Annotated in this window: 50 protein-coding genes (1 of these 50 cut by a window edge); 32 read left to right on the top strand and 18 right to left on the bottom strand. The window is 66.7% G+C overall.

Going from position 1 to position 56,860, the window contains the following annotated elements; all coding sequences use genetic code 11:
- The 4 genes from BM353_RS12810 to BM353_RS12795 all read right to left on the bottom strand — a co-directional run.
- Positions 1-841, bottom strand: the 5' portion of a protein-coding gene (locus BM353_RS12810; protein ID WP_092081626.1) for an aspartate carbamoyltransferase catalytic subunit. Its footprint begins 101 nt before the window's first position; the window shows 841 of its 942 coding nt (coding positions 1-841); it begins with the start codon at positions 839-841; its stop codon lies off the left edge, out of view.
- 164 nt (positions 842-1,005) lie between these two features.
- Positions 1,006-2,376 carry a glutamate--cysteine ligase gene (locus tag BM353_RS12805; RefSeq protein ID WP_092081624.1) on the bottom strand — a complete coding sequence of 457 codons (1,371 nt, stop codon included), beginning with the start codon at positions 2,374-2,376 and terminating at the stop codon, positions 1,006-1,008.
- A 123-nt stretch (positions 2,377-2,499) separates the two neighbouring features.
- Positions 2,500-3,006 carry a hypothetical protein gene (locus BM353_RS12800; RefSeq protein ID WP_092081622.1) on the bottom strand — a complete coding sequence of 169 codons (507 nt, stop codon included), beginning with the start codon at positions 3,004-3,006 and terminating at the stop codon, positions 2,500-2,502.
- Positions 3,006-3,731: a 16S rRNA (uracil(1498)-N(3))-methyltransferase gene (locus BM353_RS12795; RefSeq protein ID WP_092081494.1), complete on the bottom strand. Its 726-nt coding sequence runs from the start codon at positions 3,729-3,731 to the stop codon at positions 3,006-3,008. Before BM353_RS12795 ends, BM353_RS12800 begins: the two co-directional genes overlap by 1 nt.
- 12 nt (positions 3,732-3,743) lie before the next feature.
- Between BM353_RS12795 and ubiA the strand changes: the two genes are divergently transcribed.
- The 3 genes from ubiA to BM353_RS12780 are packed head-to-tail and all read left to right on the top strand — an operon-like array spanning position 3,744 to position 7,032.
- Positions 3,744-4,724 (top strand): 4-hydroxybenzoate octaprenyltransferase, encoded by a 981-nt coding sequence (gene ubiA, locus BM353_RS12790; protein ID WP_092081492.1) that lies wholly within the window; start codon positions 3,744-3,746, stop codon positions 4,722-4,724.
- Between the two features lie 60 nt (positions 4,725-4,784).
- A complete protein-coding gene (locus tag BM353_RS12785; protein ID WP_092081490.1) occupies positions 4,785-6,719 on the top strand; it encodes an OmpA family protein in 1,935 nt (644 codons plus the stop codon).
- Positions 6,706-7,032, top strand: coding sequence for a hypothetical protein (locus BM353_RS12780; RefSeq protein ID WP_092081488.1), 327 nt, complete (start codon positions 6,706-6,708; stop codon positions 7,030-7,032). Before BM353_RS12785 ends, BM353_RS12780 begins: the two co-directional genes overlap by 14 nt.
- Before the next feature lie 9 nt (positions 7,033-7,041).
- On the opposite strand, the gene parA is transcribed toward BM353_RS12780, so the two are convergent.
- Positions 7,042-7,683, bottom strand: a complete 642-nt coding sequence (gene parA / locus BM353_RS12775; protein ID WP_092081486.1) for a ParA family partition ATPase — start codon at positions 7,681-7,683, stop codon at positions 7,042-7,044.
- Positions 7,684-7,836: 153 nt separating this feature from the next.
- On the opposite strand from parA, the gene BM353_RS12770 reads away from it, so the two are divergent.
- The 5 genes from BM353_RS12770 to BM353_RS12750 all read left to right on the top strand — a co-directional run bounded on the left by BM353_RS12770 (position 7,837) and on the right by BM353_RS12750 (position 12,977).
- On the top strand, positions 7,837-8,904 hold the full coding sequence (locus BM353_RS12770) for an AI-2E family transporter (RefSeq protein ID WP_092081484.1): 1,068 nt from the start codon (positions 7,837-7,839) through the stop codon (positions 8,902-8,904).
- A 1-nt stretch (position 8,905) separates the two neighbouring features.
- A complete protein-coding gene (locus BM353_RS12765; RefSeq protein ID WP_092081482.1) occupies positions 8,906-9,601 on the top strand; it encodes a P-loop NTPase family protein in 696 nt (231 codons plus the stop codon).
- A gap of 60 nt (positions 9,602-9,661) precedes the next feature.
- A complete protein-coding gene (locus BM353_RS12760; protein ID WP_092081620.1) occupies positions 9,662-11,836 on the top strand; it encodes an RNA degradosome polyphosphate kinase in 2,175 nt (724 codons plus the stop codon).
- 170 nt (positions 11,837-12,006) lie between these two features.
- Entirely contained in the window at positions 12,007-12,195 is a 189-nt protein-coding gene (locus BM353_RS12755; protein WP_092081480.1) for a hypothetical protein, read from the top strand.
- 86 nt (positions 12,196-12,281) lie between these two features.
- Entirely contained in the window at positions 12,282-12,977 is a 696-nt protein-coding gene (locus BM353_RS12750; RefSeq protein ID WP_092081478.1) for a tyrosine-protein phosphatase, read from the top strand.
- A gap of 8 nt (positions 12,978-12,985) precedes the next feature.
- On the opposite strand, the gene BM353_RS12745 is transcribed toward BM353_RS12750, so the two are convergent.
- Complete coding sequence (locus tag BM353_RS12745) at positions 12,986-13,672, bottom strand: TIGR04283 family arsenosugar biosynthesis glycosyltransferase (RefSeq protein ID WP_092081476.1); 687 nt, start codon at positions 13,670-13,672, stop codon at positions 12,986-12,988.
- An 88-nt stretch (positions 13,673-13,760) separates the two neighbouring features.
- Between BM353_RS12745 and ygfZ the strand changes: the two genes are divergently transcribed.
- Positions 13,761-14,498: a CAF17-like 4Fe-4S cluster assembly/insertion protein YgfZ gene (gene ygfZ / locus BM353_RS12740; RefSeq protein WP_092081618.1), complete on the top strand. Its 738-nt coding sequence runs from the start codon at positions 13,761-13,763 to the stop codon at positions 14,496-14,498.
- Between the two features lie 10 nt (positions 14,499-14,508).
- Here the strand turns inward: ygfZ and efp are convergent, their stop codons facing one another.
- Positions 14,509-15,072 carry an elongation factor P gene (efp, locus tag BM353_RS12735; RefSeq protein WP_092081474.1) on the bottom strand — a complete coding sequence of 188 codons (564 nt, stop codon included), beginning with the start codon at positions 15,070-15,072 and terminating at the stop codon, positions 14,509-14,511.
- Positions 15,073-15,290: 218 nt separating this feature from the next.
- On the opposite strand from efp, the gene BM353_RS12730 reads away from it, so the two are divergent.
- Positions 15,291-15,608, top strand: coding sequence for a DUF6280 family protein (locus BM353_RS12730; protein WP_092081472.1), 318 nt, complete (start codon positions 15,291-15,293; stop codon positions 15,606-15,608).
- 176 nt (positions 15,609-15,784) lie between these two features.
- Here BM353_RS12730 and BM353_RS12725 read toward each other — a convergent pair whose 3' ends face one another.
- A complete protein-coding gene (locus tag BM353_RS12725) occupies positions 15,785-19,219 on the bottom strand; it encodes an ExeM/NucH family extracellular endonuclease (protein WP_143104158.1) in 3,435 nt (1,144 codons plus the stop codon).
- Between the two features lie 197 nt (positions 19,220-19,416).
- Positions 19,417-20,679 carry a UbiH/UbiF/VisC/COQ6 family ubiquinone biosynthesis hydroxylase gene (locus BM353_RS12720; RefSeq protein ID WP_092081468.1) on the bottom strand — a complete coding sequence of 421 codons (1,263 nt, stop codon included), beginning with the start codon at positions 20,677-20,679 and terminating at the stop codon, positions 19,417-19,419.
- 53 nt (positions 20,680-20,732) lie between these two features.
- On the opposite strand from BM353_RS12720, the gene BM353_RS12715 reads away from it, so the two are divergent.
- Positions 20,733-22,073: an amidase gene (locus BM353_RS12715; protein WP_092081466.1), complete on the top strand. Its 1,341-nt coding sequence runs from the start codon at positions 20,733-20,735 to the stop codon at positions 22,071-22,073.
- On the opposite strand, the gene BM353_RS12710 is transcribed toward BM353_RS12715, so the two are convergent.
- The gene (locus tag BM353_RS12710) at positions 22,064-22,816 is read right to left on the bottom strand and encodes a hypothetical protein (RefSeq protein WP_245759645.1); all 753 of its coding nucleotides are present in this window, start codon (positions 22,814-22,816) and stop codon (positions 22,064-22,066) included. The two genes, BM353_RS12715 and BM353_RS12710, sit on opposite strands and share 10 nt — an antisense overlap.
- Before the next feature lie 97 nt (positions 22,817-22,913).
- Between BM353_RS12710 and BM353_RS12705 the strand changes: the two genes are divergently transcribed.
- The 4 genes from BM353_RS12705 to BM353_RS12690 all read left to right on the top strand — a co-directional run bounded on the left by BM353_RS12705 (position 22,914) and on the right by BM353_RS12690 (position 26,594).
- Positions 22,914-23,792 (top strand): glycosyltransferase family 2 protein, encoded by an 879-nt coding sequence (locus BM353_RS12705; protein ID WP_092081464.1) that lies wholly within the window; start codon positions 22,914-22,916, stop codon positions 23,790-23,792.
- A gap of 183 nt (positions 23,793-23,975) precedes the next feature.
- Positions 23,976-24,980 (top strand): ABC transporter substrate-binding protein, encoded by a 1,005-nt coding sequence (locus tag BM353_RS12700; protein WP_092081462.1) that lies wholly within the window; start codon positions 23,976-23,978, stop codon positions 24,978-24,980.
- A 46-nt stretch (positions 24,981-25,026) separates the two neighbouring features.
- Positions 25,027-25,830: an ABC transporter ATP-binding protein gene (locus BM353_RS12695; protein WP_092081460.1), complete on the top strand. Its 804-nt coding sequence runs from the start codon at positions 25,027-25,029 to the stop codon at positions 25,828-25,830.
- Entirely contained in the window at positions 25,827-26,594 is a 768-nt protein-coding gene (locus BM353_RS12690) for an ABC transporter permease (RefSeq protein WP_092081458.1), read from the top strand. Before BM353_RS12695 ends, BM353_RS12690 begins: the two co-directional genes overlap by 4 nt.
- 34 nt (positions 26,595-26,628) lie before the next feature.
- Here the strand turns inward: BM353_RS12690 and BM353_RS12685 are convergent, their stop codons facing one another.
- Together BM353_RS12685 and BM353_RS12680 are read right to left on the bottom strand one after the other, a co-directional pair.
- Entirely contained in the window at positions 26,629-28,002 is a 1,374-nt protein-coding gene (locus BM353_RS12685; RefSeq protein ID WP_092081456.1) for an MATE family efflux transporter, read from the bottom strand.
- A gap of 48 nt (positions 28,003-28,050) precedes the next feature.
- Positions 28,051-28,743 carry a GntR family transcriptional regulator gene (locus BM353_RS12680; RefSeq protein ID WP_092081454.1) on the bottom strand — a complete coding sequence of 231 codons (693 nt, stop codon included), beginning with the start codon at positions 28,741-28,743 and terminating at the stop codon, positions 28,051-28,053.
- 156 nt (positions 28,744-28,899) lie between these two features.
- Here BM353_RS12680 and BM353_RS12675 point away from each other — a divergent pair, with 156 nt between their 5' ends.
- The 9 genes from BM353_RS12675 (at position 28,900) to BM353_RS12635 (ending at position 38,875) form a co-directional block, all read left to right on the top strand.
- Positions 28,900-29,976 carry an ABC transporter ATP-binding protein gene (locus BM353_RS12675; protein WP_092081452.1) on the top strand — a complete coding sequence of 359 codons (1,077 nt, stop codon included), beginning with the start codon at positions 28,900-28,902 and terminating at the stop codon, positions 29,974-29,976.
- A gap of 4 nt (positions 29,977-29,980) precedes the next feature.
- The gene (locus BM353_RS12670; RefSeq protein WP_092081450.1) at positions 29,981-30,994 is read left to right on the top strand and encodes an ABC transporter permease; all 1,014 of its coding nucleotides are present in this window, start codon (positions 29,981-29,983) and stop codon (positions 30,992-30,994) included.
- 12 nt (positions 30,995-31,006) lie between these two features.
- Positions 31,007-31,888 carry a carbohydrate ABC transporter permease gene (locus BM353_RS12665; protein WP_092081448.1) on the top strand — a complete coding sequence of 294 codons (882 nt, stop codon included), beginning with the start codon at positions 31,007-31,009 and terminating at the stop codon, positions 31,886-31,888.
- A gap of 26 nt (positions 31,889-31,914) precedes the next feature.
- Positions 31,915-33,474, top strand: a complete 1,560-nt coding sequence (locus BM353_RS12660) for an extracellular solute-binding protein (protein WP_092081614.1) — start codon at positions 31,915-31,917, stop codon at positions 33,472-33,474.
- A 78-nt stretch (positions 33,475-33,552) separates the two neighbouring features.
- The gene (locus BM353_RS12655) at positions 33,553-35,874 is read left to right on the top strand and encodes a DUF4962 domain-containing protein (protein ID WP_092081446.1); all 2,322 of its coding nucleotides are present in this window, start codon (positions 33,553-33,555) and stop codon (positions 35,872-35,874) included.
- A gap of 15 nt (positions 35,875-35,889) precedes the next feature.
- Entirely contained in the window at positions 35,890-36,222 is a 333-nt protein-coding gene (locus BM353_RS12650) for a cupin domain-containing protein (protein ID WP_092081444.1), read from the top strand.
- Positions 36,223-36,264: 42 nt separating this feature from the next.
- The gene (locus tag BM353_RS12645) at positions 36,265-37,146 is read left to right on the top strand and encodes an NAD(P)-dependent oxidoreductase (RefSeq protein ID WP_092081442.1); all 882 of its coding nucleotides are present in this window, start codon (positions 36,265-36,267) and stop codon (positions 37,144-37,146) included.
- Between the two features lie 43 nt (positions 37,147-37,189).
- Complete coding sequence (locus tag BM353_RS12640) at positions 37,190-37,933, top strand: SDR family NAD(P)-dependent oxidoreductase (protein WP_092081613.1); 744 nt, start codon at positions 37,190-37,192, stop codon at positions 37,931-37,933.
- Positions 37,934-37,945: 12 nt separating this feature from the next.
- Entirely contained in the window at positions 37,946-38,875 is a 930-nt protein-coding gene (locus BM353_RS12635; RefSeq protein WP_092081440.1) for a sugar kinase, read from the top strand.
- A 33-nt stretch (positions 38,876-38,908) separates the two neighbouring features.
- On the opposite strand, the gene BM353_RS12630 is transcribed toward BM353_RS12635, so the two are convergent.
- Genes BM353_RS12630 through BM353_RS12620 form a run of 3 tightly spaced genes read right to left on the bottom strand, consistent with a single transcriptional unit; the run spans position 38,909 to position 41,315 of the window.
- Positions 38,909-40,165 carry a D-amino acid dehydrogenase gene (locus BM353_RS12630; RefSeq protein ID WP_092081438.1) on the bottom strand — a complete coding sequence of 419 codons (1,257 nt, stop codon included), beginning with the start codon at positions 40,163-40,165 and terminating at the stop codon, positions 38,909-38,911.
- Positions 40,166-40,191: 26 nt separating this feature from the next.
- Entirely contained in the window at positions 40,192-40,530 is a 339-nt protein-coding gene (locus BM353_RS12625) for a RidA family protein (protein WP_092081436.1), read from the bottom strand.
- Positions 40,531-40,574: 44 nt separating this feature from the next.
- A complete protein-coding gene (locus tag BM353_RS12620) occupies positions 40,575-41,315 on the bottom strand; it encodes a sulfite exporter TauE/SafE family protein (protein ID WP_092081434.1) in 741 nt (246 codons plus the stop codon).
- Between the two features lie 271 nt (positions 41,316-41,586).
- Between BM353_RS12620 and BM353_RS12615 the strand changes: the two genes are divergently transcribed.
- A complete protein-coding gene (locus BM353_RS12615) occupies positions 41,587-43,077 on the top strand; it encodes an aldehyde dehydrogenase family protein (protein ID WP_092081432.1) in 1,491 nt (496 codons plus the stop codon).
- 111 nt (positions 43,078-43,188) lie between these two features.
- Here the strand turns inward: BM353_RS12615 and BM353_RS12610 are convergent, their stop codons facing one another.
- From BM353_RS12610 to BM353_RS12600, 3 genes are all read right to left on the bottom strand, one after another.
- The gene (locus BM353_RS12610; RefSeq protein ID WP_218155483.1) at positions 43,189-44,442 is read right to left on the bottom strand and encodes an ABC transporter permease; all 1,254 of its coding nucleotides are present in this window, start codon (positions 44,440-44,442) and stop codon (positions 43,189-43,191) included.
- Between the two features lie 5 nt (positions 44,443-44,447).
- Entirely contained in the window at positions 44,448-45,248 is an 801-nt protein-coding gene (locus BM353_RS12605) for an ABC transporter ATP-binding protein (RefSeq protein ID WP_092081428.1), read from the bottom strand.
- 82 nt (positions 45,249-45,330) lie between these two features.
- A complete protein-coding gene (locus BM353_RS12600; protein WP_092081426.1) occupies positions 45,331-46,317 on the bottom strand; it encodes a taurine ABC transporter substrate-binding protein in 987 nt (328 codons plus the stop codon).
- 273 nt (positions 46,318-46,590) lie between these two features.
- Here BM353_RS12600 and BM353_RS12595 point away from each other — a divergent pair, with 273 nt between their 5' ends.
- The 7 genes from BM353_RS12595 to BM353_RS12565 form a co-directional block, all read left to right on the top strand.
- A complete protein-coding gene (locus BM353_RS12595) occupies positions 46,591-47,967 on the top strand; it encodes an aminotransferase family protein (RefSeq protein ID WP_092081424.1) in 1,377 nt (458 codons plus the stop codon).
- A 77-nt stretch (positions 47,968-48,044) separates the two neighbouring features.
- Complete coding sequence (gene pdxR / locus BM353_RS12590) at positions 48,045-49,532, top strand: MocR-like pyridoxine biosynthesis transcription factor PdxR (protein ID WP_092081422.1); 1,488 nt, start codon at positions 48,045-48,047, stop codon at positions 49,530-49,532.
- Between the two features lie 143 nt (positions 49,533-49,675).
- Positions 49,676-50,233 carry a helix-turn-helix domain-containing protein gene (locus BM353_RS12585; RefSeq protein WP_092081420.1) on the top strand — a complete coding sequence of 186 codons (558 nt, stop codon included), beginning with the start codon at positions 49,676-49,678 and terminating at the stop codon, positions 50,231-50,233.
- An 8-nt stretch (positions 50,234-50,241) separates the two neighbouring features.
- A complete protein-coding gene (locus BM353_RS12580; RefSeq protein ID WP_092081418.1) occupies positions 50,242-52,674 on the top strand; it encodes a GcvT family protein in 2,433 nt (810 codons plus the stop codon).
- 19 nt (positions 52,675-52,693) lie between these two features.
- Positions 52,694-55,141 (top strand): GcvT family protein, encoded by a 2,448-nt coding sequence (locus BM353_RS12575; protein ID WP_092081416.1) that lies wholly within the window; start codon positions 52,694-52,696, stop codon positions 55,139-55,141.
- A gap of 37 nt (positions 55,142-55,178) precedes the next feature.
- Positions 55,179-55,937, top strand: coding sequence for an electron transfer flavoprotein subunit beta/FixA family protein (locus BM353_RS12570; RefSeq protein ID WP_092081414.1), 759 nt, complete (start codon positions 55,179-55,181; stop codon positions 55,935-55,937).
- The coding region (locus tag BM353_RS12565) for an electron transfer flavoprotein subunit alpha/FixB family protein (protein WP_092081381.1) at positions 55,937-56,860 on the top strand (924 nt) is incomplete at its 3' end. The genes BM353_RS12570 and BM353_RS12565, both read left to right, overlap by 1 nt.

The following is a 56,860-nucleotide window of genomic DNA, read 5'->3' as shown; positions in this document are numbered from 1 at the left end:
TGATGTCATCGGCGATCTCACCGTCGATCTCCACACCCCGGTTCATCGGCCCCGGATGCATGACGATCGCATCCGCCTTGGCGGCTGCAAGCTTGGCGGAATTGAGGCCGAAGCGATGGTAATACTCGCGCTCGGACGGAATGAACCCGCCGTCCATCCGCTCCTTCTGGAGCCGCAGCATCATGACCACATCCACGTCCCTGAGCCCCGCCTCCATGTCCTCATAGACCTCGACCCCGAACTCCGAAATCCCCGCGGGCATCAGCGTCGGCGGGCCCACGAGCCGCACCCGGTTCTCCATCTTGCCAAGCAACAGGATATTCGACCGCGCCACCCGCGAATGCGCGATATCGCCGCAAATCGCGATGTTCAGCCGGTGCAGACGCCCCTTCGCGCGCCGGATCGTCAGCGCATCGAGCAGCGCCTGCGTCGGGTGCTCATGCCGCCCGTCGCCCGCATTCAAAACCGCGCAATTCACCTTCTGCGCCAGAAGATCCACCGCCCCTGACTGCGGATGGCGCACCACCAGAAGATCAGGGTGCATCGCGTTGAGCGTCAGCGCCGTGTCGATCAGCGTCTCGCCCTTCTTGAGCGACGACGCCTGCATCGCCATGTTCATCACATCCGCGCCGAGCCGCTTGCCCGCAAGCTCGAAACTCGCCTGCGTGCGCGTCGACGCCTCGAAGAACATGTTGATCTGGGTGAGCCCAGCCAAAGCCTCGCCATGTTTGGAGGCCGCCCGGTTGAGATCGACATAGCGTTCGGCAAGGTCCAGAATGCAGTCGATATCCGCAGGCCGGAGCGGCTCTATCCCGAGCAAATGCCTCTGGCTGAAGCCCATCCCACTCTCCTTGCCTGCCTTGCCCGCCTTATAGGAGCGCGCGCCACGGGCGGCAAGTCGGTGCATCGCCCCGCCCCAGCCACAAGCGCCAACCCGAGCGCATCGGCCAAAGGCCGCGGCGCGAGAGATGAGCTTGCGCCTGCAAGGCGCTCATTTTGACAAGATCAATAGGAATAGTCGTCGTAAATCCGGGTAAGATCGCCGCCCCAATCGCCGCCGTAGCGCGCCAGCAGCTCATCGGCCGGGGACATGCCCGTCTCGAGGCTCTCTTTCAGCGCGTTGAGGAAATGCGTCTCGTCCGGCACCAGCCCGCCCGAGCCGGGCCGCGCCCGCGCCCGCAGGCCCTGTTCCGAAATCGCCACCGCCTCGCGCGCCAGCTCCAGCATGTCGATCGTTCCGACCTTCGCCTGAAGCCCGTCCACCGACGCCGCCACCCGCAGCGCCTCACGCGTCTGCGCATCCCAACCCTTGACCAGATCCCACGCCGCATCGAGCGCCGCCTGGTCATAGGTCAGCCCGACCCAGAACGCCGGCAGCGCGCAGAGCCTGCGCCACGGGCCGCCATCGGCGCCGCGCATCTCGATGAATTTCTTCAGCCGCGCCTCGGGGAAGATCGTCGTGAGATGATCGGCCCAATCGCTCAGCGTCGGTTTCTCGCCGGGCAGCGCCGGCAGCTCGCCCTTGAGGAAATCGCGGAAGGATTGCCCCAGCGCGTCAACATAGACCCCATCGCGGTAGACGAAATACATCGGCACATCGAGCGCGTATTCGACCCAGGCCTCGAAGCCGAACCCCTCGTCGAAGACAAAGGGCAGCATCCCCGTCCGGGCGGGATCGAGATCGCGCCAGACCCGGCTGCGCCAGGATTTGTGCCCGTTCGGCTGGCCTTCGAAAAACGGAGAGTTGGCAAAGAGCGCCGCGGCCACCGGCTGCAGCGCCAGCGCCACGCGCATCTTCTGCACCATGTCCGCCTCGGTCGAGAAATCGAGATTGACCTGCACCGTGCAGGTCCGCCGCATCATCACGCGGCCCATCGTCCCGACCTTTTGCATGTAGCCGTCCATGAGCTTGTAACGCCCCTTGGGCATCAGCGGCATCTGCTCGTGGGTCCAGATCGGGGCCGCGCCAAGCCCGATGAAGCCGGCGCCGATCTCGTCGGTGATGTCCTTGACGTCGGCGAGGTGCGCGTTGACCTCGTCGCAGGTCTCGTGGATCGTCTCCAGCGGCGCGCCCGACAGCTCCAGCTGCCCGCCCGGCTCCAGCGATATGTTCGCCCCGCCCTTGGTCAGGCCGATGATCTTGCCGCCCTCGTCCACCGGCGCCCAGCCGTGGCGATCGCGCAGGCCCTCGAGGATCGTCCGGATCGAGCGCGTGCCCTCATAGGGGAGCGGCTCAAGCGTGTCCTTGCAGTAGCCGAACTTCTCGTGCTCCGTCCCGATCCGCCAGCCGGCCTTGGGCTTGCATCCCGCGGCGAGATATTCGGCGAGCTGTGAGGGGTGCTCGATCAGGCCGCCGCCAGACTGGGGAATGGACATCGGGTTCGTCTCCGCTTCCGTCACGCCCCGGCGGGCGCGGTTCACTTTGCGCCCTCAGGCGGGCATCGCTCCGGCACCGGGCCGGGCAACGGGGCCAACAGTTGGTGCGAAACCGCGCGGGTGTCAATGTAGCCGGTAGTGTGTAGCGGTCCAGATCGTGACGACCCGGCCCCGCCCGGCCTTGAGCTCGGCGAGCATGCGCTCCGTGCGCAGCCCCGGCAGGGTGGCGAAGGCGTCGAACAGTGCCTCGGCGCCGGTCGCGTTCACCGGAATGTGAAGCGCGGGCTGTCCCGGCTGGTAGAGCACCCACTGCGCCGGATGGCCCGAGGGGTCGAGGTCGAGCCGGCTGAGGCTGCGCAGCGCCACGGCCCCGCCGCTCACCGGGCCGAGGTAGGTCACCTGCCCCTCGTCGAGATCGACCACACCGGGCCCGCCGGTGGCCCGGAAGAACCGTGCTCGCTGTATGCCAGCAAAGCCGAGCGCGACACCGAGGAGCACGAGACCCCAGCCGACCCAGCTCAACAGGCCGACGCGGCCAATGGCCCAAAAGAGCCCCAGCACCACCAGCGCGGTGCCCGCCAGCACCTCGCGCCAGCGTTTGATCTGCGCCATCGCCTCGGGCCGGAACATCAGCGCCAATCCCCCAAGGCCATCTGCCAGAGCGTCATCGCCGCGACCGCCGCCGTATCGGCGCGGAGGATCCGGGGCCCGAGGCTGACCACATGGGCAAAGGGCGCTGCCTCCAGCCGGGCGCGCTCGGGCGGTGAAAAGCCCCCTTCCGGCCCGATGAGAATCGCCCAGGGCCCCGGCGCGGCATCCGCCAACCCGACCGCCTCGCCCACACGCGTCTCGTCGCAAAACATCAGCTTGCGCCCTTCGGGCCAGTCGTCGAGCAGCCGGACAAGCTTCTCGAGCCCGGTCACCTCCGGGACAAACGTCCCCCCGCATTGCTCGGCGGCCTCGACCGCATGGGCCTGCAGCCGGTCCTGCCGGATGCGCTCGGAATTGGTGTAGTCGGTCTGGACCGGGACGATCCGGCGCGCGCCCATCTCGGCGGCTTTCTCGACGATGAAATCGGTGCGCGCCTTCTTGATCGGCGCAAAGAGGAGCCACAGGTCCGGCGGCATCGCAAGCGGGGCCGTCTGCGCGACGCAGCGCGCCGCCGCGCCGCGTTTGCCCGCCTCTGTGAGCTCGGCCAACCACTCGCCATCGCGCCCGTTGAACAGCGCGATCCGCGCGCCCACCCCGAGCCGCATCACCGCCACGAGATAGCGCGCCTGATCCGCTCCCAGAGCAAGGGTTTGCCCCGCGGCCAGATCCTGCGATACGTAGAGCCTGACTTTTGCCTGTGTCATGAGGTCCCTTCTATGCCCGCCACGCCCGATGCGCCAGAGACGGAACGCACCGCCCCGGAGGGCCAGGTCTCGGACGCGGTCCGCGGCAACTGGGTCGACACCCGTGCGCCCGAAGCCTTGCGCCCCTACCTGCGCCTGTCGCGGGCGGACCGGCCGATCGGGACGTGGCTTCTGCTCCTGCCCTGCTGGTGGGGGCTGCTGCTGGCGATGCTCCATACCGGCCGCGCCGGCTGGGCCGATCTGTGGATCGCGCTGAGCTGCGGCATCGGGGCATTCCTGATGCGCGGCGCGGGCTGCACATGGAACGACATCACCGACCGCGAGATCGACGGGCGCGTCGCCCGCACCCGTTCGCGGCCGATCCCCTCCGGCGCGGTTTCGGTGCGCCAGGCCCTCGCCTGGATGGCGCTTCAGGCGCTCACCGCCTGCGCGATCCTGCTGACCTACCGCAGCGCCGCGATCCTGTTGGGCGTGCTCGCGCTCTTGCCCGTCGCGGTCTACCCGTTTGCCAAGCGCTTCACATGGTGGCCTCAGGTCTTCCTCGGCATCGCCTTCAACTGGGGCGCGCTGCTGGCCTGGACGGCCCATGCCTGGGCGCTCGACTGGCCCGCCATCGTGCTCTACCTCTCGGGCATCGCCTGGACGCTGTTTTACGACACGATCTACGCCCATCAGGACACCGAGGACGACGCGCTCATCGGGGTGAAATCCACCGCCCGGCTCTTTGGCAAGGAGTCGCCGCGCTGGCTGCGGCGCTTCGCGGCGCTCACGGTGATCGGCATGGCCATCGCCGTCTGGGGCGCCACGGCGGAGGCAAGCGCGGCCGCGCGGGCGGTGGCGCTTCTGGGCCCGCTCGCCATCGGCGCGCATATGGTCTGGCAACTGCGCCGCTTCGCGCCCGAGGATTCGGGCGTGCTGTTGCGGCTCTTCCGCGCCAACCGGGACGCCGGCCTTCTGCCTGTGCTGATTTTCGCCGTCGCGCTGCTGATGTGATTGATGCGCCGCGGGCAAGCTCGTACATAAAACGCCGATGTCGTCTATCCGGGGTTTTCCATGCGCCTTCCCGCAAGCCTGATACCCGCCGCCGCGTTCCTCTGCGCCGCGGCGATCTGCGTGGTGGGGGCGGTCTTCGCCGCCACGCTGATCGAAACCGTCTCCAGGGACGACGTGCGCGCCGCGCTGGATGATGCGGGGTTCGACTGGGCCGAGGTCGAGGCCGACGGGCTGAACATCATCCTGCGCGGCACCGCCGAAGACGAGATGGCCCGCGTCGCGGCGCAATCGGCGGCGGGCCACGTGGTCGATGCCTGGCGCGTGGACAACCAGATGACCGTCCGCCCCGCGACATCGCTCGCCCCGCCCGCCTTCTCGGTCGAGATGCTGCGCAATGATGCGGGCGTGTCGCTCAACGGGCTCGTACCCGTCGGGACAGACCGAGAGGCGTTGGCCGAGGCGCTGGAGGCCGCCGGGCCGGTGCGCGATTTCCTCGACGTGGCCGACTATCCCGTCCCCGAATCATGGGAGCCCGCCCTGCGCTTTGCGGTCGGGGCGCTCGCGATGCTGCCCCGCACCCAGATCTCCGCCAGCGCCGAGAGCGTCGAGATCAAGGCCATCGCCGACAGCGCCGAGCAAAAGCTCCGCTGGGAGCTCGATCTCGCCCGCCGCGTGCCCCCGGGCATCGCGCATACGCTCGACATCTCCGCCCCGCGCCCCGTCATCACCCCCTTCACCCTGCGGTTCCGCATCGACGAGACCGGCGCGAAATTCGACGCCTGCTCGGCCCATACCGAGGAGGGCCGCGCCCGGATCCTCGGGGCGGCGCGCGCGGCGGGGCTTGAGGCGGACGTTCCGTGTCGCCTCGGGCTCGGCACGCCCTCGCCCCGCTGGCCGGATGCGGTGGTCCGCGCCATCGGCGCGCTGGCCGAGCTCGGCCGGGGCAGCGTCACCTTCTCGGATGCCGATGTGGAGCTCGTCGCCGCCGAGGGCACGCCGCCGGCGCTGTTCGACCGCGTTGTGGGCGAGTTGGAAACCGGGCTGCCGGAGGTCTTCAGCCTCCGTTCCACGCTGGAAGCCACGCCCGAAACCACCGAGGAAGGCCCGCCCGAATTCACCGCCACCCGCAGCCCCGAAGGCGCGGTTCAACTGCGCGGCCGGCTCCCGGACGAGACCTCGCGCCAGCTTGCCGACAGCATCGCCAAGGCCCGGTTCGGGGTCGAGCGGGTCTACACCGCCGCGCGCATCGACACCGCGCTCCCGCAAGGTTGGGCGCTGCGGGTGCTGACCGGGATCGAGGCCTTCGCCGAGCTCGACAGCGGCATGCTGCGGATCACGCCCGACAGCCTGACCATCTCCGGCGAGACCGGCAACCCCGAGGCCTCGGACGAGATCGCGAGCCTGCTGGCGCAGAAGCTCGGCGACGCGGCGGGCTACGAGATCGACGTGACCTATCGTGAGGAGCTGGACCCGAACAGCGCCCTGCCGAGCCCGGAGCAATGCATCGCCGAAATCGCGGCGATCAGCGCGGTGAGCAAGATCACCTTCGAGCCTGGCTCTGCCACCATCGACAGCTCCGCGCGCGAGACGCTGGATGATATCGCCGAGGTGTTGCTGGCTTGCGGCGATCTGCGCATCGAGATCGGCGGTCATACCGACAGCCAGGGCCGCGAATCGATGAACCAGCAACTCTCGCAACAACGGGCGCAATCGGTGCTCAACGAGCTGCTCGCGCGGCGGGTCTCCATCTCCGGCTTCACCGCCGTGGGCTATGGCGAGGCGCAGCCCGTGGCCGACAACGGCACCGCCGAGGGGCGCGAGGAAAACCGCCGGATCGAATTCAAGCTGATCGAGCTTGAGGCGGAAAATAGTTCCGAACCGGCTCTTGAAAGCGACGGCCAATCGGGAGAAACAGAGGCCACGCCGCCCGAGGAGGACAACCCGGAGGCAGCCCCCGACACAGCGCAAGAGGCACAAGGCGATGAGCAGGACTGAACTGATCGTGACGACGGCCATCGTGCTTTTCGTGGCCTTCGCCCTCGGTTGGTTCGCCCACTGGCTCGTGCACCGGTTCACCCGCGTCTCGCGCAGCGATATCGATGAGCTGGAGCGCATGGCGCAGGAGCTGCACGAGGCCGAAGAGACCCGCGATCAGGCGATCACCTATCTGCAGCAGCGCGAGGCGGAGCTGACCAACCAGCTCAGCCAGACCGAGGCCGAACTCTCCGCCGCGATGGACGGGCTGCGCGATGCGCGCAGCGAGACCGAAGATCTGCGGATGCGCCTGAGCAGCGCGGGCCAAGGCTGAGGCAGGCGCTCAGTCCAGTTTTTTCAAGACCGCGAGGACATCCTTCAGGAGCGCGTCCATCTCTTCATGCGCGCGGCTCCGGGGCGCCTCCAGCGCGGCCTTCCCCTCCCCCAGCGTCTGGGCATAGACCACGCGGTTGCCGACCGAGGTGGGCAGGATCTCGGCGCCAAGCTCATCGGCCGCCGCCGCGACTTCCGTCGCCAGCTTCGTCCCCGCCCGCGCCCGCGTCATGACTACACGTGTGGGGACATCCTCGCGCGCCGCCAGATCGAGCACACCGGCCGTGGCCCAGAGATCCACATGCGACGAGGCCACCGGCACCAGCACCAGATCCGCCGCGCGCAGCGCCGGGCGCAGATCGCTGTCGGCCTTGGGCGGCGTGTCCACGATGACGATATCCGCGTCGCGCGCGAGCTTGCCCGTCTCATAGGCCACGCCCCAGGCCGAGGCGGTGGCGAATTCCATGTCCGGCGCGCCGTCCCGGGCCTCCAGCCGCGTCATGAACCAGCGCCCGAGCGAGCCCTGCGGATCAGTGTCGACCACCGCAACCGATTTGCCGGACCGCACGAAGGCGACCGCGAGGTTGACCGCCAGCGTCGTCTTGCCGGCCCCGCCCTTTTGCTGCGCGATGGTGATGATTTTACCGGCCATGAACCCACCCGTCTTTCGCTGTTATCGGTTTTTCTGCGTTGCAGCGTAGCTTATTATCCGAAATCGCGCCAGCCCCGCCGTGCGCCCGCCCGCGATGGCTTGCAACCGGGCGCGGCATGGGCGAAGGCTAGGCATCGTGCAACGAGAGGTCTGATGGCACTTCCAGCGCAACAACAGCTCAAGTACTGGGGCACGGCGACCGTGGCGGTCTGCGTGGCCCTGTGGTTTCTCGGCGATGTGCTGCTGCCCTTCGTGCTCGGCGCGGCGATCGCCTATGCGATTGATCCGCTGGCCGACCGGCTTGAGGCGCTTGGCCTGTCGCGCGCGGCCGCCACGGCGGTGATCTCGCTTGGCGCGCTGCTGCTTTTCATCGTGCTGGGGCTGCTCGTCGTGCCGCTTCTGGTGGAGCAGACCGTCCAGCTGGTGGAGATCGCGCCCCAGCTTTTCAACGACCTGCAGACCTTCCTCAAGGACCGCTTCCCGCAAGTGGCGCAGGAAGACAGCATCGTGCGCAACTCTCTGCAATCGCTGGGCGAGCTGATCCAGAGCCGCGGCGGTGAGCTGCTCCAGACGGTCCTGAGCTCGGCGATGTCGCTGCTCAACGTGGTGATGCTCTTCGTGATCGTGCCGGTGGTGACGTTTTACCTCCTGCTCGACTGGGACAAGATGGTCGCCCGGATCGATGCGCTCCTGCCGCGCGATCATGCCCCCACCATCCGCCGCATCGCCAAGGACGTGGACCAGAACCTCGCCGGTTTCGTGCGCGGGATGGGGCTCGTCTGCATCATCCTCGGCACCTATTACGCCATCGCCCTCATGCTCGTGGGGCTGCAATTCGGCCTCGTGGTCGGCGTCATCGCCGGGGCGCTGACCTTCATTCCCTACGTGGGCGCGCTGGTGGGCGGCGCGCTGGCGCTCGGGCTCGCGATCTTCCAATTCTGGGGCGACTGGCTCTGGATCGTCGCCGTCGCGGCGATCTTCCAGGCCGGCCAGTTCGTCGAGGGCAATATCCTGACGCCCAAGCTCGTGGGCGATTCCATCGGGCTGCACCCGGTGTGGCTGCTGCTCTCGCTCTCGGTCTTCGGGGCGATCTTCGGCTTCATCGGGCTGCTCGTGGCCGTGCCGGTCGCCGCCGCGCTCGGCGTCATCGTGCGGTTCTTCGTCGACCAATACAAGAAAAGCCGCCTCTACCGCGGCGTCTCCGAACCGGACGAGGGCTGACATGGCGCGGCAGTTGCGGTTCGACCTGGCGACCAAACCGGCGCTCGGGCGGGAGGACTTTTTCGTCTCCCCCGCCAACGAGGTCGCGGTGGCGAGCATCGAAGCCTGGGACATCTGGCCCGATCTCAAGCTCGTGCTGACCGGCCCCGCGGGCTCCGGCAAGACCCATCTCGCCCATGTCTGGGCCAACCTGACCGGCGCGCGGATCCTGCGGGCCTCGGCGCTGCGCTCCGACGGGCTCGCCGATCTCGCCAGGGGCCCCGTCGCGGTGGAGGACATCCCCGCCATCGCCGGCCAGCCCGAGGCCGAGACCGCGCTCTTTCACCTCCACAACCTCATGCGCGCCGAGCGCCAGCCGCTCTTGCTGACCGCCCGCGCCCCCGCGCCGCAGTGGCCGCTCACCCTGCCCGATCTGGCCAGCCGGATGCAGGCCACGCACCAGGTCGCGCTCGGGGCCCCCGATGACGCGCTGCTCGCGGCCGTGCTGATGAAGCTCTTCGCTGATCGCCAGATCAACCCCGCCCCGGGGACACTCGACTATCTCCTCGCCCAGATCGACCGCAGCTTCGCCGCCGCCCGTGGTGCCGTCCGCGCGCTCGACGAGGCCGCGATGGACAGAGGGCGCGCGGTCAACAAATCCCTCGCGATCGCGCTGAAATCCGAAGGCAAGCTGGACTTCCCCGCCCCTCCTGGCTGATACTGGCCGGCGATGAACCTCACCGCCACACCCCCGCACAGCTTTCCCGGCAAAGCGCCCATGACCCTCGCGAATTTCCTCACTGCGCCCTTCCCCGAGCCCGTGGAAATCCCCGGCCTCGACATCACCGGCCCGGCGCGGTTCCACAACCGCGAGCTGAGCTGGCTCGGCTTCAACTGGCGGGTGATGGAGGAGGCGGGCAATCCGCGCGTACCGCTGATGGAGCGGCTGCGGTTCATCTCGATCTCGGCCACCAACCTCGATGAATTCTACACCGTCCGCGTCGCCGGTCTGCGCGAGTTGGCTCGCGCCGGCAACACCACGCCCGGCATCGACGGGCTCACCCCGGCCGAGCAGCTGGAGCTGATCAACGCCGAGGCCCGCCGCCTGATGCAGAGCCAGCAGTCGATGCTCGACGGGCTGCTCGCGGAAATGACCTCCGAAGGCATCCACATCCTGTCGCGCCGCGATCTGACCGAGGCCGACCGCGCCGAGCTCGACACGATCTTCCTCGACAAGGTCTTCCCGATCCTCTCGCCGCTGGCCATCGACCCGGCGCACCCGTTCCCCTTCATCCCCAACACCGGCTTTTCGCTGGCGCTGCAACTGGAGCGCAAGGGCAACAAGACGGCGCAGCAGGCGCTCCTGCCGATCCCGGCCCAGATCCCCCGCTTCATCGCCCTGCCCTCCGGCGACGAAACACTGCGCTACCTGCCGCTGGAGGAGCTCCTGCTCGACAACATCAAGCGGCTCTTCCCCGGCTGCAAACTCAAGAGTCACTGCGCCTTCCGCGTGCTGCGCGACAGCGATCTGGAGGTGGAGGAAGAGGCCGAGGATCTGGTGCGCGAGTTCGAGACCGCGCTCAAGCGACGCCGCCGCGGCGAGGTCGTCCGGCTCAAGATCAGCTCCGGCGCGCCCCATGGCCTGCGCGAGGTGATCAGCCGCGAGTTGAAGGTCGGCGAGGAGGAGATCGTCGAGATCGACGGCATGATCGGCATCTCCGCCCTGTCGGAGCTGGTCGAGGCCTCCCCCGCCCGGCTCCTCTGGCCCGGCTTCACGCCGCGCGTGCCCGAACGCGTGCAGGATCACGAGGGCGACATGTTCGCCGCGATCCGCCAGAAGGACATGCTGCTGCACCACCCCTACGAGACCTTCGACATGGTGGTCCGCTTTCTGGAACAGGCCGCGCTCGATCCCGACGTGGTCGCGATCAAGCAGACGCTCTACCGGACCTCCAAGAACTCCCCCATCGTCGAGGCGCTCTGCGAGGCCGCCGAGGCGGGCAAATCCGTCACCGCGCTGGTCGAACTCAAGGCCCGCTTCGACGAGGCCGCCAACATCCGCCAGTCCCGCCGGCTGGAGCGATCGGGCGCGCATGTGGTCTACGGCTTCGTGGATCTCAAGACCCACGCCAAAATCAGCACCGTCGTGCGCCGCGAAGGCGACCGCCTCGTGACCTACACCCACTACGGCACCGGCAACTACCACCCGATCACCGCGCGGTTCTACACCGACCTGAGCCTCTTCACCTGCGACACCGCGCTCGGCCGCGACGCCACCAAGGTCTTCAACTACGTCTCCGGCTATGCCGAACCCGAGACGCTGGAGAACCTCGCCATCTCGCCGCTCACGCTCAAGCCCCGGCTGCTCGACATGATCGCCCGCGAAGCCGAGTTCGCCAAGGCCGGCAAACCCGCCGAGATCTGGGCCAAGATGAACGCCCTCATCGAAGAGGAGGTGATCGACGCACTCTATGCCGCGAGCCAGGCGGGGGTGAAGATCAACCTCGTGATCCGCGGCATCTGCGGGCTGCGCCCCGGCGTCAAGGGGCTGTCCGAGAACATCCGCGTCAAATCCATCATCGGGCGCTATCTGGAACATTCGCGCATCGTCTGCTTCGGCAACGGCCACGGCCTGCCCTCCCGCGCCGCCCGCGTCTTCATCAGCTCCGCTGACTGGATGGGCCGCAACCTCAACCGCCGGGTGGAGACGCTGGTCTCCATCGAGAACCCGACCGTGAAGGCCCAGATCGTGAGCCAGATCATGGCTGCCAACCTCGCAGATGTCGCCCAGAGCTGGCTCATGGCCCCGGACGGCAGCTTTCACCGCGTCGCACTCACCGAAGGCGAGTTCGCCTTCAACTGCCACAAGTTCTTCATGGAAAACCCCTCACTCTCGGGCCGCGGCTCCGCTGGCGCCTCCGACGTTCCCAAGCTGACCCACACCGAAACCTGATCCCGCCGCCCAGCCACCGGGCGCCCGCCGCATGCAGGGTCACCACCCTGCATGCTCATAGGCTTGCGCCGCAGGCGCTCCTTTTGACAGATCGGCAACGCGCCCTGCCTGGGTGACAGACCGCGCGCCTGTGCTAAGCTTGTCCCCAGAGGTCACAAAGGATCGGCACGATGCGACGCGCCCCGAATTACACCAACGCCACGCTGCTGTCGTTGCTCGTCAACCTGCTCTGGCTGTTTTCGCTGGTCTGGGTCGTGGCGGGGTTTGGCGCCGTGCTCCTGCTCGCCGTCGTGCTCAATCTCGCCATCTCCCGGCTCGAGCGCCGGTTGCGCGACAACGATGGCTACTCCCGCGGCTGACCGCTCTTTCCGCCCCGCTCCGATCCGCACCTTGTCAGAGCCCCCTCCCTCCCCTAGATGGGACCGGCGCAACGCGGGGGCAGGGCATGGGGCTTTGGGCCAAATTCAGCGCCTGGGAACGGAAACAGACCAAACGTCTGACCAATTCCTTCGGCAAGGATATCTCGACCGCCGCCGGCCGCCGCGCGGCGCGGTTTCACGTCCATTGGATCGACCACGGGATCCTGCGCTACCCCTGGACGAATTTCGACAAGATCGCCGACGGGGTCTACCGCTCCAACCAGCCCGGCCACGCGCGGCTCCAGCGGATGAAGGACATGGGCATCCGCACCATTCTCAACCTGCGCGGCGAGGACGAATTCGCCCATTACCTCTTCGAAAAGGAAAGCTGCGACGCGCTCGGCCTCGATATGATCGACATAAGCCTTCACGCCCGCAAGGCCCGACGGGGAGAGCGCTATCTGGAAGTGATCGAGGCGCTCAGGTCCGCGCCGCGCCCGATGCTGATCCATTGTAAATCCGGCGCCGACCGGGCCGGCTTCGCCGCCGTACTCTACAAGCTGGCGGTCGAGGGCGCGCCGATCTCCGAGGCGCGCAAACAACTCGGCCTGCGCTACTTGCATATCCGCTGGAGCAAGACCGGCATCCTCGACCACATCCTCGATCTCTATGAGGCGCGCAACGCGCAATCGCCCATCGCCATCGAAGACTGGTTCCGCACCGAGTATCGTCGCAAAGAGGCGCAGCGCAGCTTTGACGCGCTCCCGATCTGGAAGCGCTAGGGGGGTCCCTACCCGCTCTTGCGCCGGTAGCGCGCCGCGAGCCGCTCCGGAGCCGCTCCGGCAAGATAGGCCGCCAGCAGCCCCAGATTGCGCGCGCCCCGGCGGAGCCAGCCCTCCGCGAGGTAGCGCTCCGCCCCCGTCTCGACCGCGGCGTCCAGACCTCGCAGCCGGCCCTCGAGCCTGCGCGCGAGCGCCACGTCTTCCATCAGCGGCAGGTCCGGGTAGCCCCCGAGCGCCGCAAGCTCCGCCCGCCGGATCAGGAGCCCCTGATCGCCATAGGGCAGACCGATCCCCCGCGCCCGCAGATTGGCCCAGCCCGCCACCACCCGCGGCATCATCCCGCGTGCGCGAAACCGCAGCCGGAAATACCCCGGTGCTCCGGTGCCCAGATGCGCGCCGACAACCGGAGCCCAGCCCGGCTCGGGCCAGCTGTCGGCATGGAGCACCAGAAGCCAGTCCCCTTCGGCCGCCGCGATCCCGCGGCCGATCTGCTCCCCGCGCGACGGCGCGCCCGAGACCACCTCGGCCCCCGCCGCCCGCGCGATGGCCAATGTGCCATCCGTCGAGCCGCCGTCGCTCACGATCACCTCGCGGATGAGCCCCGACTCCAGCCCCTCCATCAACGCCGCAAAGCTGCCGCGCAGCGGGGCCTCGGCGTCGAGGGTCGGAATGATGACGGAGATCGGTGCGCGCATGGCCGCCTCTGTTGCCTGTCTCGAAAAACTCTATATTCCGAAGCCGGAACAGGAGGAAGCGATGGCTGACCAAACGATCGGTGAAACCGTGCCCCAGCGGCGCGTCCTGCGGCTTTCGGGCGCGGAAGTGCGCGACTTCCTGCAAAATCTGGTGACCAATGACATTGCCGGGCTCGATACCGGGCTGGTCTATGCCGCGCTGCTGACGCCGCAGGGCAAGCTCATCAGCGATTTCTTCCTCGCCGCCGATGGCGCGGACGTGTTAATGGACCTGCCCGAGAGTCAGGCCGCGACCGTGCTCCAGCGGCTCACGCTCTACAAGCTGCGTGCCGATGTGACGATCGCCGAGACCGCGCTCCACGTCCGCCGCGGGCTCGGCCCCGCGCCGGAGGGCGCCTTTCCGGACCCGCGCCACCCCGCCCTCGGCTGGCGCGCGATCGGCGCGGCGCCGGGGAGCGCGCCGCAGATCGATTGGCCGGCCTTGCGCGTGGCGCATCTCATCCCCGAAATGGGCGTCGATCTCGATGGCGAAAGCTACATCCTCGAAGCCGGGTTCGAGGCGCTGAACGGCGTCGATTTCCGCAAGGGCTGCTACGTGGGCCAGGAGGTCACGGCGCGGATGAAACACAAGACCGAGCTGCGCAAGGGGCTCGCGCGGGTGCGCGTCGAGGGAGAGGCGGGCACGGGCACGCCGATCGAGGGAGAGACGGGCAAACCGGTTGGAACGCTCCTGACCCGTGCGGGCGACGAGGCGATTGCCTACCTGCGGTTTGATCGGGCCCAGGGCGCACTCAAGGCGGGCGGCGCAACCGTCACCCGCCTGTGATCAGACGCGCTCAGGCGCGCTCGGAATATTCCATCGTCTCGGTGTTGACGACGATCATTTCGTCCTGCCCCACGAAGGGCGGGACCATGACCTTCACACCGTTGTCGAGGATCGCCGGCTTGAAGCTATTGGCCGCGGTCTGGCCCTTCACCACCGGCTCGGTCTCGGTCACCTGACAGGTGACCTTCTGCGGCAGCGACGCGTTGAGCGCTTCGGCCTCGTGGAATTCCACCACGATGGTCATGCCGTCCTGCAGGAACGGGCGGCGCTCGCCGAGGATTTCCGCCGGCAGCTCGACTTGTTCGAAGGTCTCGGTGTCCATGAACGAGAGCATGCCGTCGGCCTCATAGAGGAACTGCATGTCCTTTTGCTCCAGCCGGACGCGCTCGACCTTGTCGGCGCTGCGGAAGCGTTCGTTGAGCTTGCTGCCGTTGCGCAAGTTGCGCAGCTCGACCTGCGCGAAGGCGCCGCCCTTGCCGGGTTTCACATGGTCGACCTTCACCGCCGCCCAAAGTCCGCCGTTGTGCTCCAGCACGTTGCCGGGCCGGATTTCGTTTCCATTGATTTTTGGCATGTTTTAAAGGCTCGCGCTCAGACTTGATTGACTGTCGAGCCCGTCTATATCTGGAGGGACGGTGCCGGGCAAGCCTGCTGGCGGGTGGGCTTGTTGCGGGTCGAGCTATGCTTGGGTTGCATGGGTGATATGCATGAGCGGACTATCCGAATCACGCATCTTCCTCCATAAGGGCCGTCACGCCGAAAAAGACAATGACAAAAAAACAAGGACGGATCATGAAGGATTTCGTTGACGGCACAGCCTTCAATAACGAGCAAGGTAACCGTGCCAGGAAACTTTTTGCTGCCGTGGTACTGGCAGCGTTGGACGATGCCATTGCGGATGACAAGAAGTATGGCAATGGCCCCGAGCAGATCGCCCGCTGGGCGCGGTCGCGCGATGGGCGCGAAGTGCTGTCCTGTGCCGGAATCGACCCGTGCGAGCGCGTCGTGGAAGGTCTGATGGACTTCGTCGGCCGCGGTGTGCGGACCTCTGTCGCGCTGTCGCGCGAAGAAAGCGAACGCCGCAACGCAGCCCAGGCCGAAGCCGCCTGAGCCGCGCGGGGCGCGCCCTCCGGCTCGAACGGCCGGACGGAATGACCCCAATTGAAAAGCCCCGTATCGTAAAAGCGATACGGGGCTTTTGTTTGTTCTGAGCTCAGCGCCCGACGGAACAGCGCCGGGCCCGAGGTGGCAGCGCCGGGCTAGCCGGCACTTCCTGGCCCGTCCGATCAGACGGTAAAGATGTCCTCCGGCACGAAGGTCTCGATGGTGATCGTCTCTTCGCTGAGGTTCTCGCCGTAGATCATGATCCGGTCATCGCCCGCATAGAGCACCGCGACCGTCCCGAAGGCTTGAAGCTGGTATTGGTCCGTGCCGAGGCGGATCGTGTCTTCGGCGGTGTCGAAGTCCATGATCAGATCCGTCTCGCGCACCCCGTTGGAAAGCTCCGCGCCGAACTCGAAGGTGTCGGCCCCAAGCCCGCCCGTGGCGCGGTCGATCCGGCCGGCGCCCGAGAGGATCAGGTCATCGCCATCGGTGCCCACGAGGTTGTCGTTGCCATCGGTCCCCTCCACGAGGTTGAGCGGCGCGTCGAATTCAAGGCCGATCAGCACCGGATCGTGGTCCGACGTCCGGAACGGCACGGACCCGTCGAAGATCCCGGTATCGCGGCCGAAGTCGGTGTTGTAGTCGATCGCATCCGGCTCATCGGAGTTGATCGTCCAGGTCGCCGCCCCGGTCACGTTGTCGAGAATTTCCGCACTGCCGAACCCGTAGTCGAGCGTCCCGGTCTTGCCGTCGAAGACGTAGGACACATCGCCCGGATTGTACTCTTCCGGCAGGTCGGTGTAGCCGGCGTCGCGCATGACATCGATGGGATCTTCCTGCAGGTAGGCGTTGAAATCGCCCAGAACGATGTGATCCTCGTCGGCCACCTGTTCGAGCCATTCAGTGAGCGCCTGCACGCCCTCGGTCCGCATCGCGTTGAAGTTGCCCGCGCCGTCGCCCAGATCGGCATCGTCGCCGGTGCCGCTGCCACCCTTGGACTTCATGTGAACCACCGAGACGGAGAAATCCTCCCCGGTCGCGTTGTCGATGAAGGTCGCCACAAGCGGCGCGCGGTTGGTGCTGGACCCGTCAAAGAGCGGCGAGGTGTAGCTGCTCGGCAGATCGACGAGATCGGAGTCGGTGAGCGTCTCGACACTCCCGGGCACGACTTGCACCGCGGAGGTGTTGTAGATCAGCCCCACCGAGATCGCGTCGGAGACATCGACAAACCCCTCGCCCACCTCGACGGCGGCATAGGTCGCGCTGCCCACGGCGGCATTGAGCGCATCGACAAGGAAATCGATCGCCACGAGCCCGTCGCGGTTCTGGTCAAAGTCGAACTCGTTTTCGAGCTCAACCAGCCCGTAGACATCCGCGTCCATTTCCAGAAGCGCGGTGACCATCTTCTCGACCTGCCGGTCGAACTCGGCCTGGTTGTGGGCGCCGCGCGGCTCGAGCGCACTCGGGCCCGAGCCCGGGTTGCCGGAGACGTTGAGCGTGGTGAAGAAGTTCAGCACGTTGAGCCCGGCCACGGTGACCGTGCCGCCCACGTCGGGCACCTCTTCCTCGCGGGTGTTGGTGTCGACGAACTCGTTGCTGTCATCGACGCTGCGCACGCGCCAGGAATTGCCCGAGCCGCTGTTGCCGGCCCAGGTCCAGTTCACGATGCCGGTGAGGTCGGTGATCGTGTCGCCCATGGTAAAACCGTCGGCGGTGGTGAAGACGCCGTCGCCGTCGAGATCGGCCTCCTCGAAAATCGCCGCGTTCTGGACGTTGAGGCCGTCATCGAAGATGATCTGGCTGGAGCCGACCTCGCGCTCATAGGCGTCATAGGCGACGGGATCGGGATCGTAGAGCTGGGTGAACTGCTCGGGCCGGCCATCCGCGGAGAGGCGGATTTCGTTGAACCGGTCCAACTGGAACATCTCGTTGACGGTCAGCTCATCGGTGAAGGTGGCGAGCATGCCCTCATAGGCTTCCAGATCGGCCGCGTATTTGCCCGCGCCGTCGACAACCACATCGGTGATGTCCGAGAGCGAGACCTCGACGGCCATGTCCTTGACGTCGGCCACGGCGCCGGCGGTGACGATCTCGATGGCGCTCGCGGTGATCTGGGTCTGGCCCTGGTATTCGGAGACGGTGCCGGTGATCCGGACCTTGTCGCCGAGCGCCACATCGCCGAGCCCGCTGGTGCCGTCATAGATGAAGATGCCCTCGGACGTGCTGGCGTCGGCATCGTGATCGGCCGCCTCCTCCTGAACGAAGAACCCGCCCAGATTGCGCAGCTCATCGGCGTCGTCATATTGGAAATCGCCGACGACAATCGCCTCGACGATCACCGCGGCGCCCGACATCGTGGTCGCGTCGCCGCTACCCTGGATCGCGGAGATCAGGGTCGTTTCGGTAGGCTCGCCACCGTCGCCGCCGTCGCCACCATCCCCGCCATCATCAGCGGCTGCGGGCGTCGGGGTGTTGTCGGCCCCGAGACTGAAATCGCCAAAGACCCAATCCGCCGCCGTGTCGGTATCGACACCATCTTCGACGCGGCGCACCCCTGCGGGCAGGAAGGTGCCGTCGGGCCCCAGCACAGGCGCATCGAAGAAAAAGGTGTCACCTTCATCTTCATCGTCATCGGACACGCCAACCGCATCGATCACGACCTCGCCCCCGGTGACGACGGTATCTGTGAGCGAAGCCGTCTCGACGAGCGCCAGCGTGTAGCTGGAGTTTTCGATGAAGTTTACGCTGATTTCCTTGTCGGGGGTAACCGCGTAGACGCTGGCCTCAAGCATCCCGCTGTTGCCCACGAGGAAGAAGCCGTTCTCGCCGATCGCATCGCCCGCTTCGAAATCGACGCGCTTGTCGATCGCCCCGTTGGACGCGCCGGCATCGCTTTCCACGATGATGAGGCTCAGCCCTTCGAGCGAGGCGCCCGCCTCGCCGAAGAGTTCGATATATTCCACATCCGCGCCGGTCGTGCTGCCGAGCACCTCGTTGATCACCAGCGGTTGAATCGCATCGGTGACGGTCATGGCCGTGGTCGGCAGGGTCTGGATACGCGAATTGCTGCCCACCCAATTGGCCGGATCGGCAATCGCCGCGAGCAGCTCGTCGCGTGTGCCGGTCAGGAGCGATTCGTTATAGGCGCTGTTGTCGACCTCGGAGCCCGCGCCGGACCCTACGCCCACGGCGACGGCCGTCAGCCCGACGGTAAGCCCGGGCGGCAGGGCGCTGGTGTTGGAGTTGGTGGCCGTGGCCTGAAACTGTGTCGAGTTGCTTGCCACGGTGAACAGATAGCTCGGCGCATCGACCGTGCCCTGAAAGGCGGTGATCTGATCACCGGCGGTGGCAAGCGCAAAGACTCCCCCCGCGGAGGAGAACTCGCCGCCCACGCCGCTGAAGGTGATCACCGTGCCCGCCGCCACATCGGCCGAGGCGGTGTATTTCAGCACGCCTTCGGAGTCCCGGAAACTCCCGTCGTCGAAAACCCCATGGTCGGTGAAGAAGATCTCCGTCCCGATTTCGATATCCACCAGCGGTACGAAGGTAAAGGAATCGGGATCGTCCGAATTCAAACTGGTGATGGCAATATCGCCCGCTGAAAGTGTGGTCGCCATGGTTGTGGTCCCTCTTGAGTTTGGTTTTGTGCGCGCACCATTTACCAAGTTTGTAACAGTTTACCGTCGCATCCCCAAAAGAGCAGCAACGGCCACCGGGACGGGCGCGCTTTTTTGTGTCCGGACATACTGCATGATCCGCTGCGGGTTTCCATGCCCCCTCACGAAAACTCGGCTCAAAACCGCGAAAACGCGCCTCAGATCTGCTCGCCGCGCAGCAATTTGGGGGTCTCGCCGCTCAGGCCCGCGGCCTCGCGCATTGCGCCGCGCCGCGCGGCCGGAAGCGCATTCACCGCACCCATGCCCAGCCCGCGCAGGGCGCGCAGGATCGGGTTGTCATTTGAAAACAACCTGTTGAACGCGTCCGTTGCCACCGCGAGCGTCGCGGCATCGAACCGCCGCCATTGTTGATAGCGCGCGAGGACGAGCGGGCTGGCGATATCCTCGCCCCGCCGTGCCGCCTGCGTGAGCACTTCGGCAAGCGCCGCCACATCGCGCAGCCCGGCGTTGAGCCCCTGCCCCGCGATCGGGTGGACACCATGGGCCGCATCGCCCACCAGCGCCACGCGGTCGGCGACGAAACTGTTGGCCAGAGAGAGCGAGAGCGGATAGCTGAACCGCGCGCCAGCGAGGGAAATCCGCCCGAGGAAATCGCCGAACCGGGGCCGCAGCACCGCAAGATAATCCTCGGCGCTCATGCCGGAGATCCGCGCGGCCTGCGCGGTGCGCTCGGTCCAGACGATGGAGCTGCGCCCCCCTGTGAGTGGCAGGATCGCGAGCGGGCCGGCGGGCATGAAGAACTGATGCGCGACGCCCTCGTGCGGGCGCTCATGGGCAATGGCGCAGACCAGCGCGCTCTGCCCATAGTCCCATCCGGTGCGCCGGATCCCCGCCCGCGCGCCCACGCCCGAGCCGCGCCCGTCGCAGCCCGCCAAAAGCCGCGCGCGCCGCTCCGTGCCGTCTGCAAGCGTCACGATGATCGCGCCGGGCTCGGCCCGCTGCGCGACGATCTCGGCCGGGCTTTCCACAGTGATCCCCGGCTCGGCCGCCAGCGCGGCGAGCAGCGCGGGGCGCAGATGGCGATCCTCAACCATGTGGCCCATCGGCCCATTTTCGAGGTCGCGGTGGTCGAAATGAAGGCCGAAGAGCCCGCCCCCTTCGCCCGGCCGGCCGTCGCTCACCCGGATGTCGAGAATCGGCTGGGCTTCGCCTTCGATCGCGCCCCAGACGTCCAGCGCCTGCAGCATCCGCACCGAGGCCGCCGCGAGCGCATAGGAGCGGCCATCGAAATCGGAGGCGGTCTGCGCCTCGGGCGGGAGCCGGTCGATCATGAGGACGGAAAACCCCGCCCGCGCGGCGGCGAGCGCGAGGCTCGCGCCGTTCAATCCGCCACCGGCGATGAGGATATCGTGCTCCGCGTGCATGGGGGGAAATATGACCGACGCGGGCGGATTGTCCATGCGCGATCGAGCGGATACGGTCGCGCCGACGCGAAGACACAGGAGAGCGCGCGATGGACGGGGCTCTGACGAAAAGCGCGAGCGCGCTCGGGCGGGAGATTGGCGAGGGGCGGATCGATCCGGTCGCGCTGACCGAAGCCTACCTTGCGGCGATTGCGGCCCATCCGGTCGCGGAGCGGATCTACGCGCGGCTGACCCCGGAACGGGCGCTCAGCGAGGCCCGGGCGGCGCGGCAGCGGCAGCGGGAGGGCGCGCGTCTCGGGCCGCTCGACGGGGTCCCGATCAGCTGGAAGGACCTCTTCGACAGCGCCGGGACCGCGACCGAAGGCGGCAGCGCGCTGCTCAAGGGCCGGGTGCCGGAGACGGACGCCAAGGTGCTGGCGGCGGCGAGCGCCATGGGGCTCGTTTGCCTCGGCAAGACCCATATGTCCGAGCTGGCCTTCTCCGGTCTGGGGCTCAACCCTGTGACCGCGACGACGCCTTGCATCAACGATCCGGAGGCCGTCTCGGGGGGCTCGTCATCCGGGGCTGCGGGCTCTGTCGCCTTCGGGCTCGCTGCCGCGGCCATCGGCTCGGACACAGGCGGCTCGGTGCGCATTCCTGCGGCCTGGAACGATCTGGTGGGGCTCAAGACCACCTCCACCCGGCTCTCGCTCGATGGCGCGATTCCGCTCGCGCCGCGCTTTGACACGGTCGGCCCGCTTTGCCGCAGCGTTGAGGATGCCGCGCAATTGCTTGCCGCGCTGGAGGGGCGCGCGGCGGACGATGACGCGGTGCCACCGCTGGCCGGGCGGCGTTTTGCCATGCTCGAAACCGTGGCCACAGACGGGCTGCGCGAGACGCCCGCCCGCGCCTATGGTGACGCGCTCGCCCGGCTGAGTGCTGCTGGCGCCCTGCTGGAGCCGCTGAGCTTTCCGCCCTTGCACGAAGCGATGTCCTTTTCCGGCATTCTCTACGGTGTCGAGGCCTACGGGCATTGGAAAGACCGTATCGAAGCGGAGCCGGACCTGATGTTCCCGCCGATCCGCGAGCGCTTCCGCAGCGGGGCTGAATTCCTCGGCGCCGACTACATCGCCGCCTGGGTCCGGCTGGAGGAAATCCGCGCTCAATGGGCCGCTGCGACCGAGCGGTTCGACGCGGTGCTCTGCCCCACCAACGCGATCATGCCGCCCAAGACCGAGCGGCTGCTGATCGATGAGGATTACTACGTGACCGAGAACCTGCTGACCTTGCGCAACACGCGGATCGGCAACCTGCTCGGCCTCGCGGTCCTGACCCTGCCCACGGCCACGCCAAGCGTCGGGCTCTCGCTTATGGGCCGGCCTTTCGGCGAGGAAGCGATCCTCTCGCTCGGCCGCGCGGCGGAGGCGGCGCTCGGCGCGGATCAGGCGTAGTCGTAGCCCAAAGCGGCCTCGATCTGGGGATCGAGCTGCGACAGGACGAAGGCGCGATCCTCCGGCGAGAGGGCCTGCGGCGGGGCCGGCCGGTCCGGCACCGCTGGGTTGAACCGCGCGCCGAGCCGCCGGGTGACCGGGGCAAATGGCGGCGTCAACGCCGCGCCGGTCTGCTCCGAAAGTCGCTGCAGGACCCGCTCCGGCGCGCGCGTCGCCTCCTCCATCCGCAGCAGCGCGACCTTGCCCCCCCGCGAAGGCAATCCCAGAAGCGCCCGCGCCTTGGCCCGGCGCAGCAGCAGCAGATTGCCGAACATTTCGCCCGTCAGCGGATCGCGGTCCTGCTGGAGCGGCGCGCCGATCGCGCCGGGATCGACCTTGGGGAAATAACGCGGTCGGTCCAGAACCGTGTCCCACGGAGCACGCAGAAACGCGCTCAGATCCAGCCGCTGCATCTCCGCCCGGCAGTGCCACGGCTTGGCATACATGCTCAGCACCCAGTCCAGAGCGCCGCGCACCGAGCCGATCAGCAGCACATCGGGCGCGACCCCCATCATCTGGGGAAACCCGTGTTTCCAGCCGTAGGCGTCGGTCGGCGTGAGCGCGAGGTTCCGCTTGATGAGCCGGGTGAGGTAGTTCGTCCCCGACGAGCGCTCGCCAATCACCTGAAACCGCCGCGGCGGGGGCCCGTCACAGCCAAAGACCGCGACCCCCTCCGCCCCGATACTCGTGCCCCTTGCGCTCAAACCGATGCCCGCCCTTGCCAATTTCGGTTAACATGGCCCCTGCGCTCGCATATGAAAACCACGAAAGCACCGGCATCGCGCCGGAAAGAGGGGCCCCATGAAATTCAGCGCGGCGGCGGTTACCATGGTGCGCGATGACGCGTTCTTCCTCGAGGCCTGGGTGCGCTACTACGAAGCGGCGTTCGGGCGGGAGGCGCTCTATGTGGTCAACCACGGCCGGCAGGACGCGGTGCGGAAGATCGCGGCGGGCTGCAACGTGATCGACATTCCCGACGGGCCGCGCCACGAGTTCGACACCCGCCGTTGGCGCTTTCTCAACAACATGGTCAACGGGCTGCGCAGCTATTTCACCCATGTGATCGTTGGCGATGTGGATGAATTCGTCGTGGCCGACCCGGAGCGGGGGTCGCTCGCCGAGGTGCTGGGGCGCACGCGGGGCAACCGGATTCTGACGCCGATGGGGCTTGAGGTCGTCCACCTGCGCAGCCGCGAGCCGGAACCTTTGGGCAAGACGATCCTCGGCCCCCGGCGTCACGTCCGCCACGCGCCTCACTATTCCAAACCCTGCATCGTCTCGACCCCGGCCAAGCTGGCGCGGGGCGGGCATTATGCCGATTGCGACAAGCTTCAGATCCCGGACGGGCTCTACCTGCTGCACATGAAATACTGCGACTACGAGCTTTATTGCGACACGATGGACCGGCGCAACGCGGCCGTGAGCGCTGCGCGGCAGAGCGCCGAGGCGGACAAGCGGATCATGATCGGGCGCCATTGGTTCCCCGACCAGCGCAAGGACGCGGCGATCTTCGAGGGCTTCGACGCTCTGCCCCTGCGGACCGGTTTCGACCTCTCCGGGCGCAAGGCCCGCATGCTCGAAACCTGGGGCCCGCGCGGGCAGACCGGCTTTTGGGAGTTCGACCCCTCCGTGCCCGACGAGCTTCTCACTCTGCCCGATCGGTTTTTCGGCATCCTCTGATGCGGGGCGCGCGGGCGGCGCCGCGCCGGCGCTCTTCGGCAAATGATCAAGGACGCGCCAGTTGCCGCCCGGTTTCGCCCAAGGAATGGGCAAAGTCGGCCCCATGCACAATATTGCATCAAATAATTGGCAGGTTGCGCCCGACCTGCTAGCCTCCGCCCGACACAAGAGGAGACAGACCACATGTTATTTCGCGCATTCGCAGCGCTGTCGCTGGCGGCAACCGGCGCCATGGCCGATGATCATACAACCGACGTGGCCTTTGCGCTCGACTGGAAGTTCGAAGGCCCCGCCGCTCCCTATTTCGCAGCCATCGACAACGGCCATTTCGAAGCCGAGGGGCTCTCGGTCGAGATTACCGCCGGGTCCGGCTCGCTCGATGCGATTCCGAAAGTGGCCACCGGCGCCTATCCCGTGGGCTTCGCCGATATCAACAGCCTCGTGAAATTCCTCGATCAGAACCCCGGCGCGCCGGTGATCGCGGCGATGATGGTCTATGACAAGCCGCCCTTCGCCGTGATCGGGCGCAAATCGCTTGGCGTCGAGACCCCGGGCGATCTGGAAAACAAGGTGCTCGGCGCGCCGCCCCCCGACGGCGCCTGGGCGCAGTTTCCGATCTTCGCGGCCGAGAACGGCCTCGACATGGAAAAGATCACGGTCGAGCCTGTGGGCTTCCCGACGCGCGAGCCGATGCTTGCCGAGGGCAACGTGGCCTCCATCACCGGGTTTTCCTTCAGCTCCTACCTGAACCTGGTGCGGCTTGGCGTACCCGAGGATGACATCTCGACCTTGCTGATGGCCGATTACGGGCTGGATCTTTATGGCAACGCGGTGATCGTCAACACCGAGTTCGCCGCCGAAAACCCGGACATCATCGAGGGCTTCCTCAAGGCGGTCGCCGCCGGCTGGAAAGATGCCATCGCGGATCCGGCCTCGGTCATGCCCGCGCTGCTGGCGCGCAACCCGGCCGCGGATTCCGCGCTCGAACAGCGCCGTCTGGAGCTTGCGATCGAGGCCAATGTGGTCACCGATTTCACCCTTGAAAACGGCATGGGCGGGATCGACACGGCGCGGATGGAGAGCGCGCTGGAGCAGATCGGCACCGTCTACGAGTATCAAAGCGCGCCCGATGCGAGCCTCTACTTCACCGATGCCTACCTTCCCGAAGGCGGCTTCGCGCTGAAATGAGGCAAGTGCCGGGAGCGGCCCCGCGCGGCTCCCGGCCAGACAGATCATGACCCATCTCATCGACATCAAGGGCGTGCGCCACGCCTATGACACCGCGAGCGGGCCGCTACCGGTCCTCGACGGGCTGGAGCTTTCGGTGGACGAGGGCGGCTTTTGCGCCGTCGTCGGCCCGTCCGGTTGCGGCAAATCCACCCTGACGCGCCTCGTTGCGGGGCTCATGCGCCCCGATCACGGCGAGGTCTGGCTGCACGGCCAGCAGGTGAAGAGCCCCCGCGCCACCGTCGGCATGGCGTTTCAGAACCCGGTCCTGCTCGAATGGCGGACGATCCTGAAGAACGTCATGCTTCCGCTGGAGATCGTCCCCGGGGGCCTGCGCGGCAAGGCCGCCGAGGAGCGCGCGCGCTACCTTCTGGCGCTGGTCGGGCTGGACGGGTTCGAAGAGAAGCGCCCCTCCGAGCTCTCGGGCGGGATGCGCCAGCGCGCCTCGCTCTGCCGCGCGCTGGTCCACAAACCCGACGTGCTCATCCTCGACGAGCCCTTCGGCGCGCTCGATGCCTTCACCCGCGAGGACCTCTGGCAGACGATGCACGAGGTCAAGGCGCAGGAGCCCTTCACGGCCATCCTCATCACCCATGACCTGCGCGAGGCGATCTTCCTCGGGGATCAGGTCGTGGTGCTCTCCGGCCGCCCGGCCCGGACCCAGCACGTCATGACCATCGCGCGCCAGACGGCCCCGAGCCTTGATGACCTCTACACGCCCGAGGCCGCCGAGCGGCTCAATATCCTGCGCCACGAGATCGAGATCGCCCAGGGCCGCGCACCCCAGACCGCACCGGAGGCCACCGCATGACCGGGACCCTGCGCAAGATCGCCGTGCCCGCCCTCGCGATGCTGATTTTCCTTGCGCTGTGGGAGGCGCTGGTCTGGATCAACGGCTGGCCGAACTACAAGATGGCCTCGCCGTCGGACCTCTGGCCCGCCTATGTGCGCTACTGGGAGCTCTTCCTCGTCATGGGCTGGCAGACGCTTTGGCGCACGGTGCTGGGGCTGTTGCTCGCCATCGTGGTCGGGGTCGGCATCGGGATGGTCATGGGCTTTTCGCGCACCATGCGCGACGCGCTCTACCCGCTGCTGGTCGGCTTCAACGCGATCCCCAAGGCGACGGTCGTGCCCATCGTGGCGCTCATGTTCGTGGGCGCGCATGATTTCAACACGGTACTCATCGCCTTCATGATTTCCTTCTTCCCGATCGCCGTTTCGGTGTCGATCGGGCTGAGCACGCTGGAGCCGGAATACCGCGATATCTTGCGCGCGCTTGGTGCCTCACAAGCGACGATCTTCTGGAAAATCGCCCTGCCCAAGACGCTGCCGGAGTTCTTCGGCGCGCTCAAGGTCGCGGTGACGCTGGCCTTTATCGGCACCAACCTGATGGAAATCGTGAGTCCCCACGGGCGCGGACTCGGCGCGCTGTTCGACAGCGGCAAGACCAACTCCGACTACCCGCTGATGTTCGCCGTCCTGATCGCACTCGCCGCGCTCGGCATCCTGCTCTACTACATCGTGGTGGCGCTCGAACGCGTCTTCGCCGGCTGGGCCGAACGGCAACCGGGCTAGGCGCGGCCTGTCATAGGGGGGCGCGTCTGCCCCCCTAGGAAGAGACATCCGAGCGTTTCCAGTCGCCGCGCCAGAGGCGGCCGTGGAAGGCGGGGAATTTCAGGACCTCTTCCCACAGGAAGAGTGACAGGATCCAGAAGGCCGGAAGCTCGAAATAGAGCACGAACAGCGCGGTCGCGGGGACGCGAAACGCCCATTGGCTCCAGACGAAAATATGCATCACATAGACCGTATCGCCCGCCGCGCGCAGGGTGTTGCCGCAGATCGCGTTGGTCGCGCGGGGGAACTGGATGATCAGCAGAATCGGCAGGAACCCGAAGAGGATCGCGCGGGTCTCGGGCTCCAGATCGGGGTAGATCAGGTCGAGCGAGAAGCACATCACCAAGAAGACCGCCGCGACCACAGCGGCGGCGACAAAGGCCCCTGCCCAGGCGCGTGAGAGGAACCGGTCCAACACCTCGGGCGGGGTCCGCCGGCCGATGAGCTGGGCGACGAGAATGCCGGTGGCTTGGGTCCATTGCATCGAGACCTGCCCGGCGAGCAGGTTCCAGGGCGCGATCAGGGTCAGCGCCGCGAAGGCGTTCAGCGGCAGTTTGGCATAGAACAGCGAGCAGACATGGGTCGCCACCGTCGCGCTGACGAAAGTCGCCGCGATGGGCAGGGAAAAGCCGAGGTGCCGCCGGATCGTCGGGCCGAAGGCGCCGTTGCGCCAGCCCTCCACACGGCGCAGATAGCCGTAGCGGCGCGCGGCGAGGACACACCAGAACGCCGTCTGGAGGCTGATGGCGAGCGCGCTGCCCGTCGCCGCTCCGGCCACGCCGAGCGCGGGCAGACCCCAGAGCCCATGCACCAGCGCAACCGTGGTCAGCACGTTGACCGGAACGGAGATGAGATACCCGTAGAGCGGCAGCTTGGTTTGGCCGCAGCCGTTGAAAAAGCTCGCGATTCCCTGCCCGATGGCCTCGCCCAGAATGACGATGGAGAAGATCGCGAGATAGGTCTGCGCCTGGCTCGCCACCACGGCACTTGGGGCGAGGCGCGCGACCAGCGGCCCGGCCGCGAGGTTGATCGCGAGGACCCCGATCACCCCGATACCGAGGCTCAGGACGCCCCCCGAGACCAGTGCCGATTTGAGAAACACCCGGTCGCCGACGCCGTAGGCCTGCGCCGTGCGGATCTGCATCGCATGGGAAAAGGCGAAGATGACACCGAGCGCGATGCCGCCCAGCGCGGTGGCGAGCCCCATCGCCGCCAGGGCCTCCTCGCCCAGGGGGGAGAGGAGCAGCCCGTCGATGACGATGGTTCCGTGCAGGAACAGCGCCTTGAGCGTCATCGGCCAGGCGAGGGCAAAGACATCCCTGGCCCCCGGCCCGGAGGATGCGGGATCGGACGGTGAATGATCGGTCATGTGCTGTGCTCTCGCCGCGAAAACCGGGCGCGTCGTTGGGCGATCGGGTCAGTCGCCGGTGTTGTCGAAATAGTTGGCATTGGAGGCCTTGATCCGTTCGATGGTCTCATCGAGCCGGGACAGGTGGATCGTGACGGCGGCCAGCGCGGCGGCGGCATCGTGGCCGATCACCGCATCGGCGATCGCGTGATGGTCCGCGACGAGATCCGGCAGGCGCTGTTCCTTCTGGTGGCCAAGCATGCAGAGCCGGTCGACCTTGGCCTTCTCTTCGAGAATGACATCAAAGGCATAGTCGGCGCCCGCGATCTCGCACAGGGTGTGGTGAAACTCGTAATCGAGCGGGCCGAAGGCATCGTAGTCGCCCCGCGAGACGACCTCTTCCTGCGCGTTGAGCGCCGCGGTCAGGCGGGCTGCCCCCGCCGCATCGCACCGCGCCGACGCGCGCACAAGGACCTCTTTCTCGATCGCCGTACGGATGAACCGCGCCTTCTCTATCGCGCGGGCCGAGAAGCGCCGCACCACGGTCGCGCGCTGCGGCCGGATAAGGAGCAGGTCCATGTTGGCGAGCCGGCTGAAGGCATCGCGCACCGGCTGGCGGGAGACGCCGAATTGCGCGGCGATCTCCGCCTCGGAAATCCGGTCTCCCGGCTTGAGCTGCAAGGTCGAGATCTGCGCGTGCAGGTGGTCGAACACATCATCCACAGCGGTCCGCCGCTCCGTGAGAACCGTTGTATTTGCCATCTTTTGCTGTCCTTCAAGCCTGTCTTTGTTTCTCCCTACCATGAGCGAGACTAGTATACCAGTCTATGAAAGCCAGACAAATACTAGTATACCAGATGTAGCAGGGTGATTCGCTCGCAAGAGCCCACCCAGCATCTGCAGCCAACGGGAGGGGCCATGTCTGGAGTAACTTTAGATGGGATCGTAAAGGCTTACGGCGCTTTACAGGTTGTTCATGGTATTGACCTGACCGTGGCTGAAAAAGAGTTCGTCGTGCTCGTCGGGCCTTCGGGCTGCGGCAAATCCACGACCCTGCGCATGGTCGCGGGGCTGGAGGAGATCACCGACGGCGATCTTTGGATCGACGGGCGGCGGATGAACCGCGTGGCCCCCAAGGACCGCGACGTGGCGATGGTGTTCCAGAACTACGCGCTCTACCCGCACCTCAACGTGGCCGAGAACATGGCCTTTGGGCTGCGCATCCGCAAAACGCCAAAGGATGAGATCAAAACGACGATCGATGATGTCGCCGAGGTCCTCGGACTGACGCCCTATCTCGACCGCCGCCCCGCCGATCTTTCCGGCGGCCAGCGTCAGCGGGTTGCGATGGGCCGGGCCATTGTCCGCCATCCCAAGGTATTTCTCTTCGACGAGCCGCTCTCGAACCTCGATGCCAAGCTGCGCACCCAGATGCGCGCCGAGATCAAGCGGCTGCACAACCGCCTCGGCGTCACTTCGATCTACGTCACCCATGATCAGGTCGAAGCGATGACGCTGGCGGACCGGATCGTCGTGATGAACGACGGGCGCATCGAGCAGGTCGGCACGCCGATGGAGCTGTTCAACAACCCCGCCAACACCTTCGTTGCGGGCTTCCTCGGCTCGCCGCCGATGAACCAGATGAAAGCCACCCTGACCGACAGCGGCGCCCGGGTGGGCGATGCGACGATCCGCCTGAACGGGGTCAGCAGTGCCCAAACCGGGCGCGACGTGATCCTCGGCATTCGGCCCGAACATGTCAGTCTCTCGCCCGGAGAGGCGACCTCGGCCCTGCCGATCGCGCTCGATCTGGTCGAACCGCTGGGCTCGGAGGCGCTGCTGCACGCGCGCCACGGCGAGAGCAATCTCGTCTTCAAGGCCGAGACCCGGGGCGACATCCACCACCTCTCCGGGGTCGGCGAAGTCCATGTGCCCGCGCATCTCGTCAAGCTCTTCGATGCGACGACGGGCCAGGCCCTGAGCCTGGGGAGCTGAGCCGATGACTGACCGCAACACCGACGTGGGCGGCATCCCCATCGAAGAGGTGGTGATCGAAGCCAAGGAGGCCCTGCGCGACCGCAGCCCCGCCCGCCGGGGCGAGACGAGCTGGACCCGCCTTTGGGATCATCTGCGCCGCGAATGGCAGATTTACCTGATGCTGCTGCCGACGATCATCTGGTTCATCGTCTTCCTCTACAAACCGATGTACGGGCTCCAGATCGCCTTCAAGGATTATTCGATCTTCCGCGGCGTCGCCGGGAGCCCGTGGGTCGGCTGGGAGCATTTCGAGACCCTGTTCAGCAACGACCAGTTCCTGCGCGCGGTCAAGAACACCATCACGATCAGCTTCTACAACCTGCTGTTCGGGTTCCCCGCGCCGATCATCCTCGCGCTCATGTTCAACGAAGTGCTGCACGCCACCTACAAGCGCACCGCCCAGACGATCGTCTACCTGCCGCATTTCATCTCCTCGGTGATCATCTCCGGCATCGTCATCACCGCCTTCTCCCCCACCGCCGGCATCGTCAACACCGTGCTGGACTGGCTGGGTTTCGATGCGGTCTATTTCCTGACCCAGCCCGAATGGTTTCGGCCCATCTTCGTGGGCACCGGGATCTGGCAGGAAGCCGGCTTCGGCTCGATCGTCTTCCTCGCGGCCATCGCCGGGGTGAACCCCTCGCTCTATGAGAGCGCGGTGGTCGATGGCGCCAACCGCTGGCAGATGATGTGGCGGATCACGGTCCCCTCGATCCTGCCGACGATCCTGATCATGCTGATCATCCGCATCGGCAACATCATGGAAGTGTCGTTCGAGCTGGTCATCCTGCTCTATCAGCCCGCCACCTACGAGACCGCCGACGTCGTCAACACCTGGGTCTACCGCCAGGGGCTTCAGTCCGGGCAATACGATCTCGCCGCCGCGGCGGGCCTGTTCAACGCCGTTGTCGCCTTTGTTCTGGTGATGACCGCAAACACCCTGTCGCGCCGCTTCTCGCGCACGTCGCTCTGGTAGGAGGCCGGACCAATGATGAAATGGAACCTCTATTCCCGCGGCGACAAGATCTTCGCCATCGTGGTCTCGGTGCTGATCGGCATGTTCACCGTCGCGACCCTCTACCCCTTCATCTACATCGCGGCGGTGTCCTTCAGCTCGGGCTTCGCAGCGCAGGCCGGCAAGGTCGTGCTGACGCCGATTGGCGCGACGCTGGAGGCCTACGGCTTCATCCTCAATGATCCGCAATTCTGGATCAGCTACCGCAACACCTTCATCTACACCATCGGCGGGACGATCATGTCGCTGATGTTCATCATCCCCGGCGCCTACGCCCTGTCGCGCCCGCAGCTCAAGGGCCGCAGAGCCTTCAACCTCTTCATCGCCTTTACCATGTGGTTCAACGCGGGCCTGATCCCGTTCTTCCTCAACATGCGCGATCTGGGGCTTCTCGACAGCATGTTCGGCATCATCCTCGCCTTCGCAGTCAACGCCTTCAACATCATCCTGCTGCGCAACTTCTTCGAGGCGATCCCCCAGAGCTTCGAGGAGGCGGCCCGGATGGATGGGGCAAATGATTTCCAGGTGCTGTGGAAGGTCTTCGTCCCGCTCAGCAAACCCGCCATCGCCACGATCACGCTGTTTTGCATCGTGTCGCGCTGGAACGGGTTCTTCTGGGCCATGGTGCTGCTGCAGTCGGAAGAGAAAATCCCGCTTCAGGTCTTCCTGCGCCACACCATCTCCAACCTCAGCGACAACGACGAATTCGCCATTGTCCAAACCGAGGCGGGCTTCAGCGCCGAGACCGTGACCGCGGCGATCATCGTCTGTTCGATCGTGCCTGTGCTGATCGTCTACCCGTTTATCCAGAAATACTTCGAGAAGGGCATCCTGCTCGGAGGTGTGAAGGAATGAAGAATACGCACATGGGAGGAAATCTGATGCGTAGACTGACCCTAGCGGCTGCTCTGCTGACAGGCAGCGCCATAACGACACCGGCCATCGCCGATGATCACCTGCGGATCGTGGAGGAGCCGTTGGAGCTGACCATCCAGATGAACCACGCCCGCTATCCGGTCTACGAAGAGGACTGGCCGGTGGAGCGGGTCGCGCGCGAGATGACCGGTATTCATCTGATCAACGACACCGTCGGCGCCAACATGCGCACCGATGAGAACACCGGCCGAACCGAGGCGCTCAACCTGATGCTGGCCTCGGGCGACATCCCCGATATCGTCGGATCGAGCCGGATCCGCGATTTCGTCAACCAGTACGGGCCCGAGGGCGCCTTTGTCCCGCTCAACGACCTGATCGCCGAGCACGCGCCCAACATCGCCGCCTATTATGCCGAGCGCCCCGACATCGAGGCGGCGGTCAAGGCCGCGGATGGCCAGATGTACTACATCCCCTACCTGCCTGACGGGAAATATGGCCGGGCCTACTGGATCCGGACCGATTGGCTCGACGCGCTCGGCCTTGAGATGCCGCAGACCGTGGAGGAGTACGAAGCCGTCCTGCGGGCCTTCAAGACCCAGGACCCCAACGGCAATGGCGAGGCCGACGAAGTGCCGTTCTTCGTCCGCCAGTGGCCCGAGCTGATCCGGCTGGTGACACTCTGGGACGGGCGCGCCCACGGCTCGGACACCTATCACGATTTCCTCGTCGAAGACGGCAAGATCAGCCACGGCTACATCGGCGAAGGCTATCGCGACGGGATCAGCAACCTCGCGCGCTGGTACGCCGACGGGTTGATCGACGCGGAAATCTTCACCCGGGGATCCTCGGCGCGCGACTTCCTGCTCTCCGAGAACCTCGGCGGCTCGACCCACGACTGGTTCGCCTCCACCGGCGGCTACAACCGCTTGTCGAGCGAGATCGAGGGCTTCCGCTTCGAGGCCTTCGTCCCGCCCGCGTCCGTCTCGGGTAAACGGGTCGAGGAGCATCGCCGCATCCTCGTCAAACCCGACGGCTGGGCCATCGGCTACACCAACGAGCACCCGGTCGAGACGATCCGCTACTTCGACTTCTTCTTCTCCGAAGAAGGCCGCCGTCTGGCCAACTTCGGCGTCGAGGGCGAACACTACGAGATGGTCGATGGCGCGCCCGTCTTCACCCAGGCCTTCCTCGATCAGGGCCCGGTCAACCGCTCGCTCTATCAGGCCGGCGCCCAGCTTCAGGCGCGCGGATACTACATGGACTACGCCTACGAATGGCAATGGACCAACGAGTTCGCCAAGGCCGGGATCGAGCTCTATGACCAGGGCGACTACCTGATCCCCGACTTCCTCGGGGTTGCCTTCACCGAGGACGAGCAGAAGGTCTATGACCGCACATGGGGCAGCATCCGCGACTACATGCTGGAGCGCCAGCAGAGCTGGATCCTCGGCAATGGCGACGTGATGGCGGATTGGGACGGCTACATCGCCCAGCTTGACGGCATGGGCATGCAGGACCTGCTCGAGGTCATGCAATCGGCCTACGAGCGCCAATACGGCGGCTGACCCGTTTCTCGCCTGCCGGGGCGGCTCTCCTCGTCGCCCCGGCTCCTTGACCCAATGATGCAGCGGACCCAGAGACCCATGTTGGCAGAGCCCCTCCCCCCCCTCGATGAACCCAAGGCCGGCCGGCTGACGATCCAGTACGCGCCGACGCCGCAGACCGATATCGTGGAAAACCCGCCCCGGTTCAGCTGGATCCCGGTGGTGGATGACGAGGCCGCCTATGTGCTGCGGATCTCGGCCGATCCGAAATTTCCCAAGGCCCGCACCCGGGTCTATGACGGGCTGCCGCATAACTTCTTCACCCCCGACACGCCGCTTGAGCCGGGGACCTATCACTGGTCCTACGCCACATGGGACGCCGAACGCCGCACCCCCTCCAGCGGGTGGAGCAGCACCCGCAGCTTCACCGTCGCCGAAGGCCTGCCCGAGACACCGCTTGCGCTGCGCAGCGCGCGCCTGGCCAAGGTCGCGACCGATCATCCCCGGCTGTGGCTCACCTCGGACCGACTGGCCGCGTTCAAGACCGCCGTCGCCGCCGATCCGGGCCATTGTTCCTGGTCGACGTTCTACGAAAAGTCTGTCCTGCCATGGATGGACCGCGAGGTGATGCGCGAGCCGGCCGGCTACCCCGATCACCAGCGCACCGCCCCGGTCTGGCGCCAGACCTATATCGATCTGCAGGAGGCCTGGTACGCGATCCGCCACCTCGCCATCGGCGGGCGCGTCACCGGCGATGCCGAGATGACGGCGCGCGCGCGCGCGTGGCTGCTGGAGCTGGCCGGATGGGATCCGACGGGCGTGACCTCGCGCGCCTATACCGACGAATGGGCCTACCGGGTCTGCAACGCGCTGGCCTGGGGCTATGACTGGCTGCATGACGATCTGAGCGAGGACGAGCGCCGCGCCGTCCGGGCCGCCCTTCTGGAACGCACGCGCGATATCGCGGAGCACGCGATCCAGAACGCCAAGATCCACCTCTTTCCCTATGACAGCCACGCGGTGCGCTCGGTCTCGCTCGTGCTCGTGCCTGCCTGCATCGCGCTTTTGGGCGATGACGAGGCCGACGAGGCGCGCGACTGGCTCAACTATTCCATCGAATTCCTGATGACCGTTTACAGCCCCTGGGGCGACAGCGACGGCGGCTGGGCCGAGGGCACGAATTACTGGATGATGGGCATCGCCTATCTCATCGACGCCGCCAACCGGCTCAAATCCTACACCGGCATTGACCTCTACCAGCGCCCGTTCTTGCAAAACACCGGCGACTTCCCGCTATTCTGCAAGGCGCCAAACACCCGTCGCGCCACCTTCGGCGACGACAGCACCCAAGGCGATCTGCCCGGCATCAAGACCGGGCTCAACCTGCGCCAGCTCGCCGGGGCCACCGGCAAGGGCGAATACCAGTGGTATTGCGAGGAAAACCTCCGGCTCAATCCGGGCACCGAGGGCGCGTTCTACAACTGGGGCTGGTGGGACACGAATTTCGACGAGCTGGTGTTCCAGACCGATTTCCCCGTGGTCGAGGCCACGCCCCCCGCGGGCGGGCTGCGCCATTTCCGCGGCATCGGCTGGGTCGGGGTCCAGCATGCGATGGACGATCCCGACAACCACATCCAGCTGGTGTTCAAATCCTCCCGCTTCGGATCGGTGAGCCACAGCCACGGCGATCAGAACGCCTTCTGCCTCGCGGCCTATGGCGAGGATCTGGCGGTCCAGTCGGGCCACTACGTCGCCTTCAACTCCTCGATGCACCGCAACTGGCGCCGGCAGACGCGCTCGAAAAACGCGATCTTGATCAACGGCAACGGCCAGTATGCCGAGCGCGACAAGGCCAAGGCGCTCGCCGCCACGGGCCGGATCCTCGATGCCGAAACCCGGGAGGATCACATCTACATCCGCGGCGATGCGACCCCGGCCTACCGGATTCTGACGCCCGAGGTGAGCCGCGCCGAACGCGAGATCTATTTCGTGCGCAATTCCTACTTCGTCATCGTCGATACGGTCGATGCGGACGCGCCGGTCACGGTCGAATGGCTCCTGCACGCCAACCAGCCTTTCGAGCTCGGCAAATCCTCCTTCCGCAACACCCAGACCCGCGCCGGGTTCTACGGGCAGGTGGTCTGGTCCGAGGCCGGCAAGCCGACGATCACCCAAAAAACCGAGTTTACAGATGTCGAGCCCGCCGACTACGAAGGGCTGCCGGTGAGCACCTGCCTCACCGCGGCCTATCCCGCCGCGACCCGGCACCGCATCGCGACCCTGCTCGTGCCCTACCGGCTCGACGCACCCAAACGGGTTTTCAACTTCATGGACGATCAGGGATATGATGCGGATCTCTACTTCACCGATCCCGACGAGAACACGTTCAAGATCGTGATGAAGAAACTGGCAAATACCTGACGCGCGGAGACAGACATGAGCATTCAGAATTATTTCCCCACCAGCGAAGGCAAGCTGGAGACCGTCGCGGACGGACTCTCGCGCAAGGTCGGCGCCCATGACGACAACCTGATGGTGGTCGAGGTCCACTTCGAGGCCGGCACCACCGCCCCCCTGCACCATCACCGCCACGAACAGATCACCTACGTCATGTCCGGCAAGTTCGAATTCACCGTGGGCGACCAGACCTATGTCGTCGGCCCCGGTGACTCCCTCTACAAACAGCCCGACATCGTCCACGGCGCGACCTGCCTCGAGGCCGGCACGCTGCTCGATGTCTTCACGCCTCATCGCGAAGACTTCGTCTGATCCGGCGGATCCCGCCACCGTAAAATAACTGGAGAGCGCATCATGACCAAACCCGTCATCGGCTTCATCGGCCTTGGCCTCATGGGAGGCAACATGGTTGAGAACCTGCAGAACCGGGGGATCGAGCTCGTCGTGATGGACCTCGACGACGCCGCCGTCGCCGCCGTCCTTGCGCGCGGCAATGCCCGCGCGGCGACCTCACCCAAGGCCGTGGCCGAAGCGAGCGATATCGTCATGCTCTGCCTCACCACATCGGACGTGGTCGAAGCGGTGGTCTATGGCGAGGACGGGCTGCTCGCGGGGATCTCCGAAGGCAACGTCTTGATCGATTTCGGCACCTCGATCCCCTCGTCCACCCGCAAGATCGGCGCCGATCTCGCCGCCAAAGGCGCGGGCATGATCGACGCCCCCCTCGGCCGCACCCCGGCCCATGCCAAGGACGGGCTGCTCAACATCATGGCGGCGGGCGACCGGGCCACCTTCGACGGGGTCAAGCCCGTGCTGGACGAGATGGGCGAAAACGTATTCTACCTCGGCGCGCTCGGGGCGGGCCACGTGACCAAGCTGATCAACAATTTCATGGGGATGACGACCGTCTGCACCATGAGCCAGGCCTTTGCCGTGGCCGAACGCGCCGGAATCGACCGGGGCCAGCTCTACGAGATCATGTCCTCCGGCCCGTCCAACTCGCCCTTCATGGGCTTTTGCAAGAACTACGCGGTGGATGGGGTCAGCGATCTGGGCTTTTCGATCGACAATGCCAACAAGGACCTTGGCTATTTTCTCAAGATGGCCGAGGACATGGGCCTGCGCGCCGAGATCGCCGAAGGCACCTCTCACAACCTCCAGGCCGCCGTCGATGCGGGGCTCGGGCCGGGCAACGTGCCCGAGATCTTCGACTATTTCATGACACTTGAACGGTAATGCAAACCGCCCGAACCAACGGGCGGCACAGGGGATGACAACCATGAAACTTGCTTCAAAAACAGCCATCGTCACCGGCGCCGGGCGCGATATCGGCGCGGCGGTGGCCCGCAAACTGGCGGCCGAGGGCGCCAGCGTCGCGCTCAGCTATTTCGAAAGCTCCAAGGGCGCGGACAAGGTCGTGGCCGAGATCGAGAGCGCCGGCGGGCGGGCGATCGCCGTGCGTGCCGATCTCAACACCCAGGCCGGGGTCGACGGGCTCGTGGCGGCGGCGCTGGAGGCTTTCGGGTCGATCGATATCCTGGTGAACAACGCGGGCGGGCTGATCGCGCGCAAGACCGTCGCCGAGATGGATCTGGCCCATTGGGACGCGGTGATGACGCTCAACCTCACCTCGACCTTCATGATGACCAAGGCCTGCCTTGCCCACATGACGCAAGGGACCATCGTCAACCTCGCCTCGCAAGCCGGGCGCGATGGCGGCGGGCCGGGCGCGGTCGCCTATGCCACGTCGAAAGGCGCGGTGATGACCATGACGCGCGCGCTGGCCAAGGAGCTCGGCCCCGAGATCCGCGTCAACGCGCTCTGCCCCGGCATGATCGACACCGATTTCCATAATATCCACACGCCCGACGCGGGCCGCCGCGGCTTCGAGGCCAGCGCGCCTCTCAAGAGACAGGGCCACGTGGATGACGCCGCGAACCTCGTCTTGTTCCTCGCCTGTGACGATAGCGCTTTCATCACCGGCGCAAATATCGATATCAATGGCGGAATGCTGTTTTCCTGAGGCGACGAGACGATGCGATTTTTGGCGATCGGAGAGTGCATGGCCGAGCTGGCCCCCACGTCGGGTGAGGGCGAGTATCGGCTGGGCTTTGCGGGCGATACGTTCAACACGGCGTGGTACCTTGCCCGCTGCGCGCCTGATGTGGCTGTGAGCTACCTCAGCGCGGTGGGCGATGACGCGATCTCCGGGCAGATGGCCGATTTCATGCGCGTGAGCGGCATCGACACGCGCCACCTCGCCATCGCCAAGGGCCAGACGGTCGGGCTCTATCTCATTTCGCTCGATCAGGGCGAGCGGAGCTTTTCCTACTGGCGCGGGCAATCCGCGGCGCGCACCCTGGCGGACAACCCCGCCGCGCTGGAGACGGCCATGGCGATGAGCGACGTGATCTACTTCTCCGGCATCACCCTCGCGATCCTGCCGCAGGACGGCCGCGACCGGCTGCTGACCGCCCTGAGCGAGGCGCGCGCGCGCGGCAAGACCATCGCCTTCGACCCCAACCTGCGCCGGAGGCTCTGGAGCTCGGACAGCGAGATGACCGGGGAGATCATGCGCGGGGCCGCGGTCAGCGATATCGTGCTGCCGTCATTCGAGGACGAGGCCGATTGGTTTGACGACGCCGATCCCGCCGCCACCGCCCGGCGCTATCAGCAGGCGGGCGCGGTCACGGTGATCGTCAAGAACGGGCGCGATCCGGTGTTCTATTCCGAGACCGCGCAGCAGGGGGAGATCCCCGTCACCCCCGCCGAGGAGGTGGTCGACACGACCGCCGCCGGGGACAGCTTCAACGCCGGGGTCTTCGCGCGCCACGCGGCCGGGGATTCGCTGGCGGTGGGCATCCGCTATGCCTGCGCGCTGTCGCGGGCGGTGGTGCAGCAGCGCGGCGCGCTCGTCCCGCTCCTGCCCACCGCGCAGCAGGCCGAGGCCGCGCCGACGACCTGACCCTGCCCCACGGCGCCCGCTCCCGCGCGCGGCCTAGCTGTAGCGCGCCGCCGTGAGCCCGTCGAAATCGATCTCGGGCTTGCGCCCCAGCACCACATCGGCCACCGCGCGGCCCGAGCCGCAGGCCATGGTCCAGCCCAGCGTGCCGTGGCCGGTGTTGAGAAAGAAGTTGTCGTATTGCGTCGGGCCGAGAACGGGCGTGCCGTCCGGCGTCATGGGGCGCAAGCCGGTCCAGCCTTCGGCCTTCGTCAAATCGCCCCCGCCGGGGAAGAGATCGCCGATCACATGGCGCACCGTGTCGGTCGCATGAGGCCCGAGGCGCTTGGAATAGCCGGCGATTTCCGCCGTCCCGGCCACGCGGATGCGATCGCCCAGCCGCGTGATCGCGACCTTGTGGGTCTCGTCCATGATCGTCGATTGCGGCGCGGCGGCCTCGTCCATGATCGGCAGCGTGACCGAGTAACCCTTGACCGGATAGACCGGCAGCTTGATCCCGAGCGGCCGCAGCACACGCGGCCCGTAGCTCCCGAGCGCACAGACATAGGCATCGCCGCTGATCCGCCCGGCCATCTCCGTCTCGACGCCGGCCACGCGGCCGTTTTCGATGGCGATGCTGCGGATCGTCTGGCCAAACTGGAACTCGACGCCCATCTCGGCGCATTTTTCGGCCAGCGCGATGGTGAACAACCGGCAATCGCCCGTCCGGTCGGCCAGAAGCCGCAAGCCCCCCACGAACTTCTCGCGCACCTGCGCGAGCGCAGGCTCGGCGGCGATGCAGCCATCGGGATCGAGCACCTCGTAGGGCGAGCCGAACTCGGCGAGGATGTCCTGATCCGCCTTGGAGCCCTTGAGCTGCTTTTGCGTCCGGAAGAGCTGGAGCGTGCCCTGCTCGCGCCCGTCATACTCGATGCCGGTCTCGGCGATGAGCTCGGACATCACGTCGCGCGAATAGTTGGAGACGCGCACCATCCGGCTCTTGTTGATCCGGTAGCTCTCTTCGTTGCAATTGCGCAGCATCTGCGCGCACCAGGCCCACATCGTCGGGCTGATGAGCGGCCAGATGAAGAACGGGCGGCGCTTCATGAACATCCACTTCACCGCTTTCAACGGGATGCCCGGCGCGGCCCAGGGCGATGTCATGCCGTAGCTCAGCTCGCCCGCGTTGGCGTAGCTGGTCTCCAGCCCCGCCCCCGGCTGGCGGTCGAGCACGGTGACCTCCGCCCCCGCCTTGGCGAGATAGTAGGCCGTGGTCACGCCGATAACGCCGGCCCCCATGACGATCACTTTCATCGCTCAACTCCTTCTCGTTGCGCCGGTCAGCAGGCGGCCGTGACGATGATCTCGACCTTGAGCACATCGCGCGCCAGCTTCGCCTCGCCGCAGGCCCGCGCGGGTGCCGCCCCTTCGGGGACCCAGGCATCCCAGACCGCGTTCATCTCGGCGAAATCGGACATGTCCGCCAGCCAGATGATCGCCTGAAGCATCTGGGCGCGCGACGAGCCCGCCTTTTGCAAAAGCGCATCCACCCGCGAGAGGCAATCGCGCGTCTGCTCGGCCACCGTGGCGCCTTCGCCCACCTGCCCGCAGAGATAGGCAACGCCGTTGTGTTTGACGATCTTGCTCATCCGCGTGCCGGTCTCAATCCGTTCGATCATCTCGAAGCCTTTCGTGTTGCGGGGCCCTCGGCCCCCAATCCAAGTCAAACATATGCCGATACCCCGCGCCAGCCCGCCAGAACGGCCGAGAGCGCCATGACGATGATCGCCACGCGGCGATACTGGCCGTGATCGAGCCGCGCGAAGGCCTCGGTCCCGAGCCAGGTGCCCGCGAAGAGCGCCGGAATCGACACCAGGCTCAGCCACAGCGTCCGGCCGTTGATCGCCCCGGCAAGGATGAGGCCCGGCGTGGCCAGCACGGAGACGATGAAGAAGAAAATCAGGAGCGAGGCGCGCGTGCGCACCGCATCGATGCCCGTGCCGAGATAATAGGCGACGGCGGGCGGGCCGGGAATCGCCGCGAGCCCCGAGAATGCGCCCGAGGCCACCCCCGCGACGAGCGCGAGCGCGTTGTGCGGCCGGGGCTCGGGCGGTGCCTTGCGCGCGATCAGCGCCAGCCCCACGAGGATCGCCGCGGCGATCAGGATTCGGGCTGCATCGGGGCTCAGCGCGGTGAGCGCAACGAGGCCCACCGGCGTGCCGACGAGCGAGCCGAGGGTCAAGCGGGTCAGAGACGGCGCGTCGATCTGGCCGCGATGGGTCCGCAGATCGCCGAAGCCGACCACGATCTGCAACAGGACGCCCATCGCCACCGCCTCGGCCGGCGGCAGCACCAGCGAGATGATCGGCACCGCCGCGAGCGCAAAGCCGAACCCCGCCATGCCACGCAGGAAGGCCGCGAAGAAGACGGCCGTGACCGCCAGAAAGGTCGGTGAGGTGAGCATGGCGAGGAGGGCTCCGCGAGCGGTGGCGATACCCCGTGGCCTACGCCCGGCGCGGGTCCGGCGATAGATCCAGAGTGGCCGGTTCGATAGGGCCAGTGACGCGGCGCGCACCGCGCCTTGGGTGCGTTTTCCCAAGCGCTTTGACGTTCTGGCCGAGGGGCGGGAGCGCCCGCGCAACTGGCTCTAATCAAGGTCTCATCTGGCCCTACGCAGGCGGGGCGCGAGAGGCCTATAGGAAAGGAGCTTCCTCCAGCTTTGAAAGACCCTCCCGATGACATTCCACCACTCCGATTTCCTCACACCCGAAGACGTCTTTTCCGAATTCGGCGGCGTCAACCTCGTCAATGGCGCGCAGTGCCAGACGGCGGCGCAGCTTGACGTGATCAACCCCGCGACCGGCGCGGTGATCGGCCATGCCGCCGCGAGCGACGCCGCCGAGACCGACGCGGCCGTCGCTGCCGCCAAGGCGGCTCAGATCGGCTGGGCCCGGATCCCCGCCCGCGAGCGCGGCAAACAGGTCGCCGCCGCGGCCCGCGCCGTGGCCGCCGAGGCCGAGATCATCGCCCAGGTCCTCGCCCGCGAGACCGGCAAGGCGATCCGCACCGAATGCCGCGGCGAGGTCTCCGTCGCTGCCGATATCGTCGAGTTCTACGGCAATCTCGGCTCGGAACTCAAAGGCCAGACCGTCCCCTACAACCCGCGCATGCTGACCATGACCACGCGCGAGCCGCTCGGCGTCGTGGCCGCGATCGTGCCGTGGAACGTGCCCCTGGTGCTCTTTGCGCTCAAGGTCGGGCCGGCGCTGGTGGCGGGCAACTCCGTGGTGGTCAAGGCCTCCGAAGAGGCCCCTTTCGCGACCTTCCTCATGGCCGATCTGATGATGCGCCACCTGCCCGCCGGGGTGCTCAACGTGATCAACGGGACCGGCACGATCTGCGGCGACGCGCTCACGCGCAACCCCGATGTGGCCAAGATCAGCTTCACCGGCTCCGAAGCCGTGGGCGAGACGATCAACCGGATCGGCGCGGAGCGGATCATCCCGGTCTCGCTGGAGCTGGGGGGCAAGTCGCCGATGATCGTCTGCGCCGATGCCGATCTCGACAAGGCCGTGGCCGGGGCGATCTCGGGGATGCGATTCACCCGCCAGGGCCAGAGTTGCACCGCCGCGAGCCGCATCTACCTCCACGACAGCCTGCATGATGCGTTCATGGAGAAGCTTGGCGCCGCGCTGAACGGGTTGCGGATCGGCGATCCGCTCGATGAGGCGACGGATGTCGGCACCGTGATCAACGCGCGCCAGGTGGCCACGATCAACCGCTACATCGCGCTTGCCGAAGAGACCCCCGGCGCGACGGTCACCCGCTTCGGAGACCTTCCGCAGGACGCCCACCTGCGCCCGGATCTCTTCCTGCAGCCGACGCTCCTGCAGGGCCTGCCCGATGATCACCCCTGCGTCATGGAGGAGATCTTCGGCCCCGTCGCGGTGATCCAGCGCTGGAGCGATTACGAGACGGTCATCGCGCAGGCGAACTCGACGCATTACGGCCTCGCCGCTTCGGTCTGGACCCAGAGCCTCTCGACCGCGCTCGACAGCACCGCGCGGCTCAACGCCGGCTACGTTCAGGTCAACCAGAACCTCACGATCCAGCCCAACGTCTCCTACGGCGGCTTCGGCCGCTCGGGTCAGGGCAAGGAGGCCTCGCTGGAGGCAATGGTCGAGCATTTCACCCGCTCCAAGACCATCGTGATGAGCTTCGACTGAGGCGACGGTGCCCCCGGCCCCGCGCGCGCCTGGCGCCGGGGCCAGACAGCAAAACGCCCCCTTCCTGCGAAGGGGGCGTTTCTCTTTGCCCGGCCGGCCCGATCGCGCGGATCAGGACTTGCCTTTCCACGGCACCAGCCAGCCTTCGGCCTTGCGCATCAGGATGTCGATCCCGAAGCCGATGAGGCCGATGAGGACGATGCCCATGATGACGATGTCGGTGGCCTGGAACTTGGAGGCGGCGACGATCATCTTGCCCGCGCCTTTCTCGGCGGCGACCAGTTCGGCGGCGACCACCGTGCCCCAGCAGACGCCCATCGCCACGCGCGCACCGGTGAAAATCTCGGGCAGCGAATTGGGCACGATCACATGGCGCAGCATCTGCCACCGCGACGCGCCAAGCGAATATGCGGCGTGGACCTTGGTGATGTTGACGCCGGAGACCCCGGCCCGCGCGGCGATGATCATCACCCAGAGCGCCGCGAGGAAGAGCAGCACGATCTTGCCCTGCTCGCCGATGCCGAACCAGATGATCACCAGCGGGATGAGCGCGAGCGGCGGCACGGGCCGCATGAACTCCACGATCGGATCGAACCAGCCGCGGGCCCAGCCCGAGAGCCCCATCGCGTAGCCCAGTGGGATGCCGATGAGCGAGCCGAGCACGAAGCCCGCCAGCACCCGCCAGAGCGACCAGCCGACATGCTCCAGCAGCCCCACGTTCTGGTAGCCGCCGCGGGCGATCTCGATCAGCCGCGCGACCACGGCCTCTGGCGGCGGCATCCAGATGGCTTCCATCTGCAGGCCTTTGTCAGGCGTGAAGTTGAGCGAGCCCTTGGACGTCATGGTCACGGCCCCATCGGGCACTTGCACGGTCGCGCCCGGCGCGATGGGCTGGCCCGCGACCGAAACAATCGCCGCGCCCTCGCCGTCGTTGCGCTGCGCCGGGATCAGTACCGAGCGCCAGGCCGCGACGCTGGCGCTGTCACCACTGGCAAAGCCCTCCGCCACACCCGGCGCGGGGTCTTCCACCTCGGCGCCCAGTTCATGGACAGTGATGTTGACCGTGGCGCGTGCCTCTGCCCCGTCCGGCGCCCGGACCACGTAGTCGAAGGCGGTCGCGCCGATGAACGGGCCGGGGACGTGAATCGGCACGAGCTTGGAGCCGGTGAAGGCGCCCCAGACCAGAAACACCACGACGATCGAGATCACCGAGGCGAAGCGATCCGAGACCACCGCGCTTTCATCGCCGAAGGTCACCGTCTTGAGCGAGCGGAAATCGGTCATCCCGCCCACCGACCGGCGGATCAGCACGACAACAGCCGCCGCGCCGAAAAACAGCGCGAGATAGACGAGGAGGATTATCAAACCGGTCATGCTTCCGCTCCGCTCATGATTTGCTCTTCCATTTCCCAGATCATCCCGAGGATTTCGGCCTTGGTCTGGCCAAAAGCGGGGTCGTCCTTGACGGTGCGCAGATCGGCGCCCACCGCGCGCTCGGCGAAGGGCAGCCGGTATTCGCGATGAATCCGGCCCGGGCGCGGGGCCATGACAAGAAGCCGTTCGCCCAGCAGCAGCGCCTCATCGACCGAGTGGGTGATGAGGATGATGGTCTTGCCGGTCTTCTTCCACAGGTTCAACACAAGCCCCTGCATCTTCTCGCGGGTGAGCGCATCGAGCGCGCCCAAGGGCTCGTCCATCAGGATCACATCGGGATCATTGGCAAGGCACCGCGCCAGCGCGACGCGCTGTTGCATCCCGCCCGAGAGCTCGTAAACCGCCTTGTCCTTGAAGGAATGCAAGCCGACCTCGTCGAGCAGGTTCTCCACGATGGTGTTGCGCTCCGTCTCGGCCATGCCCTTCATCCGGGGCCCGAATTCCACGTTGCGCCGCACGGTCATCCACTCGAACAGCGCGCCTTGCTGGAAGACCATGCCGCGCTCCGGCCCGGGGCCGCGCACGGGGTTGCCCTCCAGCGACACCGTGCCCGATGTCTGGGCGAGGAAGCCGGCGAGAATGTTCAGCAGGGTGGATTTGCCGCAGCCCGAGGGGCCAAGGACGGAGAGCAATTCGCCCTTGCCGATCTCCAGTGAGACATCCTGAAGGGCCTGGACGTGCCCCCCTTTCGGCAGGTCGAACCGCATGGACAGATTATCGATGCTCAGGAATGCCATCTGGCAACTCTCCTCGATTTTTTTGGGGTGCCGGGGTCCGGGGCGGGCGCGTTTGCCGCGCCCCGGGGTCCGGTGCCTGCGGTTAGTCGGCGACGGTCGCGCTGAGCGGGCCCGCGTTGACGGCATCTTCGTAGCTGGCGAGCGCAGAGCCGATGCTGCCGGCCTCGACGAAGACATCGGCCACGCCTTTCATGAAGTTCTGGGCGTTGCCGCCGAGCCATTTTTCAGAGAGCTGCGCCTCGACCGAGGGGAAGGTGAAGGTGGCGATGGAGGCTTCTGCTGCCTCGACCGACATCCCCGATTCCGCGGCGATCTTGGCGAGCATCTCAGGCGAGTGGGTCGCGTTCCATTCGGCGTTGACGGCGGCCGTCACGGCGAGGAAATCAGACACCACATCGGAATTTTCGGCCACGAAATCCGCCGGGGCGGAGGTCACGTCGAAGACCAGAATCCCGAGCTCTTCCTTCTCCGCGCCGGTCAGCAGCACGTTGCCGTGCTCCTTCATCCGCGACAGGCCCCCGCCATAGCCACAGGCGAAATCGACCGCGCCCTGCGCCAGCGCCGCGGCGCCATCGGTGGGCGCCATGTCAACGATGCTGAGCGAGGCGACATCGACGCCGAAATACTCCATCTGCCGCAGGAAACCGTAATGCGCGGCGGTGCCCATCGGCACGGCGACCTTCTTGCCGGCCAGCTCGTCGGCGCTGTCCTTGTCGATCTCCAGCGCGGCGGCGACCACGCAGTTGTCGTTTTCGGAATAGCTGACCGCCACGTCGATCACCTCAAGCGCCTGGCCCGCGGAGGCCGCGACGACGAAGGGCGGCACGCCCTGGCTTATCGAGATCTGCACATCGCCCGAGGCCATGGCCGCAGACATCGCCGTGCCGGTCTCGAAGCTCACCCATTTGACGCTCATGCCGAGCGCCTCGTCATAGGACCCGTCGGCCTTGGCGGCGAGGAACGGCATCGGCCATTCGAGGAAATACCCGACCGTGAGGTCTTCGGCGGCGGCGCTCTGCGCGCCCATCGCGAGGGCGGCGCCGGTCATCAGTTTGGCAAGGGTCTTCATGGAACTCTCCTGTTGGTCCTGTCGTCTCATCGCTGGCCGCCCGGGTGCGGTCTTCGCCCCCGGCCCGCGGTCCTCGCGATGCGCAGCCCCAACCAAGGCCGCGGCGCCCCGAGCGCTCAACGGCGATGTAAAACTGGCGCTATGCATAGGATCATTCTGGCCCTACGCTTGGCGCGCTTTTGGGCACAGTCTTGGGCCAGACGCCGCTCCGGGAGGCCCCCGGCCAGTGGTTGCCGCCTCCACACATCTCTCTGCCTCCAAGGATTTCGGACCATGAACAAGCTCGCCCCCGTCAATGATTTCTCGGCCGTCCTCGACGCCGACCGCGCCCATGTCTGGCACCACCTCACCCAGCACAAACCGCTCGAGACCACCGACCCGCGGGTCATGGTCGAGGGCAAGGGCATGCGCCTGTGGGATGCGGCGGGCCGCGAGCATCTCGATGCGGTCTCTGGCGGGGTCTGGACGGTCAACGTCGGCTACGGGCGCGAGAGCATCGGCGAGGCGATCCGCGATCAGGTCACGCGCCTCAACTTCTTCGCCGGGAGCGCGGGCTCGATCCCCGGCGCCCGCTTTGCCGAGACGCTGATCGAGAAGATGCCGGGCATGTCCCGGGTCTATTCGGTCAACTCCGGCTCGGAGGCCAACGAAAAAGCCTTCAAGATGGTCCGGCAGATCGCCCACAAGCATCACGGCGGCAAGAAGCACAAGATCCTCTTCCGCGAGCGCGACTACCACGGTTCGACCATCGCGACCATGTCTGCCGGCGGCCAGCCCGAGCGCAACGCCCAATACGGCCCCTACACCCCGGGGTTCGTGCAGGTTCCGCACTGCCTCGAATACCGCGCCCAGTGGGATGTGGAGGACTACGGCCAGCGCGCCGCCGATGCGATCGAGGAGGTCATCCTGCGCGAAGGGCCCGAAACGGTCGGCGCGCTCTGCCTTGAGACCGTGACCGCCGGCGGCGGCGTCATCACCCCGCCCCGCGGCTATTGGGAACGGGTGCAGGAGATCTGCCGCAAATACGACATCCTGCTGCATCTCGACGAGGTGGTCTGCGGCGTCGGCCGGACGGGGACGTGGTTCGGCTATCAGCAATACGGCATCAAGCCCGACATGGTGACGATGGCCAAGGGCGTGGCCTCGGGCTATGCGGCGATTGCCTGCCTCGTGACGACCGAGGAGGTGTTCGACCGGTTCAAGGACGACAGCGATCCGATGAGCCTCTTTCGCGACATCTCGACCTTTGGCGGCTGCACCGCCGGGCCGGCGGCGGCGCTGGAGAACATGCGCATCATCGAGGATGAGGGGCTGCTGGAGAACACCCAGACGATGGGCGCGCGGCTGATGGACAATCTGCGCGCGCTCGAAGAGCGCCACGCGGCGATCGGCGATGTCCGGGGCGTCGGGCTTTTCTGCGGCGCCGAGCTGGTCGCCGACCGCGAAAGCCGCGCCCCGGCCGGCGAAAAGATGGTGCAGGCCGTGATCGCCGATTGCATGGCGCAGGGCGTCATCATCGGTGCGACAGCCCGCGCGATCCCCGGCTTCAACAACACGCTCTGCCTCGCGCCCGCCCTCATCGCGACCGCCGATGATATCGACGCGATCACCGACGCCATCGACGGCGCCCTGACCCGCGTTTTCGGCTGAGCCGCACAAGGGCGCGAATTGTCCCCGGGGCGAGAGCGGGCTACCCTGCTCTCGCCCATTCGAGCCCGCAGGTCACGATGCCGATACCACCCGAGATTTTCCTTCTGCCACCGAACAGCACCGCGACGCTGCAGCAGCAGGTCCAGCAGATCGTGGCCGAGGCGATCGTCTCGGGCCGCTGCCTGCCGGGCGAGAAGATGCCCAGCTCGCGCAAGCTGGCCGAGCATCTGGGCGTCGCGCGGATCACCGTCACGGTCAGCTACACCGAGCTTGTCGCCGATGAATACCTCGTCGCGCGCCCCCGGTCTGGCTACTACGTCGCCGATACCGCCCCGACCCGGCCGCGCTTCGACAGCCCCGCGCCCGTCGACCGGCGCGGCGTCGACTGGGCCGCCAAGCTCACCCGCCCGGTCCAGCAGCGCGGCGATATCCTGCGCCCGCCAAACTGGAGCGACTACCGCTTTCCCTTCATCTACGGGCAATCCGATCCCGCGCTCTTCGATCATGCCAACTGGCGCGCCTGCGCCCTGCGCGCGGTCCGCAAGCGCGATTTCGACAGCCTTGCCCAGGACCGCTACCAGCACGACGATCCGATGCTGGTGGAGTTCATCCTGCGCCACATCCTGCCCCGCCGCGGCATCCACGCCACCCCGGACCAGATCCTCATCACCATGGGCGGCCAGAACGCGCTGTGGATGATCGCGCAGCTTCTGCTCGCCGACGGCCAGATCGCCATCGTGGAAAACCCCTGCTTTCCCGGCCTGCGGCGGATTTTCGACCAGATGGGCTACGTCGGGCGCTCGATCGACGTGGACCATCAGGGCCTGCCGCCGGACCTGATCCCGCCGGAGGCCCAGCTCGTGTTCACCACGCCGAGCCACCACGCGCCGACCAATGTGACCATGCCGCTCGAGCGCCGCATAGAGATGCTGGCCCGCGCCGCGCGGCATGATTTCCTCATCGTCGAAGACGATTACGAATTTGAGATGTCCTTCCGCTCGCGCCCCTCGCCCGCGCTCAAATCGCTCGATCAGGACGGGCGGGTGATCTACCTCGGCTCCTTTTCCAAATCGATCTTTCCGGGGCTGCGGCTGGGCTATGTGGTGGGCGACCAGACGCTCATCGAAGAGATGCGCAAGCTGCGCACCGTGGTCCTGCGCCACCCGCCGAGCCACATTCAGCGCACCACCGCCTATTTCCTCTCGCTCGGCCACTACGACGCCCAAGTCGCCCGCATGGCGCGCCACTACGGCCAGCGCCGGGCGATCATGGAGGAGGGTATCCGCGACCACGGGCTGACCCGGGAACAGGGCGAGGTGCTGGGCGGCTCGTCCTTCTGGATGCGGGCGCCGCCGGGGGTCGACACGACGCAGCTCGCCCTCGATCTGCGCCGCGATTCGGTGTTGATCGAGCCGGGCAGCGCCTTCTTCGCGCGCCGCGCCCCGGACCGCTCGCACTACCGTATCGCCTACTCCTCCATCGCCGCGCCCCGAATCGCCGAAGGCATGGCCCTGCTCGCAGGCGCTATCGACCGCGCCGCCGAGGGGGCCGGCGCGGCGCGCTGAGCAGCGGATCTGCCCAAAAATTCGGCGCGGGGTCGTCCAAGGCACGTTTCGTGAAATATACGCATCATTTTTCATTTGCGCGCGCCGTGAAATTTGGTGAGTAATTTTCACGAACGCTGATTTGCTTGCGAGACCGGTGCCCGATGGACCACCCCGACACCCTTGGCCATGACATCCGCGCCCTGCGCGTTGCGCGGAAACTGACGCTGGCAGACGTGGCCGAGCGGCTGGGCCGCTCCGTCGGCTGGGTGAGTCAGATCGAGCGCGGGCTCTCGACCCCCTCGATCACAGACCTGCAAGCCATCGGCAATATCCTCGACGCGCCGATCTCGCTCTTCTTCGGCACGCCGACCGGCCCGGACGAGGAGCGCGGCGTGGTGGTGCGCGCGGCGCACCGGCGCGAGATCGGCGAGCGCGACACCGGCCTCATCGAAGCGCTGGCCTCGCCCGATCTGACCGACGACTTCGAGGTCATCCATTCGACCTTCCAACCCGGCGCCTCGCTTGACGAGCCCAAACAGCGCGCGACCACCGAGGTGGTCTATCTGCTGTCGGGCGCGCTGGATATCTGGATCGACGGCCGCGCCTTCACGGTGCGCGCCGGCGACAGCTTCCGGATCAAGGGCTCGGATTACCGCTGGGCCAACCCCTACGACACACCCGCCCAGGCGCTCTGGGTCATTTCCCCCCCCGTTTATTGAGGTTCTCCATGTCCCTGCCTTCAACAGCCAGAGTGGTCATCATCGGCGGCGGCGTGGTCGGCGTCTCCGCGCTCTACCATCTTGCCCGCGCGGGCTGGACCGACTGCGTCTTGCTGGAGAAAAACGAGCTCACCGCCGGCTCCACATGGCACGCGGCAGGCAACTGCCCCAACTTCGCCGCGAACTACGGCGTCATGAACATGCAGCGCTACGGGCTGGCGCTCTATCGCGGGCTCTCCGAAGAGGTCGACTATCCGATCAACTACCACGTGACCGGCGCCGTGCGGCTGGCCCATACCCATGAGCGGATGATGGAATTCGAGCGGGTCCGGGGCATGGCCGCGCATATGGGCCTCACCATGGACATGTGCACGCCCGACGAATTGCAGGCGCATTTCCCCTTCATGGAAACCCATGATCTCGAAGGCGGGCTCTGGGATCCGCTCGATGGCGACATCGACCCCAGCCAGGTGACCCAGGCTCTGGCCAAGGGCGCCCGCGCCGCCGGCGGCACGATCGCGCGGTTCACCCCTGCCACCGGCGTGAGCCGGGAGGGCGGCGAGTGGGTCGTGCACACCGAAAAGGGCGATATCCGCTGCGAATTCGTGGTGAATGCGGCGGGCTACTACGCCGCGCGGGTCGGCGATTGGTTCGTGCCCCACGGCGGGCGCGAGGTGCCGCTCACGGTCATGAGTCACCAGTATTTCCTCACCGAAGCGATCCCCGAGATCAAGGCCTGGACCGAGACGCAGGGCCGCAAGGTCCCGATGCTGCGCGACGTCGACAGCTCCTACTACCTGCGGCAGGACACCTATTCGCTCAACCTCGGCCCCTATGAGCGCGACTGTCAGGTCGGCTGGGCCTCGGGCGCGGAGATGCCGGAGGATTTCAGCTTCCAGCTTTATCCCGACGATCTCGACCGGCTCGAATGGTACATCATGGACGCGATGGAGCGCGTGCCGCTGCTCGGCAGCCAAGGGGTCCAGCGGAACATCAACGGGCCGATCCCCTACGCGCCGGATGGCTTGCCGATGCTCGGTCCGATGCCCGGCGTGCCCAATGCCTTCGAGGCGCACAGCTTCACCTTCGGCATCGCTCAGGGCGGCGGCGCGGGCAAGGTCCTCTCCGAATGGATCATGCACGGCCAGCCCGAGTGGGACATGTGGTCCTGCGATCCGCGCCGCTTCACCGGCCATGCGGATACGAGCTTCGCGACCGCCAAGGCGGTGGAGACCTACGGCCATGAATACGCGATGCATTTCCCGCATCACGCCTGGCCCGCCGGGCGCGATCGCAAGCTGTCGCCCAACCATGACCGGCTCCTCGCCGATGGCGCGCAGATGGGCGCCTACAACGGCTGGGAGCGGGCCAACTGGTTTGCGAGGCCGGGCGATGACACTTCCGAAGAGGCGACCCAGACCTGGGACCGCAACGGCCCCTGGGAGGCGCGGGTCCGGGAGGAGGCGCTGGCAGTGCGCGATGGCGCGGGCATCATCGACCTTGCCGGGTTCTCTCGCTTCGCGGTCGCCGGGGACGGCGCGGCCGAGGCGCTGCGCGGGCTGATCACCGGGGCGCTGCCCAAGGTCGGCCGGATGAACCTCATCTACATCGCCGATGCGCGCGGACACGTGCTGACAGAGATGTCCTGCATCCGTCACGGCGAGGATGACTTCACGCTGATGACCGCGGCGGTGGCCCAGTGGCACGACCGCGATCTGCTGCGCGCCGCCCTGCCCGGGACCGTCACCCTGACCGACCGGACGGCGGATGTCGTGGCGATGCTCGTCACCGGGCCGGCCTCGCGGGAGATGCTCGCCGGGCTCACCGACGCGGATCTCTCAAGCGGCTGGCTCACCCATCAGACCGCCACGGTCGCGGGCCGCCCGGCCATGCTTGTGCGCGTCTCCTTCGCGGGCGAGCTGGGCTGGGAGGTACATTGCGCGCCCGGCGATGCGGCGGCGGTCTATGATGCGATCCGCGCCGCCGGGGCCCGGCCCTTCGGCATGTTCGCGCTCAATTCGCTGCGGATCGAGAAAGGCTACCTTGCCTGGAAGGCGGATCTCTCTTCGGACTACGGGCTCTTCGAGACCGGCCTCGGCCGCTTCGTCAAGCTCGACAAGCCGCAGGAATTCCCCGGCAAATCCGCCCTCGCCGCCGCGCCCCAGCCGCCCGCCCGCCGTCTCGTGTCGCTCCGGGTCGCGCCGGGCCAGCAGGACGCCCCCTACATGGCGGCGGTCTTCGCGGATGGCGCGCGGTCGGGCGAGGTGCTCTCGGCCGCCCATGGCTACCGCGTCGAGGCCGACCTCGCGCTTGCGATGCTCGATGCCTCTGTCCCCGACGGGGCCGATGTCGAAGTCGAGATCTACGGCCAACGCCGCCCCGCCACAGTCCAGCCCGCGCTCTGCCAGTGGGATGCGGACAATTCGCGCCTGCGCGCCTGACCCTGAAAGGACCCCGACCATGGCCCTCCCTCCCCAAACCGCGCGTGTCGTGATCGTCGGCGGCGGCGTGATCGGGTGCTCCGTCGCCTATCACCTGACGCAATTGGGCTGGACCGATGTGGTGCTGCTCGAACGCAAGCAGCTCACCTCGGGCACCACCTGGCACGCGGCCGGCCTCATCGCCCAGCTGCGCGCGACGAAGAACATGACAAAGCTCGCCAAGTACAGCCAGGAGCTCTACGGCAACCTTGAAGCCGAGACCGGTGTCGCCACCGGGTTCCGGCGCAACGGCTCGATCACGGTCGCGCTGTCCGACGAACGCCGCGAGGAGATTCTGCGTCAGGCCTCGATGGCCCGGGCCTTCGGCGTCGAGGTCGAGGAGATCAGCCCCGCCGAGCTCAAGACCCGCTACCCGCATGTGAAGGCCGAGGACGTCAAGGCCGCGGTCTATCTCGACAAGGACGGTCAGGGCGATCCGGCCAACATCGCGCTGGCGCTGGCCAAGGGCGCGCGGATGCGCGGCGCGCAGGTCATCGAGCGGACCAAAGTGACCGGGTTTGCCCGCGACGGGCGCCGGATCACCGGTGTCCAGTGGCAGGCCGAGAGCGGCGAGAGCGGCGAGATCGCCTGCGACATGGTCGTGAACTGCGGCGGCATGTGGGGCCATGAGCTGGGCCGCCAGATGGGCGTCAACGTGCCGCTTCATGCCTGCGAGCATTTCTACATCGTGACCGACACGATCGAGGGGCTCGGCCAGCTGCCGACCCTGCGGGTGCCAGAGGAATGCGCCTATTACAAGGAAGACGCGGGCAAGCTGCTGCTCGGCGCCTTCGAGCCGGTCGCCAAGCCCTGGGGCATGGCCGGCATCTCGGAGGACTTCGAATTCGACCAGCTGCCCGAGGATTTCGACCACTTCGAGCCGATCCTCGAGGCCGCGGTTGAGCGCATGCCGCTTCTGGCCGAGGCCGGCATCCACACCTTCTTCAACGGGCCCGAAAGCTTCACGCCCGATGACGCCTACCACCTCGGGCTCGCGCCGGGGATGGACAATGTCTGGGTCGCCGCCGGGTTCAATTCGATCGGCATCCAGTCGGCGGGCGGCGCAGGCATGGCGCTGGCGGCCTGGATGGACACCGGCGAAAAGCCGTTCGATCTGGGCGACGTGGACATTGCCCGGATGCAGCCCTTCCAGGGCAACAAGACCTATCTCTTCGAGCGCTCCAAGGAGACGCTTGGCCTGCTCTACGCCGATCACTTCCCCTACCGGCAAAAGGCCACCGCCCGCGGCATCCGCCGCTCGCCGCTGCATGAGGCGCTGCTGCGCGAGGGCGCGGTCATGGGCGAGCTGGCCGGGTGGGAGCGCGCCAACTGGTTCGCCGACGCGGGCCAGACCTCGGACTACGCCTATAGCTGGTCGCGCCAGAACTGGTTCGACAATGCCGCCCGCGAACACGCGGCGATCCGCGAGAACGTCGGCATCTATGACATGTCGTCCTTCGGCAAGATCCGCGTCGAGGGGCCCGATGCCGAGGCGTTCCTGAACTACGTCTCGGCCTCCAACCTCTCCGTCCCCGTGGGCAAGATCGTCTACAGCCAGCTGCTCAACTCCGCCGGCGGGATCGAGGCGGACGTGACGATCACGCGCCTGAGCGAGACCGCCTATCTGGTGGTGACCCCCGCCGCGACCCTGCTGGCTGATCTCGAACGGCTGCGCCGCCACGTCGGCGATCACCGCGTCTGCCTCTTCGATGCGACAGCCGCCGAGGCGGTGATCTGCGTCATGGGGCCCAAGTCGCGCGCACTGTTGCAACGCGTCTCACCCAATGATTTCACCAACGAGACCAACCCCTTCGGCACGGCGCAGGAGATCGAGATCGGCATGGCCCTCGCCCGGGCGCATCGCGTCACCTATGTGGGCGAGCTCGGCTGGGAACTCTACGTCTCGGCCGACATGGCGGCCCATGTCTTCGAGGTGTTGCACGCGGCGGGACAGGAGATGGGCGCAAAGCTCTGCGGGCTGCACATGATGGACAGTTGCCGCATCGAAAAGGGCTTCCGCCACTTCGGCCACGACATCTCCTCGGAGGATCACATTCTCGAAGCCGGGCTCGGCTTTGCCGTCAAGAAAACCGGGGTGGACTTCATCGGCCGCGAGGCGGTCGAGCGCCGCCGCGAAGAGGGGCTCAAGAGCCGCCTCGTTCAGTTCATGCTAACCGACCCGGAGCCGCTTTTGTACCACGCCGAGCCGATCCTGCGCGATGGCGCGATCGTCGGCTATCTGACCTCGGGCGCCTATGGCCACCACCTCGGCGCCGCGATCGGCATGGGCTACGTGCCCTGCGCGGGACAGTCGGTCCAGGACGTGCTCGGCGCCTCCTATGACATCGAAGTGGCCGGGCGGCGCATTGCCGCCAAGGCCTCGCTCAAACCCTTCTATGATCCGGCATCCGAGCGCGTCAAAGCCTGACCGCCCGAGCCCTGCAGACAAGCGAAAGGACCACCACATGAGGATACTCGTCCCGATCAAGCGAGTGATCGACTACAACGTCAAGGTGCGTGTGAAAGCGGACGGGAGCGGTGTTGATCTGGCGAATGTGAAGATGTCGATGAACCCGTTCGACGAGATTGCCGTCGAGGAGGCGATCCGGCTCAAGGAGAAGGGTGTGGCGAGCGAGGTTGTCGCCGTGTCCATCGGGGTCAAGCAGGCGCAGGAGACGCTGCGCACGGCGCTGGCGATGGGGGCGGACCGGGCGATTCTGGTGGTTGCGGCCGAGGATGTGCACAGCGATATCGAGCCGCTCGCGGTGGCCAAGATCCTCAAGGCGATCGTCGATGAGGAGGCGCCCGAGCTGGTGCTTTGCGGAAAGCAGGCGATCGACAACGACATGAACGCCACCGGCCAGATGCTCTCGGCGCTGCTGGGCTGGTCGCAGGCGACCTTCGCCTCGGAGCTGTCGATCGAGGACGGCGCGGCGCTTGTGACCCGCGAGGTCGATGGCGGCTTGCAGACGATCAAGGTGACCCTTCCGGCGATCGTCTCGGTGGATCTGCGCCTCAACGAGCCGCGCTACGCCTCGCTGCCCAACATCATGAAAGCCAAGAAAAAACCGCTCGACGAGAAGACCGCCGCCGATCTCGGCGTCGACGTGAGCCCGCGCCTTGAGGTGGTCGGGACATCGGAGCCGGCGGCGCGCGCCGCGGGGATCAAGGTCGGCTCGGTCGACGAGCTGATTGGCAAACTCAAAGACGCGGGGGCGATCTGATGGCTGTTCTTCTTCTGGCGGAAATCAACAACGGCGCGCTGGCGATGGATGCCACCGCCAAGGCCGTGACGGCGGCGAAAGCGCTTGGCGATGTGGTGGTTCTGGCGGCGGGCGCGACCTGCGCAGAGGCGGCGGCCGAGGCCGCGACGATCGAGGGCGTGAGCAAGGTGCTCTGCGCCGAGGATCCGCTTTATGGCCACCGTCTGGCCGAGCCGACGGCGGCGCTGATCGTCTCGCTGGCGGGGGCGTATGAGCACATCCTCGCCCCCGCGACGACGGATGCGAAAAACATCCTGCCCCGCGTGGCGGCCCTGCTTGACGTGATGGTCATCACCGACATCACCGGCGTGGTCGATGCGGACACCTTCGAGCGCCCGATCTACGCGGGCAACGCGATCCAGACGGTCAAATCCTCGGACGCCAAGAAGGTCATCTCGGTGCGGACCTCGACCTTCGACGCGGCCCCCGCGGGCGGCAGCGCCCCGGTCGAGACCATCGGCGCGGGCGAAGATCCCGGCCTCTCGTCCTGGGTCGAAGACAAGGTCGCCGCGAGCGACCGGCCGGAGCTGACCTCGGCGGGCGTTGTGGTCTCGGGCGGGCGCGGCGTCGGCTCGGAAGCGGATTTCGCGCTGATCGAAAAGCTGGCCGACAAACTCGGCGCGGCCGTGGGCGCCTCCCGCGCGGCGGTCGATTCCGGCTACGCCCCCAACGACTGGCAAGTGGGCCAGACCGGCAAGGTCGTCGCGCCCGAGCTCTACGTCGCCGTCGGCATCTCCGGCGCGATCCAGCACCTCGCCGGCATGAAGGACAGCAAGATCATCGTCGCAATCAACAAGGACGAAGAGGCCCCCATCTTCCAGGTCGCAGACTTCGGCCTCGTCGCAGACCTCTTCGACGCAATCCCGGAACTCACCGAGAAGCTC

It is taken from the genome of Poseidonocella sedimentorum (genome assembly GCF_900116005.1).
Lineage (GTDB): Bacteria > Pseudomonadota > Alphaproteobacteria > Rhodobacterales > Rhodobacteraceae > Poseidonocella > Poseidonocella sedimentorum.
Note: the sequence above shows the minus strand (reverse complement) of the source record. Positions and strands in the feature narration are given on the sequence as shown.

What these genes read in the sequence shown, in the direction of transcription:
- BM353_RS12725 (WP_143104158.1), bottom strand. Translation starts at nt 19,219, where the DNA reads ATGGCGACCACACTTTCAGCGGGCGATATTGCCATCACCAGTTTGAAT.
- BM353_RS12720 (WP_092081468.1), bottom strand. Translation starts at nt 20,679, where the DNA reads ATGGACAATCCGCCCGCGTCGGTCATATTTCCCCCCATGCACGCGGAG.
- BM353_RS12665 (WP_092081448.1), top strand. Translation starts at nt 31,007, where the DNA reads ATGATGAAATGGAACCTCTATTCCCGCGGCGACAAGATCTTCGCCATC.
- BM353_RS12605 (WP_092081428.1), bottom strand. Translation starts at nt 45,248, where the DNA reads ATGGCATTCCTGAGCATCGATAATCTGTCCATGCGGTTCGACCTGCCG.
- BM353_RS12730 (WP_092081472.1), top strand. Translation starts at nt 15,291, where the DNA reads ATGAAGGATTTCGTTGACGGCACAGCCTTCAATAACGAGCAAGGTAAC.
- BM353_RS12745 (WP_092081476.1), bottom strand. Translation starts at nt 13,672, where the DNA reads ATGCGCGCACCGATCTCCGTCATCATTCCGACCCTCGACGCCGAGGCC.
- BM353_RS12805 (WP_092081624.1), bottom strand. Translation starts at nt 2,376, where the DNA reads ATGTCCATTCCCCAGTCTGGCGGCGGCCTGATCGAGCACCCCTCACAG.
- BM353_RS12685 (WP_092081456.1), bottom strand. Translation starts at nt 28,002, where the DNA reads ATGACCGATCATTCACCGTCCGATCCCGCATCCTCCGGGCCGGGGGCC.
- BM353_RS12575 (WP_092081416.1), top strand. Translation starts at nt 52,694, where the DNA reads ATGGCCCTCCCTCCCCAAACCGCGCGTGTCGTGATCGTCGGCGGCGGC.
- BM353_RS12675 (WP_092081452.1), top strand. Translation starts at nt 28,900, where the DNA reads ATGTCTGGAGTAACTTTAGATGGGATCGTAAAGGCTTACGGCGCTTTA.
- BM353_RS12570 (WP_092081414.1), top strand. Translation starts at nt 55,179, where the DNA reads ATGAGGATACTCGTCCCGATCAAGCGAGTGATCGACTACAACGTCAAG.
- BM353_RS12630 (WP_092081438.1), bottom strand. Translation starts at nt 40,165, where the DNA reads ATGAAAGTGATCGTCATGGGGGCCGGCGTTATCGGCGTGACCACGGCC.
- BM353_RS12795 (WP_092081494.1), bottom strand. Translation starts at nt 3,731, where the DNA reads ATGACACAGGCAAAAGTCAGGCTCTACGTATCGCAGGATCTGGCCGCG.
- BM353_RS12600 (WP_092081426.1), bottom strand. Translation starts at nt 46,317, where the DNA reads ATGAAGACCCTTGCCAAACTGATGACCGGCGCCGCCCTCGCGATGGGC.
- BM353_RS12650 (WP_092081444.1), top strand. Translation starts at nt 35,890, where the DNA reads ATGAGCATTCAGAATTATTTCCCCACCAGCGAAGGCAAGCTGGAGACC.
- ubiA (WP_092081492.1), top strand. Translation starts at nt 3,744, where the DNA reads ATGCCCGCCACGCCCGATGCGCCAGAGACGGAACGCACCGCCCCGGAG.
- BM353_RS12700 (WP_092081462.1), top strand. Translation starts at nt 23,976, where the DNA reads ATGTTATTTCGCGCATTCGCAGCGCTGTCGCTGGCGGCAACCGGCGCC.
- BM353_RS12770 (WP_092081484.1), top strand. Translation starts at nt 7,837, where the DNA reads ATGGCACTTCCAGCGCAACAACAGCTCAAGTACTGGGGCACGGCGACC.
- BM353_RS12670 (WP_092081450.1), top strand. Translation starts at nt 29,981, where the DNA reads ATGACTGACCGCAACACCGACGTGGGCGGCATCCCCATCGAAGAGGTG.
- BM353_RS12660 (WP_092081614.1), top strand. Translation starts at nt 31,915, where the DNA reads ATGCGTAGACTGACCCTAGCGGCTGCTCTGCTGACAGGCAGCGCCATA.
- BM353_RS12620 (WP_092081434.1), bottom strand. Translation starts at nt 41,315, where the DNA reads ATGCTCACCTCACCGACCTTTCTGGCGGTCACGGCCGTCTTCTTCGCG.
- BM353_RS12585 (WP_092081420.1), top strand. Translation starts at nt 49,676, where the DNA reads ATGGACCACCCCGACACCCTTGGCCATGACATCCGCGCCCTGCGCGTT.
- BM353_RS12780 (WP_092081488.1), top strand. Translation starts at nt 6,706, where the DNA reads ATGAGCAGGACTGAACTGATCGTGACGACGGCCATCGTGCTTTTCGTG.
- BM353_RS12640 (WP_092081613.1), top strand. Translation starts at nt 37,190, where the DNA reads ATGAAACTTGCTTCAAAAACAGCCATCGTCACCGGCGCCGGGCGCGAT.
- BM353_RS12635 (WP_092081440.1), top strand. Translation starts at nt 37,946, where the DNA reads ATGCGATTTTTGGCGATCGGAGAGTGCATGGCCGAGCTGGCCCCCACG.
- BM353_RS12595 (WP_092081424.1), top strand. Translation starts at nt 46,591, where the DNA reads ATGAACAAGCTCGCCCCCGTCAATGATTTCTCGGCCGTCCTCGACGCC.
- BM353_RS12625 (WP_092081436.1), bottom strand. Translation starts at nt 40,530, where the DNA reads ATGATCGAACGGATTGAGACCGGCACGCGGATGAGCAAGATCGTCAAA.
- BM353_RS12580 (WP_092081418.1), top strand. Translation starts at nt 50,242, where the DNA reads ATGTCCCTGCCTTCAACAGCCAGAGTGGTCATCATCGGCGGCGGCGTG.
- parA (WP_092081486.1), bottom strand. Translation starts at nt 7,683, where the DNA reads ATGGCCGGTAAAATCATCACCATCGCGCAGCAAAAGGGCGGGGCCGGC.
- BM353_RS12705 (WP_092081464.1), top strand. Translation starts at nt 22,914, where the DNA reads ATGAAATTCAGCGCGGCGGCGGTTACCATGGTGCGCGATGACGCGTTC.
- BM353_RS12750 (WP_092081478.1), top strand. Translation starts at nt 12,282, where the DNA reads ATGGGGCTTTGGGCCAAATTCAGCGCCTGGGAACGGAAACAGACCAAA.
- BM353_RS12645 (WP_092081442.1), top strand. Translation starts at nt 36,265, where the DNA reads ATGACCAAACCCGTCATCGGCTTCATCGGCCTTGGCCTCATGGGAGGC.
- BM353_RS12695 (WP_092081460.1), top strand. Translation starts at nt 25,027, where the DNA reads ATGACCCATCTCATCGACATCAAGGGCGTGCGCCACGCCTATGACACC.
- BM353_RS12755 (WP_092081480.1), top strand. Translation starts at nt 12,007, where the DNA reads ATGCGACGCGCCCCGAATTACACCAACGCCACGCTGCTGTCGTTGCTC.
- BM353_RS12800 (WP_092081622.1), bottom strand. Translation starts at nt 3,006, where the DNA reads ATGTTCCGGCCCGAGGCGATGGCGCAGATCAAACGCTGGCGCGAGGTG.
- BM353_RS12615 (WP_092081432.1), top strand. Translation starts at nt 41,587, where the DNA reads ATGACATTCCACCACTCCGATTTCCTCACACCCGAAGACGTCTTTTCC.
- BM353_RS12765 (WP_092081482.1), top strand. Translation starts at nt 8,906, where the DNA reads ATGGCGCGGCAGTTGCGGTTCGACCTGGCGACCAAACCGGCGCTCGGG.
- pdxR (WP_092081422.1), top strand. Translation starts at nt 48,045, where the DNA reads ATGCCGATACCACCCGAGATTTTCCTTCTGCCACCGAACAGCACCGCG.
- BM353_RS12680 (WP_092081454.1), bottom strand. Translation starts at nt 28,743, where the DNA reads ATGGCAAATACAACGGTTCTCACGGAGCGGCGGACCGCTGTGGATGAT.
- BM353_RS12690 (WP_092081458.1), top strand. Translation starts at nt 25,827, where the DNA reads ATGACCGGGACCCTGCGCAAGATCGCCGTGCCCGCCCTCGCGATGCTG.
- efp (WP_092081474.1), bottom strand. Translation starts at nt 15,072, where the DNA reads ATGCCAAAAATCAATGGAAACGAAATCCGGCCCGGCAACGTGCTGGAG.
- BM353_RS12655 (WP_092081446.1), top strand. Translation starts at nt 33,553, where the DNA reads ATGTTGGCAGAGCCCCTCCCCCCCCTCGATGAACCCAAGGCCGGCCGG.
- BM353_RS12715 (WP_092081466.1), top strand. Translation starts at nt 20,733, where the DNA reads ATGGACGGGGCTCTGACGAAAAGCGCGAGCGCGCTCGGGCGGGAGATT.
- BM353_RS12785 (WP_092081490.1), top strand. Translation starts at nt 4,785, where the DNA reads ATGCGCCTTCCCGCAAGCCTGATACCCGCCGCCGCGTTCCTCTGCGCC.
- BM353_RS12760 (WP_092081620.1), top strand. Translation starts at nt 9,662, where the DNA reads ATGACCCTCGCGAATTTCCTCACTGCGCCCTTCCCCGAGCCCGTGGAA.